The following is a 57,671-nucleotide window of genomic DNA, read 5'->3' on the forward strand; positions in this document are numbered from 1 at the left end:
GAAGAAAATAAAAAGCAGGCACTAGGTGAACGTCGAGTTGGTCTTGGTGTAATGGGTCTTGCCGATTTGTTAATCTACTGTGAAAAAGAATACGGTTCTGAAGAAGGCAATGCACTAGTAGATGAAATCTTCAAGACAATTGCGGTTGCAGCGTATGAAGAGTCCGTTGAACTGGCAACAGAGCGAGGCAGCTTCCCGTTCCTTGAAGGACAAACAGAAGCTGAAACAGCACGTTTACGTGAAGCATTCATTAACACAGGCTTCATGAAAAAAATGCCACAGCAGATTCGCGAAAATATTGTGGCAAACGGTATTCGTAACTCGCATTTATTGACGGTGGCGCCAACTGGATCCACAGGTACAATGGTCGGAGTTGCAACAGGGCTTGAACCTTACTTCAGCTTCACTTACTATCGTTCAGGTCGTCTAGGGAAGTTTATTGAAGTAAAAGCTGAAATTGTAAAAGAGTATTTAGATGCGAACCCGGGTGTGGATGAGAATAATTTACCGGACTGGTTCAAATCATCAATGGAACTTTCTGCTGAAGCACATGCAGATGTTCAATGTATCATTCAGAACTGGATTGATTCATCAATTTCGAAAACAGTAAACGCACCAAAAGGCTATGGAGTAGAGCAAGTACAAAAAGTGTACGAGCGTCTATACCGTGGCGGTGCTAAAGGTGGTACAGTGTATGTCGATGGATCTCGTGATACACAAGTATTAACTTTAAAAGCTGAAGAAGCAAATTCAGATGAGCAATTAGAGTTTGAAGAATTAAAACAATCGGAAGACCAAGTTAAACGTCAAGTGGTGTTAGTGGATACAATTAAACCATTAACAGATACTGACGTGACAATTGGTTCTGAAGTTGGCAATACATGCCCGGTTTGCCGTCAAGGTACGGTGGAAGAAATGGGCGGCTGCAACACATGTACAAACTGCGGTGCGCAGCTGAAATGCGGTTTATAAAATAAAGAAACGCAACCCATATAATATGGGTTGCGTTTTGCTTTTTGGAAAGATACTCACCACACTCACCCTAAAAACGTAACCGGCCGGTAGCAGGACTTACTAATGGCCATGCACGTACGTCGATTTTTTTAGAGAAGTGCAGGATCGGCTGATCATTTTCCAAAATAATTCCTTGCTTGGACAGCGTTGTATTAAGGGTGATTTCACCTTCTGCTTGTTGTAAAATCCATGGGTGGTGCAAAATATCACAGCGCACCGGGACACCTGAAGCATTTAATGTGTAGAAGCAGTAACGCTCTGCCATCCATTCTTCAAATGATCCTTTTACCGCGATAAACGGTTCGGAAACGGGATTATAGCGGGCCGCGAATACAATGTCTGATTGATCGCGCCTTTTGCTTTCAAACAGTACGGTATCTCCTAAATTTTTAATTTCCATCTTAGCGTAATGATACGGTAAATGGAAAAATGTCCGGGCACCTTTTACAGCCGGCCAATTATCCGCATCTAAACTGAAAAAATAAATGCCCGGTTTTCCATCAATCGTTACATAGGTGCGCACATTAAGTTCAGGAAATTCAGCGGTACCTGGAACTGGCGGCAATCCTCGAAGCCTCACACCGGACATGCGAAACGGGACAATCCCAACCCAGCACACACCGTCATATGCATCTAATTCCATCGCATTTGGAACTAACTTCCGTAAAACCTCATATTTAACGGGATAATGGGCGAATAACAAGTCACTCCACGTTTGTTTCATCCCCCAAGGTAAATTCGGCAGTCGCCAAGGACGATGACTGTCATCCCATCTGTTTTCTTTTATGTTTAGGAGCTCCACCACAGATAGTCACTTCCTTCACATCTATTGTATTTGATAAAATTTCTTGAACCGGATTAAAACCGTTCACGGATTTGTTTTTTCCGCATCCATTGGGTAGCAACCCATTTCTCGCCTCGTATTACTGGCTCACCGCTATGAAGGGTAAGTTCATTTAATTTTTGATTATTGTAGAAATATTCAAAGTAGACCGCTGAACCTCTCTCCGGTACAGTTACGATACCCAAATTAGGAAACGTTGTAACGCCTCCTTCTTCCACATTATTTAAGTAGACTACTAACGTGCTAATGCGATTATTACTGCTTGAAGGGTGATTTGGACCGAAGAAATCAAAGTGTGCCTTGAATTCCTGACCGGGTTCGTAATGTAAAACTTGTAGACCCTCGGCATGTTCGATTGGAAGATGCATCAGGCTGCTAATACGTTTTTCGATTACTGAAATAAGCGGATTTTCATTTTCCTCAAAAAACATACCACTGCTCGTACGAATCGGACTTACTTCTTTTTTTGCTAATTTGGATCTTTCCAAACGCGAAGAAGCACAATCGATTAAATTCTGACATTCCTCATCACTTAAAACATTCGAAAACTTTACAATGAGCGGTTCTTCATTAAGAACTTCTGCTGTTATCGTACGATTGTCAAGTGAATAAACAGATTGAATAGGTAAAATCGAAACTTCTGTTGTCATATGTTATATCCTTCCGCAATTGCTTCAAAGTTAGTACAAAAACATTACTCTCACTTTTTATGTAGGATAAGAATGTATTTCTACTTCGATACATATTATACCATTTAATTGAATTTAATGGTATTTAAGTAATGGGGTAATAATAAAAAAAAATTATGACTGATTCCTAAGTGCTAGTATTTGTAAGTTTTAACTAGCAATTAAGATTGATAAGAAGAAGTTATGGATTTACATAAATAACCTATTATTTTGTTTATGTCTTATTTAAAGTAAAATAATGGAATAAGAGTGAGCTATGGAGGAGGAAAGCAAATGATTATTGGATTACACCATGCACAAATAACAATTCCCCAAGGTACTGAGGAAGCAGGGAAAAATTTTTATTGCAAAGTTTTAGGTTTAAATGAAATTTCAAAACCTTCTGCACTGCAGGGGCGAGGGGGCTTTTGGCTGCAAGTAGGAAATCAGGAAGTGCATGTAGGAACAGAAGATGGCTTTAATCGGCTCACTACTAAAGCGCATCTCGCCTACGAAGTTGAAGATATTTCCTATTGGAGAAAAGTATTGTTGGAAAATGAGATCGAGATTTTGGACTCCGTACCTATTCCTAATTATGAACGGTTTGAGCTTAGAGACCCTTTCGGAAATAGAGTTGAGATGATTCAACAAATCTAATTTATTGCAGTCTATTCTTATTGTCCACATCAGAATTTGATAATAGCCCAATGATTTCTTTATTCTGCGAACGTATGTCTTTGAGGATTCTTTCAATTGCCAATGTGGTAAAGGTAATGACGATTAGTAACGCAAATATTAGAAAGCCCATTTTTGTAACCCCCTATTCTCAAAATAGTTTTTCAAACATTATATCAATGTTAAGTAGAATAGTTAATTATTTCTAATAACCTCCGTCTAATTAATGCTGGTAAATTTATCGGAAATCGCGTATCATTGTATGGTAGTTTTAAACTATCAGGTATATCCTGCAAATATATTGAATGATAGGTGAAAAAAATGAATTATCAAGTATTATTGTATTATCATTACACAACGATTGAAGATCCTGCTGCTTTTTCAGAAGAGCATTTAGCTGCATGTAAGGAAATTGGTTTAAAAGGTCGTATTTTAGTTGCCCGTGAAGGGATTAACGGTACGGTTTCAGGTACGATTGAGCAAACACAAAGCTATATCGATATGATGGAAGCACATCCATTGTTCAAAGGGATTGTTTTCAAAATCGATCCAGCAGAAGGCCATGCGTTCAAAAAAATGCATGTACGTCCACGTCCAGAGCTTGTACACTTAGGCTTGGAAGAAGATGTGAACCCGCATGAATTAACAGGTCGCTATTTATCTCCAGAGCAATTCCTGGAAGAGATGAAAGACGAAAATACAGTCGTACTAGATGTACGAAACACATATGAATATGATGTCGGTCACTTCCGCGGCGCAATTCGTCCAGAAGTAAAGAATTTCCGTGATACACCGCAATGGGTACGTGAAAACCGTGAACTGTTCGAAGGTAAAAATGTATTAACATATTGTACAGGCGGAATCCGCTGTGAAAAATTCTCAGGCTGGATGAAGCGCGAAGGTTTCGGTGATGTTGGTCAATTACATGGCGGCGTTGCAACATACGGTAAAGATCCGGTTGCTAAAGGTCAGCTATGGGATGGTCAAATGTACGTATTCGATGAGCGTCTGACAGTGCCGATTAACCAGGTGGAACACGTGATTGTTGGACGTGACCACTTTGATGGAACACCATGTGAACGCTACATTAATTGTGCTAACCCTGAATGTAATGAGCAAATCATTGCATCAGAGGAAAACGAAGCGAAGCATTTAGGTGGCTGTACAATCGAATGTACAAAACATGAACGCAATCGCTATATCGTCCGTCATAACTTAACGGTAGAGCAAGTACAACAAGCGATTGAATTATTAGAAGCTGAAGCTACAGTAAAATAGATTTTAAAATGCATCTCTCAATAGGGATGCATTTTTCTTTTTTGTAAAAAAACATCCTTTTGTAAATTCAATGTAAATAGATTTTTCTAAATATTCATTGCGAATTGCCGATTTTCTGTATTTCTTACATTGTTCAATAAAGATTTGAACATAATATCGGCATATTTCCTTTTCCTTTATAAATAAATTATTAAATTCCTCATAGAAATCCCTCATATTTGTTAAATAATCTCTTAAATATTTACAATTTACACTCATTAATTTAAATTTTCTGATTTAACTGAATGATCTTACATAATAAAAAGACCATTTCTTCATAATTTACATAAGGTTTACATGTTTAATACATGATATTAATTTTATGAATGTATTGTTAAGGCAGGTAGAAAACATTCATGTTGATGGAGGATTGAAGTATGTTGAAAAAAACATGTTACTTCATTGGGTTAACAATTCTAATGGTAGTATTAGCAGCTTGCAGTAATGAAGATTCTACGGAGTCATCTTCTGGCGGCGGAGACTTAGTAACGATTTCAGGTTCTACATCAGTTGGACCTTTAGCAGAGAAATTAGCAGCAAAATATGAAGAAACAGAAGACGTTAAAATTGAAATAAATCAAATTGGTTCATCAGCAGGAATTACAAATGCGATTAACGATGTCTCACAAATTGGGATGTCATCTCGTGATCTGAAGCAGGAAGAAATCGACTCCGGTATTCAAGAGTTGGTCATTGCTTATGACGGGATTGTAGTTGTTGCACACCCATCAAACCCAGTTAAAGATTTAACGATGGAACAAGTGAAACAAATCTTCACAGGTGAAATCACTAACTGGAAAGAAGTAGGCGGTAAAGATATGGAAATCGTCGTTGTTTCACGTGAGGACGGATCAGGTTCCCGTGATGCATTCCAGGAAATCGTCGACTATGAATCAGGACAATTGATTCGTAATGCAATTGTAGCAAGCGGAAACGGAAATATTAAAACAACGGTTGCAATGAATAAGCATGCGATAGGATTCATCTCATTCGAATATATCGATGAAACTGTTTCAGCAATGGACATTAATGGAGTAAAGGCAGAAGCGGGCAATGTATTGGAAGGTAAATATAAATTATCTCGTCCATTCCTATTTGTTTATAAAGAGAACGTTCCGGAAGCAGCAACAAAGTTTATGGATTTCATTTTAACTGCTGATGGACAAGAGATTGTGGAAGAAGCAGGAGCGATTCCATTAACGAAATAATTAGTGCTGGAGGATAAATTTGTGAATACACAAAACAGAAACGAAGTAGAACAGCAAATAAGCAAAGGCAATAAGCGAAAATACTTTTTAGAAAGCTTATCATCGAAAATATTTTTAGCATGTGCGCTTCTATCGGTAGTGAGCTTACTACTAATCGTAGGATTCGTATTTTATAAAGGTGCAAACCCATTCGTAACAGGCGGTTATAGCTTCTTCGACTTCCTTTTTGGCAGTGATTGGGTACCATCAGAAGATAAATTCGGTATTTTCCCGATGATTGTTGCATCAATTTACGCAACGATCGGAGCACTTGTAATCGGGGTGCCAATCGGGTTATTAACAGCGATTTTCTTGGCGGAGATTGCGCCGAAATCAGTAGCTAAAATCGTATCACCGGCAATTCAGCTGTTGGCTGGTATTCCGTCAGTATTATACGGGGTATTCGGTTTAGCGATTATCGTTCCGTTTTTACAGGATAATCTTGGATTAGCACGTGGACAAAGTTTAATCGCAGTCATTTTAGTACTGGCGATTATGATGTTACCGACAATTGTAACAGTTGCCGAAACTGCGATTCGTGCAGTGCCGAAAACATATCGTGAAGGTTCACTTGCTTTAGGTGTTTCACAAATAGGAACAATCTTTAAAGTTGTTGTACCGGCTGCGAAATCAGGTATTATGGCAGCTATCGTTCTTGGATTAGGCCGTGCATTAGGCGAAACGATGGCCGTAATTTTAGTTGCAGGTAACTCACTGATTATCCCGACAAGCCTGACAGACAGTGTACGTCCATTGACGACAAACATTGCGCTTGAAATGGGCTATGCAGCAGGAACACATCAGGAAATGCTGTTTGCAACAGGGATTGTATTATTCTCATTCATCTTAATATTAAACTTTGTATTAGCACGTATTACAGCGAAGGGGGCTCAGTAACATGCGACAATTTAAAGACAATATGTTTCGCGGCTTACTTTGGGGTTCCGCATTTGTATCAGTAGCCGTATTAGTTGTAATCGTTGGCTATATTTTCTATAAAGGTTTTTCATATATCAGTTTGGATTTCATATTCGGTGATTATTCGCCAACAGGTGGCGGCGGGATTTTCCCGATGATTGTCACAACAATTTTAACGATAGTCATTTCACTTTTAATCGCAACGCCAATCGGAATCTTGGCTGCCGTTTATTTACATGAGTATGCAAAACAAGGACGTCTTGTACGCATCATTCGCTATGCGACAGAAAGTTTAACAGGGATTCCATCGATTATATATGGTTTATTCGGTGCCGTATTCTTCGTAGTGATTTTGAAGTTGGGGATGTCGATTATCGCAGCATCATTAACATTAACGATTATCGTATTACCGGTCATTATACGTACGACAGAAGAAGCATTGAAAACAGTGCCGGCAACATATCGTGAAGGTTCTCTGGCACTAGGAACAACAAAACTGCAAACATTAATTAAAGTTATTTTGCCAAGTGCAATGCCGGGAATTTTATCAGGGATCATTTTATCAATCGGCCGTATTGTCGGTGAATCGGCAGCGATTTTCCTGACTGCAGGGACAGTGGCGGCAATGCCATCAAGTATTTTCTCGTCTGCACGTACATTAACGGTCCACTCGTATTTAGTGACACAGGAAGCCGGCGATATAGGCCTTGCAGCAGCAATCGGAATTGTTTTAATCGTCATTATTTTAGTATTGAATTTAACGGCAACATATATCTCGAAAAAGTTAAACAAAGCGGACTATTAAAAGGAGCGGAACCTATATGACTATGACTATTTCTAAAGCATCAATTTTTAAAACAACGACGACTTCTACGGGCGCTTTACCAACAAAAATTAAAGTGAATGATTTAAACCTTTATTATGGTGAAAAGCAAGCGTTATTCAATGTAAATCTGGACATTAAAGAAAAGGAAGTTACGGCATTGATCGGTCCTTCAGGCTGCGGTAAATCAACATTTTTACGAACATTAAACCGGATGAATGATCTGATCGACGGTGTACGCGTCATCGGGAACATTCATATCGACGGCGAAAATGTATATGAATCAAGCGATGTCATCAGACTTCGTACAAGAGTAGGGATGGTATTCCAAAAGTCGAATCTGTTCCCGATGAGCATCTATGACAATGTTGCCTATGGTCCACGTATGCAAGGAATTAAAAACAAAAAAATTCTGAATGAAATTGTAGAAGAGTCTTTACGCGGTGCAGCAATCTGGGATGAAGTAAAGGATCGTCTAAAGTCATCAGCATTAGGCCTTTCTGGCGGTCAGCAACAACGTATTTGTATCGCACGTGCAATCGCAATGAAGCCAGATGTTATTTTAATGGACGAGCCGACTTCGGCACTTGACCCGATTTCTACATTGAAAGTAGAAGAACTAATTACACAAATGAAAAAAGACTATACAATCGTTATTGTAACGCACAACATGCAACAAGCAGCGCGTATTAGCGATAAGACGGCATTCTTCTTAAATGGGGAAGTCATCGAATATGATGATACGAATGTTATTTTCTCAACGCCAAAAGATGAGCGTACAGAAGATTATGTAACAGGACGATTCGGATAAAAGGGGGATTTTGGAATGATTCGCGAAAATTTCGAAAAGAACATGCTTGAACTGCAGGATAAAATGGGTGAAATGGTCGACTTGACGGTTGTAGCGATGGAAAAGGCATTTAAAGCACTTCAGGAGCAGGATATGGTGTTGGCACTGGATGTCATTGAAGAGGACAATTACATTGATGATCTGGAAAATGAAATCAATCAAATGGCAATATGGCTGATGGCGAAAGAGCAGCCGGTAGCCCGCGACATGCGCCGAATTATCAGTGTCATCAAAATGTCGTCGGATATCGAGCGAATTGCAGACTTTGCGGTAAATACAGCAAAAGCAACGATTCGCATTAGCAAAGCTGAAACGATTTTAGATAGAACATCATTAGTCGAAATGAAAAATGTCGCGATGGATATGCTGAAAAAATCAATGAAGGCATTTATCGATGCGGATATTGCATTGGCAAAAGAAGTAGGAGAGCTTGATGATATCGTAGATCGTAATAATCATGAAAACTATGCACTTTTAACTGAGTATTTAAAAGAAAGTCCTCAAGAAATCGAGCAAACATTGCAATTGTTATTCATTAACCGCTTTGTTGAACGAGCAGCGGACCATATTACAAATATGGCGGAATCAACAGCCTACTTTATTAAAGGGCAGCTATTTGATTTAAATTAGCTTTCTTCAGCAGATTTTATGCTTAGGCAAAGCAGTACGCACAGGGACCATCTATATAGATAGAGGTTAATAGAATTTTGGTCAATTTTCATCGGGTGTTCAAATGCCTGCTGAAAGAAGTTAATGCCTCCGGCGAATGTCACAGATTCGGTAAGGGTTTCTTTACGAGAGCGCAATCCGAATCTTGGCACAATTACGCCGAGGCGTAATTGATTAGAGAAGCGGGGAATCATTAATGACGAAAAAAATATTAGTCGTTGAAGATGACGAAAATTTAGTGAATTTACTGCATATTTATTTAGTTAAGGACAGCTATGAAGTCCATAGTGTACGAACTGGAAAAGAGGCATTGGCTGCAATCCATACATTTGAACCCGATGCGATGCTGCTTGATTGGATGCTTCCGGATATGGAAGGAATCGAGATTTGCCGTCAAGTCCGCTTCAAGCATGATTTTCCGATTGTCATGATCAGTGCTCGTACGGATGAATTGGATATTGTACTGGCCCTTGAAATGGGGGCGACAGAATATATCCGAAAACCGTTTGGATTCAGAGAAATGCTGACACGCTTAAGAATCCATTTAAAACGCTATGAAAAAGAGTTACAGCAGCAAGAGCGTGTCTCACAAATGTTGATCGGTCCGTTTCGTGTAGATCTGGTCATGTTCAAAGTGTATAAGGACGAAGTGGAAATTCCTTTGACAAAGCGCGAGTTTAAATTGCTGCTTCATTTGCTGGAGCAGCCGGGCAATATTAAATCTCGTGAAGAAATTATTGATATACTAGATTTTACAAAAGGGGATCGCCGTACAGTCGATGTACATATACGCAGGCTTCGTGAAAAAATTGAAGAAGAGCCGAGCTCACCGAAATGGATTAAAACAAAAAGTGGATTAGGTTATTATTTCAACCTTTCATCACAGGAAGTGACGTACAGTTCATAAGTTAAAAAACATTTTGGAGCGAGTGAAAGTTTCAAGATGTTTTTTTATGCTGTAATTTACATCATTTCTTTTACAAATGCAACGGCAACGGATTATACTTAGAAAAGTAGATTGATGAGGAGGTCTGAATATGTCTGAACAAAATGAAAAAAAGAAATTAAGCCTGCAGGAATTAGTGAAGCAACAGCTGGAAGCGAAGAAAAATAATGCAGCTGGCAACAAAGGTAATTTAAAAGGTGATACATCAACGAAAAAGATGAAAAGCCAACAAACAAAGAAAACGAGCAATACCCGTCGTAAAATGGGCGTGTAATGATGAGAACCCGGGCAAACGAAAATTTGCCCGGGTTTTTATTTTGTCAAAGTGATTCCAGATGATTGGTCGATCGTCTTTATGGAGGAAGGGGGGCTGTAAGGTTGAGACGGGAAGTTTTTGAAGCACATTACGACGCTGTTTATAAATACATACGCTATTTAACGAATGATACAGACTTAACACATGATTTACTGCAAGAAACCTTTTACCGCTTTTATCAGAAAAATTATACCGAATATGAACGGACTTATTTAATGAAAATTGCCAGAAATCTCGTATACGACCATTATCGCAGGAAAAAGATTATTGGCTTTTTTCAGTTGAAAACGGAGCCCATTGCAGTTGGAGATCTGCCGGAAACAGTAGTCGAGCGCAATGCGGATAATGAAAAACTGTATACAGCACTTCAGCAAATTAAATGGAATTATCGCGAAGTAATCGTGCTGCGTTACATAGAAGAGTATTCGGTAAAAGAGACGGCGATGATCTTAAGCTGCAGTGAAGTGAAAGTGAAGAATAATACGGCGCGCGGTTTAAAAGCATTACGGGAACTGTTAGGAGGGGAAGAGGATGTTTGATGATGAAAAGTTAAGTCAGCTCAAGAAGATTCAAGTAGATCCAGAAAAAAAGGAAGAGGACTTCAATAAAATTCAGCAACGCCTCAATTCTAAACCTTTTCATTGGCAAATCCCTGCAGTAATTATAGCGATTGCGTGCATCACGCTGTTTTTAGTCGGAACATTTCCACCAAAGCAGCAAATCACTTCTGACAATATGGATAGTAACTCACTGCAAGCGGTTTATTATATGCAATGGGAAGGGGATCCCGAGTCGACACTGCAAGCAGGTGTGAAAAAAGTGAAAGATGAAGAAACATTAATGGAGATGGAAAGCTTATTGAAACAGTTGGTGCAAACTGATATTCAAGTACAAGACCCTCATATTTACCAAAGCTACCGATTGCAGTTTGAAGATAACAGAACGATGCGCCTCCAAGAATACCATGGAAGCGAAGTAATGTATTACCGGGATATAGGTACAGGGCAAATATATCTGTCAAACGAAAATTCGTTGCAGGAAATTATCAATTTACATGAACCAGCAGACCGAAATTTATCGTTAATCATTGGCATAGTACTCATCACACTGTTACTGTTTGCGACGAATGAGTTGAGAAAAAAGATGCGCGACCCAGACGATCCGAAACGTTACATACCGATGCATTCAACCTATTGGCAAAGTACAGTAGAAATCCTGTCTGTTTTAATCTTGCTTTTGTTCATTTTTGCATCACATCTCCATCTGTTTCAGCTTATAGCATTTTTAGTTTTGTCGGCACTTATTAACATTCTCTTGGAAGTAAAGCACGGCAAAAATAAATGGCGCATCGTGCAGTTTTTATTGTGGAAATTATATGCTGGAGCATATATGTATTTAATTTTATGGCTTTAATATAAGATATCAGTTTACCTTTTAGAAAACGGTTAGCTTAATTTCACTATCTTTCTGAATACTTTGACAATCGAATCTTTCCCCCTTACGATATTAATAAGATACTAGAAGGGGTGGAAGCATGACGACGATAGAAAAAGCAAGACAACTCGACGAATTGGATGGACTGCGGAAATATTCAGATGAGTTTTATAAAAAAGAAGGACAGATTTACTTGGACGGCAATTCGCTCGGGTTGCTGTCTAAGCGGGCGGAGCAGTCGGTGCATACGCTGCTTAACTCATGGAAAGATAATGGAATCGACGGTTGGACAAACGGGGAGCATCCGTGGTTTTATTTCTCCGAAAAGCTGTCAGCGATGTGCGCTCCTTTAATAGGTGCCAAAAGTGAAGAAGTAATTCTAACTGGCTCGACAACAACAAACTTGCACCAGTTGTTGGCCACGTTTTTCAAGCCGACTGCGGCACGGTATAAAATTTTGGCAGACGAACTGAACTTTCCGTCGGACTTATATGCGATTGCCAGTCAAATTGCTTTGCACAATTTGCCGGAAAGCAGTATGCAGCTGGTAAAAAGTGAAGACGGGCAAACAATCACTACTGAAGCCATCATCGAAGAGATGACCGACGATGTGGCGGTTGCGGTTCTGCCGGCCGTCTTATACCGCAGTGGCCAAGTGTTGGATCTGCGGGCAATTACGGAAGCAGCACATGAACGTGGCATATTGGTCGGATTTGATCTATGCCATTCAATCGGTTCCGTTCCGCATCATCTTCATGAAATCGGTGCAGATTTTGCTTTTTGGTGCAATTATAAGCATTTGAACGGTGGTCCGGGCTCAGTTGCAGGTTTGTATATTCATGAAAAACATTTTGGTACAGCACCGGGACTGGCTGGGTGGTTTGGCTCGGCTAAGGAAAAACAGTTTGATTTAGATGTAACAATAAAAGCTGCACCGCATGCAGGGGCTTACCAGATCGGTACTCCGCATATATTAAGCCTGGCACCGATTGAAGGCGCACTGTCCCTGTTTGAAGAGGCGGGCATCGAAGCGGTTCGTGAAAAATCCCTCGCGTTGACACAATTTATGATGGATTGTATTGAGCAGGAGTTGCCAAATACGTTTACATTCGGCAATCCTATTGATAACACACGTGGCGGCCATCTGTTTTTAGTGCATGACGAGGCGGCAAGAATTTGTAAATCATTAAAAGAATATGGCGTTGTACCTGATTTCCGTGCACCGAATGGTATCCGCCTGGCGCCGGTTGCGCTTTACAATTCCTTTGAGGAAGTATGGCAGTCAGTGCAGATTTTAAAAGTCATTGTCACAAACAAAACTTATGAGAAATACGAAAATAAACGAGACATCATTGCATAAGGAGTGATTCAGTGGAGAAACGATCTATTTCGGATTTGCAGCACAAGCTGAAGGATGAGAAGGGGATTCATACGGATTTTCGTGAAGATATGACGTACAGTGATTATTTGAGCCTGGATTCCCTTCTAAACAGTCAAAACCGTCTTTCCGACCATCATGATGAGATGCTGTTTATTATTATTCACCAAGTGAGCGAACTTTGGATGAAGCTCATCATTCATGAGATGCACGGTGCGATACAAGCGATTGAAAAAGGAGAAATGCAGCCTGCATTTAAAATGCTCGCACGTGTATCGAAAATTCAAATGCAGATTATTCAGGCGTGGGACGTGCTGGCAACGATGACTCCGGCGGAATATTTGCAGTTTCGGGATGAACTGGGTAAAGCATCAGGTTTCCAAAGCTATCAATATCGATTAATCGAGTTTGCACTTGGCTATAAAACACCGTATATACTTAAAATCTATGAGAAAGAACCGGATATTCTTGCAGTTCTTAAAGAGGCGTATGATGCGCCCAGCATTTATGATGTGGCGATACAAGCATTGGCTAAAGCAGGATTGCCAATAACTGAAGCTTTGCTAAACCGTGATTTTTCGGTAGTATATAGTGGTGACGATTCAGTTGCCGCCGCATGGAAAACCGTCTATGAAAATATCGATACGTACTGGGATTTATACCAGCTTGGTGAAAAGCTCGTCGATATTGAAGATTCCTTGCAGCAGTGGCGTTTCCGTCATATGAAAACGGTCGAGCGCATTATTGGCTTTAAAGTGGGCACAGGCGGCTCATCAGGGGTCAATTATTTGCGAAAAGTGCTTGATCACCGCTTTTTCCCTGAACTTTGGGATTTGCGGACAGTACTATAGCTTAGGTTAGACAGATGAGTGGAGTGAGACAGATGGAGAAGAGTAAAGGACAGTGGTCAAGTAAGTTAGGATTTGTATTAGCGTCAGCTGGTGCAGCGATTGGGCTCGGGGCAATTTGGAAAATGCCTTATGTAGCCGGTCAAAGTGGAGGTGGCGCATTCTTCCTGATTTTTGTGCTGCTGACATTAATTATCGGGCTGCCAATGCTTTTATCGGAATATATTATCGGGCGTGCCACACAAAAAGAGGCGGTTACTGCCTATAAAGTATTGGCGCCGAATACGAAGGCTTGGGCTTGGATTGGTAAGCTCGGCATTATTGGCTGTTTCTTATTATTATCGTTTTACAGTGTAGTTGGCGGTTGGATTTTTGTTTACAGCGGGGTTTCGGTTGTTGGTGAAGTTATCGCGCCGACTGTGGAACCAGGGGCATTTTTCGGACAAGTAACAGGTACACCTTGGATTGCTTTACTCGGTCTGGGATTATTTACATTGGCGAATGTTGTGATCATTGCGCTTGGTGTTCAAAACGGGATTGAAAAGGCAAATAAATTCATGATGCCGTTACTGTTTATTATGTTTTTTATTTTAGTTGTAAGAGCCGTAACATTGGACGGAGCAATGGAAGGGATTAAGTTTTTCCTGTATCCGGACTTTTCGAACATTACCGGTGAATCAATATTGTATGCGTTAGGGCAATCATTTTTTGCGCTGGCTGTTGGATTCTCATGTTTAGTTACATATAGTTCTTATTTAAAGAAAGATGTGAGCTTACCGAATTCAGCAGGTTCTGTTGTAGGATTAAGTATTTTCGTATCCTTTTTGGCGGGACTGGCGATTTTCCCGGTTGTATTTGCCTTTGATATGGAAGTGGCGAGCGGACCGCCATTATTGTTCATGGTATTGCCTGCAGCGTTTTCGCAAATGCCTTTTGGTGAACTGTTTTTAGCACTGTTTTTAATTCTGTTTTTATTTGCAACATTAACGTCATCGTTTAGTATGTATGAAATTATCGTTGCTGCTATTATAGAAAAATGGAACATCAGCCGCGCAAAAATTACAATCATCATTGGTATCTTTGTATTCATCGCTTCGATTCCTTCGACATTAACGTACAGTACATTAGGTGATGTTTCGATTTTTGGACGCAATATTTTTGATTTCACAGACTTTTTAGTGTCGAATATCATTTTACCGATCGGCAACCTGCTTATCGCGATCTTCATTATTCATATAATGGATAAAAACATCGTGAAAAGCGAGCTGTTGCATGGAAGTAAAATGGGTGAAGGCTTTTACAAAACATATCGCTTTTTAATGACCTTCGTGGTACCGACAGTCATTGTCGTAGTCTTAGCATATTTAGTCATTCAATATTAGGGGTGAAACCATGTGGATTGATATTACACAAACGATGCAAAACGGAATGCCGAACTGGCCGGGGGATACACCGTTTTCTTTTGAAGTAGGATATACGAAACAACAGACGGGCTCGGTCAATATCGGGCGGATGACGACTTCGCTGCACACGGGTACACATGCAGATGCACCGTTTCACTTTAACAGTGAAGCTGAGACAATCGAGCAATTGGATGTAAATGTATATATCGGTGACTGCGTGATCGTGGATTGTATTGGGCATGAAGTAATTACAGCTCAATCGCTGGCATCGATGGATTTCCAAAGTGTAAAGCGTGTACTGCTTAAAACAGTTGATCAGCTTAGTGAAGCATTTCCGGAAACTATTCCAGTCATTCATCCGGATGTCGCGCCGTTTTTAAAGGGGCGCGGTGTAATATTGCTTGGTATTGACAATCCTTCCGTTGACCCGTTGGACAGTAAGGAAGTATTGGCACATCACAAGCTGTACGAACATGGCATTCATATACTTGAAGGGCTCGATTTAAGGCATATTAAGCAAGGTCTTTATGAACTGATCGCACTGCCGCTAAAAATAGCAGGTGCTGACGGTGCACCTGTCCGTGCGGTCGTTCGTAAAAAAGTTGATAAAGCAGAATAATGATGAGAAGCTTACGATTAAACATTCGTAAGCTTCTTTTTTTGAAAATTTTCCCTTCTCAATATAAAAGTCCATTGTATTGTATAAAAAAGGGTTGTAATATATACCTATAATCTATTACGGAAATAATCTAATGTTCCTAGGGGGAAGACAGCTTGAAGAAACGCAACGGAAAAGTTGATTGGATTCATCAACTAAATCTAATTATTACGATAGTATTGGCAATTTTAATAGTTTCACCGCTTGTTATTGCAAATGGTTTTAGTAATTCCATCCCTTATGTGATTGCAGGAGGTGGTGTCATCTTATTGTCGACGGCCACTTATTTCCTGAATATATCCAACTTCGCCAAAGGTTTAATTTTTGTACTGATTCCGGCGTTTGTCGTATTTTTATTATTTTACCTGGACGGATATTCTATTAATAAACATTACATGCTGCTAGTAACATTTATTATGTGTGCAATGTATTTTAATGAACGGATGATCAAAATATTTTTACTGATTGCCAGTATTTTTTATATTTTATTATACATAGCAGTGCCGGAAAATTTATTAGGGGTAAATGCAAATCTCTCGGTATTTATTACGATTTTTGCAAGTATGACAGGCTGTAACTTTTTGCTCTACCGATTGACACAATGGGGCAACAAACTAATAAAGGATGCCCAGGAAAAAGAGCGGGAAGCAAAAGAACTGCTGGAAAATCTATCATCAATTTTAAATAAAATTGAGGAAGGTTCAAACCAGCTTGCGTCTAGCATTACACATGTAAATGATAATGTGGGAACATTGAATATTGCGAGCGAGACGATATTACAGTCGTCGAATCAAATGGCAGCAGCTATTCATAATGAAGCTGAGATGATCCAGCAGATTAATGAACAAATGATTTTATCACATGATAATATGGTGAAAACAAAAGAGTCCTCTGAATCGACTGTACAGGATTCGGATGAAGTGCAGGAAGCGATTGAACAAAGCTGGAAGCAGGTACATGATGTGACGGCTGATATGGCAACATTAAGTGACTCTATCGATTTAACGACAACGACGATTGACAATATGCAAGAGAGCCTTGCAAATGTAAATAACCTGTTAAATGGTATAAAAGCCATTGCTGATCAAACGAATTTACTGTCTTTAAATGCCTCAATTGAAGCAGCAAGAGCAGGGGAGCATGGAAAAGGTTTTGCCGTCGTTGCAGAAGAAGTTAAAAAACTGGCGGAAGAAAGTGCGAATATCGCGACGAGTATTACCGTTGTTACACAGCAGCTGCTTGAACGAGCAACAACTGCCCAATTAAAAGCATATGAAGGAAAAGAAGCAGTCCATTCAAGTGTTGGCACATTGAACAAAATTACCGGTTCATTTGATGGAATTAAGAAATCATTCGATGAAATTCAAGGGAAGCTTCACCAAAACATGTCGACAATTACGCATACGAACGAACTTGTTGAAGAAGTAATGAATCAAATTGAAAATCTGTCCGCTATTTCTGAAGAAAATGCCGCCATGACTGAAGAAATCGCGAGTTCAATACATGAAGAGCATGTCATGATGAAATCGATTGCTGATGCGAGTAATGAACTTCAGCAATTACAAAGCGAATTGGCTGAAATAACAAAACGTCAATAAGCGGAAACCGCAAATAAAAAAGGGAAGGTCCAAAATTAACGGACGCTTCCCTTTTGGTTATTCTACTTCTATCGCAATACTGTCTGTTACATTACCGTTGCTGAAGCGTGCCATACTGGAAATGATATACGTACCTTTTTCCGTAGGGGCAGTAAAGCGTGTTGATGTGGCAATTTCTATATAATCGTAATCTTCAATCCATTGTTGAATAGATACACTCGTTACATTCTGACTATATTGAAACTCCAGTTCTTCCCCTGGCTGTACTTTTACGAAAGGGATATTTTGCGTAGTTATAATTTCATGCGGGGCAGCAGTATCAACACACTCTGCTTCACCTGCTGAATGCCAGCAATAGCTTCCGCGAACCGTTTCAATCGTCGTTTCATTCGTTACAGCTGTAACATCTGGAATTTCCGTTACTTCATTTTGTGCCATAAAATAGCGACCAATTATAACAAGGATAATGATGGCAATAATGAGAAATAAACGATTTACATTTTTCATCTGGGTGTTTCACCTCATTGTATTTTATATGTAGGTTGTTGTTCCTGCTGTCTTTGGATTATGTAATAAATCATAATAAGTACCGCAAAATACAGTAAAATTCCAAATACGGCCAAATAATTGTGATCAGTCATCATTCCGATAACGAGCAAAAAGAAAGTCACACTGAATAGTCCTAAATAAATTCTTTTCGTAATCGTAAATTGTAATCTGCTGGCGATGATAAACAGAATACTATGTAACACAAAAAGGTATAACCATTCCAATTGTATAAAAAATTCTATATGTATCAGCAGGTTCATTATACAAAAACCGATCGCGGCCAGTATGGCATCTTTAGACTTTTTAAAGTTAAAACCAAGAAATACAAGGACTCCGATTGTAAAGCCGATTGTATAAAAATCAGGAAGAGCAAAATAGAAGATCGAATTAATATCGATCAAAGCAAAGATAGTTGCCAGTGTAATGACTATTGGTCTTAAGCTAAGCTTGAAAACCAGGACAATAAATAAAATTAATATAGCAAATGTGACGAGCGCTAAAGGCAGCTCCAGATGCTCTATGTGTTGAGAAGCGACATAGACTAAATTGGTGATAAAAGCGAATAGTAAAAAGAGTAGGATGCTTTTCGAATCATTGTTTTTCATAAATTTTCCCCAGTTCCGGAAAGAGCGTGAAGAAGGCATAAAAACAAAAACTATGCAAATCGCTGAGGAATTTGCATAGTTTTTATATAAAAAAGTTGAATTAGTAAAACTAGACATGCCTCTATCTACATCTTACTAAAATTTGAAATATAAGTCTATTTAAAATTTTCCAGCCATGTGATAATGAAGTTGCGCAAAAAAGTCATAACGTTATGGTGAAATGAGGATAAAATGAAGCAAAATATTTATGATAATGCCTTATTTTTCAAAGGATATGAAGAAATCCGTAATCGGAAATACAATTATAACAATTTACTGGAGCGGCCCAATTTTTTAGTATTAATGCCGGATGTAAAAGGGAAAGTATTATTGGATTTAGGCTGTGGAAAAGGGGAGTTTGCAAATGATTGTGTTTTAAATGGGGCACAGCATGTCGATGCAATCGATATTTCAGGTTATATGATTACCGCAGCCAAAGAGCTTTATAAAAGTGAACGTCTCCAATTCCAACAAATTTCAATTGAAGACATTCAATTAGAGGAATCATATTATCATCTCATAACGAGCGCATTGGCACTACATTATGTAGCGGATTTTGAAGGGATAATTGAAAAAATAAGTCATGCACTCCGTCCAGGAGGGGTATTCCTATTTTCTGTTGAGCATCCAATTTCGACCGCAAATAAAGGTGTGGAGCAATGGATATTGGACAAGACGGGCACGATCTCTCATTTTGCGGTTGACCGTTACCGGGAGGAAGGGAAACGAACACAGAATTGGCTCGTGGATAATGTCGTGATGTATCATCGCACCATTGAAACGATCATAAATACATTAATCATTAAAGGGCTGCAAATTGAGAAAATAGTGGAGCCTATGCCGACAGATGAAGCAATCGAATTACTCCCAAGCATACAAAAAGAGCAGCATCGCCCTTCCTTTTTAATCGTGAAGGCGAGAAAGACAGCATAAAAAATAAAGCGCAGAAATTAATCTGCGCTCCTTTTAGTTATTGTATATATAGTCATTTCAATTAGTTATCAAAACGGTCATTGTCTAAATCTTCTTCGTACTTAATAATGTCTCCTGTTATTGCATCGATTTCAAAGTCGTATTCCATTTTACCGTTACGTATTTCAATCTCATAGATCAGACGGTTATCATCTTCATCCAATTCCACTTCTGTTATTGTACCTTCTGCTTTTGCTTGAGCAATTTCAATGGCCTGCTTTTCGGTAATGACAGAAGAATTCTTCGCTGAATCCGTTCCTGTATCATCGGTTTTTACGTTATTTTCCGCTTTGATTGTACTAATATTCTCACGTTCCGTTACAGCCGCTTTCCCAGTGCCTGCATTCACTTCAACTTCGATTTTTTCATTGTCTTTCACGATGTCAATTTCATAATGTGGTGTGCGGTCATCTCCATCATATTCAAAACCAACAATTTCACCCTCATATTGTTTTAACGCGATTTTTTTTGCTTCACCAGCAGAAATGCTTGGGTTGTTTTCGGCTTTAACAAATAAATCGGACTGTGCGAATGCAGCACCTCCACCAATTGCTACTAGTAATGCAGGGATTGCTAAAAACTTTTTATTCATATTAACTCGCTCCTTTTCTTGTTTGTAATGTTAGTATAACGAGCGAATATGAAAACGGTCTGAGAGAATTATTAGAAATTGATGAGAAAACTAATCATCGTATTTAATTACGATAATTTCGCCGGTAATGGCATGTATTTGTACGGTAACATCATCTTCCTGTTCAATCTCCACAAAATAGATGCCACCACCTGCATTTTTTACAAACTCAACCGAATCGACTTCTCCAGGCACTTCCTTTAGCGCAATGTCTACCGCTTGCTCTTTTGAAAGTAACGGCTTTGTAGCATTTTCAGCTGGCGTATTTGCTGAGGTTTGATCTTCTTTTGATATTTCCGGATCATTTTGCTCCTCTGATTGTTTATTTATATTTTTATGAATAAGCTTCAAATCGGAAAATTGACCTGTTACGGCATTTACATTCACTTCAAAAATCGAACCATCTTTATTGAAGGAAGCGACGAAATGATCTTTTTCTTTGACCAACGTTTGGACTTCCGCATTATAAATATCTTTAATTTTCAATTCCAGTTCATTCGTGTTCAGTTCATTCGGTGTTGATAACTGCTTGACTGTCAGTGTAATGAAAAATCCGATTAGGATGACGGCGATGCATAGTATAATCCATTTAGCTTTCATGCTGTGCACCTCCTGAAAGTGGAACAATGAGTAAAATCGTTGTTCCTTTTCCTAGTTCGCTGTCGATGGAAACTTCGGCATTCAATCGATCGGCAAGTTCCTTTGCAATTGATAGGCCAATACCGGTGCCACCAGTTTTGCGGTTTCGGTCTTTATCAACCCGATAAAAACGGTGGAACAAATTCGGAAGATCTTCTTTAGGTATACCAACACCAAAATCCTGAATGGAGATATGCAGATCATTTTTCACAGTTGCGTGGATTTTAATGACATCGTCACTGTATTTTCGTGCATTATCAATAAATATAAAAAGCAGCTGTTTTAATTTTGCTTCATCCGTTGTAATTTCAACTTCAGGAATGTTAACGAAAATCTCACGATGATAAGCGGTTTTTATACTTTGCACAATCTGATCGATAAAAGGCTGTAATGCAAATGTCGTTATATTGATTTTCGTCATTTCATTCGTTTTTGCCAGTGCGAGCATTTGTTCAATCATTGCTTTCATGTTGGTTGTTTCTTTTAAAATTGCATCCAATGCTTCTTCCGTAATTTCTTCGTCTTGTGTACCACGGCGTTTCAACAGATTCGTATAGCTTTCGATGACCGTTAGTGGTGTTTTCAGTTCATGTGAGGCATTGCCGACAAATTGCTGTTGTTTGTCATGCGCATCTTCCAACTGTGCCATTAAATGATTATAAGTCGTTGCCATTTGCGCAATTTCATCGTTCGATTGTTTGCGAACCGGAATTTGCTCATAGCTTGACTGTTGAATATTCTTTTCCATAGTCGTTGTCAGATGCTGAACGGGTTTTACGATCAGTCGAACAAATAGCTGGCTTGCCAAATAAATCGGAATGAGTGCAACAAGTGTCATCAGCATTAAAATAATCAGCAGCCGGTTCATATTTTCGGTAATCGTCGGCAATGGCTGGATCAGCTTTGCCACGGCAATTTCATCGTTCGGCAAAATAATTGGAGTAGCAAGCGCAATGTGAGGGATATCACGCATTGTTTTTTCCGTGTAATGCTGTGACGGATCAAGATCATAATCAATTTGCTCGGATGTCTTTTGAAGCCTTTTTACTTGGTTACCTGCGCTGTCATGTACGATGATTGCTCCATCAGTCGGGAGATATGCTCCGAAAATTGAGTCGATTCCATCTGTTGTATCCAGTGCACTAATGGCAGTCGTTAATTCATTTGCCCGAGCCTGTAATTGTTCCGCCTCTGTTGAAAAGGCAAACTCTTTATATAAATAATAAATACCTGTAAAACTGCCGATTAATATGACAGAAGTCAATAACATGGAAAACAGATTTACTTTCGTATTAAGTTTCATTTGTCGCTTCCTTTAATACATAGCCGACACCGCGAACTGTATGTAGTAGTGACGGTAAATTCAAGTTTACCTCTAGTTTTTGACGCAAATAACGTACATATACATCAACTACATTCGTATCCCCGTAATAGTCAAATCCCCAAACAGCATTCAGCAGCTGCTCACGAGACTGTACAAGTTTAGCGTGCTTCATGAAATGCAGCAGCAAGTCAAACTCACGTGGAGTCAAATCGATTTGCTGTTCTTGTCTTGTGACTTCACGGGTTTGCTCATTTAATGATAAATCCTGAAATGTATGGACAGTCGATGGTGTTGGTACGGGAGCAGAATTGTGTGAAAATCGCAGTGCCACACGAATTCGTGCAAGCAGCTCATCGAATTCAAACGGTTTTGTTATATAGTCATTTGCCCCGTAATCAAGCCCTGTCACTTTATCTTCTATATTACTTTTAGCAGTCAATAAAAGGACCGGTACGGTTTGGTTATGTTTGCGAATTCGTTTCAGAACTTCCAAACCGTTCAGCTCCGGAAGCATCACATCAAGCAACACTAAATCATATTCTTCTTCATGAAATTTCAGCAAACCGTCCGTGCCGGTATGGGCGATAGCTGTTTCATAGCCTTCAAATCCCAGCTCCAGCTGTAATACACGCGCAATCTGCTGTTCATCTTCCACAATTAATATTTTAGACATGTAAAACACCTACTTCTATCTGTTTTGTATCCATCGTATTGTAAGAGAGGCGGTATTGGCAATGGAGAACTGTTATTCGTTGAAAAATGATCGGAAAGGGGTAGAGATGCTTGGGATAAAACCTCCATTTCATGTTACTCTATTTAAAGGGGGTGTAAAATAATGGATTATATTGATTTGAAGAATTTCAAGCTGCGCTATTTTATACTGTTTGCGATTGGTATATTCATAGCTAGTTTTATCTTGTTGTTTATAACCGATATCCCGGCCGGTGAAGAGTGGATTACATTTTTTGTTTCAGTCAGCTGTTTAATGTACTTGGTGCACCAAACTAAAAAATGGAATTTCACATATAATGAACAGCCCGTTCGTACTACAATGTCAAAAGGGCGCTGGGCAAAATATTTATCGATTACAGCATGCTTCCAACTGGTTACCGTTGTGTTTACAACAATTTTGTTAACGATCATATATCTTGTTTTCGAAGAGCATATACGGGAACTGTTTTCATTCTTTACGATGCTTGATTTGGAAGAAGTGGGGCCATCACCACTCGTTTACGTCCTGTTTTTTATTAATATTTGCATCCTTGCGCCGATTTATGAGGAAATGTTATTCAGAGGGATCTTGCTTCGTCGTTTCACATTAAGATGGAGTCCGCAAAAGAGTATTATAATTTCTTCTATTATATTTGGCATTATCCACCTTAACCCGATCAATGTCGTATTTGCTTTTGCATTAGGCTGTGTCCTTGGCTATGCCTACCTTAAAACTAAAAATATCATGATACCAATGCTATTACATAGTTTTAATAATTTCCTGGCATATATCCAATTTGTTTATACAAATCAAACGGCAGAAATTGATTTACCAACAACAGAAGCAGCCCAGCAAGAGTTGTTGATAAATGTTGCGTTCTTTTTTATTTTGACGGCTGTTATTATCTTTTTGCTCGTCAAATACTATAAAAATTTCCGTCAGTTAAAAAATCCTGCTCCGAAGTTGGAGGAGCAAACGGATATCGAAACGATTTAGCTATTTATGTACAAAATAGAATCGCCCATTTTGCTGGATATGGCAAAATGGGCGATTTTTTATTTTCTCATTATATTTACTATTAAACGTTAAGCATTTGTCCGAAAACGCCTTGGTTTTCAATTAGTTCTTGGCGTTTTCCTTGTTCGATGATTTTCCCTTGATTTAGGACGATGACATAGTCGACTTTGCGAATTGTGTTCAGGCGGTGGGCGATGATAAAGCTCGTACGGTCCTCCATCAGATTCTCGAGTGCTTCCTGAATATGCAGCTCTGTCACAGTGTCGATACTGCTTGTCGCTTCATCCAATAATAAAATTTTCGGATCTGCCACAAAGGCACGGGCGATCGATAACAGCTGTTTTTGTCCTTGAGAAATCTGGCTGCCATCCGCACTTAAAATTGTATCGTATTTTTCTGGCAGCTTATCAATAAATGTATGGGCATTCGCTTTTTTTGCAGCCTCATAAATTTCTTCATCTGTTGCATCGAGTTTTCCGTAGCGGATATTCTCTTTAATCGACATTTCAAATAGGAAAGGATCCTGCAGGACGAATGCCATTTGACTGCGCAAGCTCGCCTTCGAAATCTCTTCAATTTCCATGTCGTCAAATATAATTTTTCCGTCAGTTTTTTCATAAAGTCCTGTCAACAGCTGCATGATCGTGGTTTTCCCCGCACCGGTTTGACCGATCAGTGCAACCGACTGCCCGGATTTCACCTCAAAGGACACATTAGAAAGGGTAGGGGAGGAAGCTTGTGCATCATACTGGAACGAAACATTTTGGAAACGAACATTCCCAAGCAGTTCCACATTTTCCCCGTCAATTTCATCTTCTTTTTCATCCATAATCAAGAAAACACGTTCCGCTCCGGCCAAAGCTGAAAGGACGGTGTTGAACTGGTGGGCCAGATCATTTAACGGACGGGTAAACTGTCGAGCATACTCCGTGAAAATAATAATAGTCCCGATTGAAATATGACCGTAATAGGCAAATAAACCACCGGCCAATGCAACAATCGCAAAGCTTAAACTGTTCAATGTGTTCATCACTTTCGGAATGAACCCGGAATATGTCAATGCCCAAAAACCAACTGTGCGAATGCGTGAATTTTTCTCGTCAAATTGACGCAACATCTCAGTTTCCTGTGAAAAGGCTTTAACGACATGCTGTCCGGTAATGGATTCTTCGATTAATCCGTTCATTTCCCCGATCGCTGCTTGTTGCTGTTTAAATAGCAGGCTTGTGCGTTTTGTAATCCAGCGCATCCCGTAGAACATAAGCGGTACAATGAGCATTGTAATAAGCGTCAATAATGGACTGAGCCAAAGCATAACGGCAACCGTACCTGTTAATGTCAACATACTTGATATAACTTGGATAAAGGCACTGTTTAAAGTCGAACTGATAGTTTCAATATCATTCGTCGCACGGCTCATTAATTCCCCGTGTTTTCGTTTATCGAAAAAGCGCAGCGGGAGCTTGAAAAAGTGGCCATATAGCTGGGTACGAATTCGATATACGGTTTGCTGGGCGATGCCGACCATCCAATAGTTTTGGAAATAGTTCGCCAAACTGTAAAGTAAATATACGACCGCAAGACCGTATAGCCAATATGAAAGCTGGCCAAGTGAACTCCCATCAATAAACTGGTCGATCAGCCGTCCGATGATGAATGGTCCGATTAACGCGAACGCTGAGCTTAACACGACAAGCAGCAGAACTATAAACAGGAGCATTTTCTGTTCGGCTACAAAATCGAGAATACGTTTCAATGTATACGTCCAGTTTTGGGCACGTTCACCTTTTTTCTTCTTGCCGCTTGTGTTTTTGATTTGATCTTTTGTTATGATCGGTTCATAGTTGAAAATCTTCATTCGGCAAGCACCTCCTGCTGTGAAGCAACAATTTTCGCATACAGATCGTTCGTTGCCATTAATTGTTCATGTGTGCCAAACCCATGCAGCCGGCCTTCATCAATAAGCAGTATACGGTCGGCAGTTTGTGCTGTCTGGATTTTTTGGGTTACAACGAGCATTGTGATAGCCTCCTGATCGAGTGCCTCCCATAATTTCTGTTCTGTCGCGACATCGAGCGCTGAAGTACTGTCATCTAAAATCAGTAATGATGCCGGTTTTAACAGGGCACGGGCAATCGCCAGACGCTGTTTTTGACCACCCGATAAGTTAATACCGCGCTGACCAATCATCGTCTCATACTGTTCATCAAAGCTTACGATTGAGTGATGAATTTGCGCTTTTTTCGTTGCGTCAATAATTTGCTCAATTGTTGCATCATTTTGCCCCCATCGTAAATTGTCCGCAATCGTACCTGAAAACAGGAGGGATTGCTGCGGAACATAAGATATCGAGCGGCGTAACTGCTGCAAGGGGATATCCTTTATGTTTTGACCATTAATAAAAATATCCCCACTGTTCGGTTCGTAAAAATGCTCAACCAATTGTAAAATAGTCGACTTTCCTGAACCGGTTGCCCCCATAATGGCTATTTTTTCGCCTATTTCAATTGAAAATGACAAGTTTTGAAGCGTATACGGTTCCGTTGTTGGATAATGGAATGAGACATTGTCAAAACGAATCGAGAAGTTTTCAAGGACAGGAGCTTCATTTTTCTGTACTTCCTCTATGCCTTCCTCGACATTTAAAATCTCTTCGATACGCTCAGCAGACGCTTTGGCGCGGGCATAAGCAATAATGATAAATGAAAAAATTGAAAATGATGCCGTCATACGGAATGCATAGTTAATAATAGCGGCCAAGTCACCGGCAAGAATATCATTGTCACGGATTGCATCTGCACCAACCCAAATGACGATCAGTAAACTAATATTCATAACAAACTGAAGAACTGGCAATGCAATTTCCATGACACGTGTCGCTTTAATCGTATCGAATTTCAGGTTCTCTGCAACGGATAAAAAGCGGCTTTCTTCATACTGACCACGCATATATGCTTTAATCAATCGGACAGCCTGCAGCCCTTCCTGAAGCTGGCGGTTTACAAAATCAAGTCGCTGCTGTACTTGTGCGAACAGTTTGATTCCTACTGATACCATCCATACGAGGAAGATAAGCAGAAACGGAAAGCTGACACATAAAATGAGCGCAAGTTTCGCATTGATGACAAAAGCCATAACAAGCGAACCAACCGTCATTAACGGCGCTTTCATCGCAATCCGCAGCATCATAAAGACAATGTTCATCGTTTGCGTAACATCGCTTGTCAGACGAGTAATAAGCCCGGAAGTAGGAAATGTCAGGTAGGTCGCCATCGTCAGTGATTGTATTTTACTGTACAATGCTTTGCGTAGATCAAAACCGAAACTATGGGCGACATGCGCAGAGAAGAAGGAGTTGAGCACTCCGCTTATGAAAGAGAATAGGGCTAAAGCAAATAAACAGCCACCCCAAAACGCGACATTATGTAAATTTTTTTCAAGCAGACCTTCATTAATCATCCTCGCCATGAACAGCGGCTGGATTAAATCGCTCGCCAGTTCCAACAGCATTAGGAAAAAGGCGATTGCTGCAGGCCATTTATAGCGCCACATAAATTGAAAAATCGTTTTCATTTGTTAACTCCTTATAATGAATTCACTGAATTTTAACTCTATTATGCCATTTCATCTACCGGAACTCAACGAAAATATTTCGAGACTCTAAATAATTTCAGGCATCAAAAAGGGGAGCTATCGTAAAAGTAAATTCCCTTTTACATAACTCCCCAAATCTTCAATTAATCATGTACTAATGTTTGGGCAACAGCCGGATTTTTCTCGACTTCATGCAGCTTGTTGAAAGATGCGATTGCTACTTCCACCATTTCGTCTTTCGGCTCTTTTGTTGTTAATAGTTGCAGCCATAATCCAGGATAGCCAAGGTAACGTAAAACCGGAATTTCACGTACGGCATTTGTCGCCTGTAATACTTCAAAAGAAATACCGATGACAACCGGAATTAATAGTATACGGCTTACAAGACGAACCCAAAGCGGATCAACAGGTACGAAGAAATATGTAAACATACCTACAATTACAGTAAATAAAATAAAGCTTGAACCGCAACGATAATGAAGTCGTGATTGTTTTTGAACATTTTCTACCGTTAAGTCAAGACCTGCTTCATAGCAGTTAATTACTTTATGTTCGGCACCATGGTACTGGAATACACGTTTAATTAACGGCGTCATCGAAATAATTTGCAAATAGGCAAGAAGCAAAATTAATTTAAAGCCCGTTTCGATAAAAATCTGAACGGTTTTACCCGGGAACCAAGGTTTTAAGAATTCTGCCAAAAACATCGGCACTAATGTGAAGACAAACTTACCGAATAAAAATGAGAGCACACCGATTACAGCTACTCCTAAAATCATCATTAACTTCGATGGCTCTTCACCACTGCTATCCTCTTCTTCGCCTGGTGTAACATCATAGCGGTCAGAAGCAAATTGCAAATGGCGCGACCCAAAGCCTGCCGATTCGATTAAGGCAACAACCCCGCGTACGAACGGAATTTTTTTCAGCTTTTGAAAAACAGGCTTTTTCTCTTTTTTTACATGGAAATAATCGATGGAATCGTCATTTCGACGGATTGCCGTTACCATATGATCTTGACCAGTGAACATAACACCTTCTAAAAGCGCTTGCCCACCATATACTGGCGCATTATTACTCACTTGCTCGACACCACTCTCTTATAAAATTTCAATCTATTTTTAGGCGGGAGAATGGAATCTATCCATCTCTTTTCATCATTATACCCTCATATTGTACTAAATTATGGAGAAAAGCACTATCCATTCGAATAGTTTTTTTACAAAAGGTCATACTGAGTCAAAAAAAGGAGTTTTTATCATGCATTTGTTTGTCACGGCATTATTTACATCATTTATTGTGACTTTAAGCTTAAAAGGTTTGCACTTATTTGATTTTATTAAATGGCATCCGGTTTCATTTCTGAAAAAAATGGAATGGTTCGAATGGACGGCTTTCGAGCGATGGGTCATTTTATTTTTGATTATAGCTGTTGTTGCTTTTATATTGTTGGTTGTAACACAGCTGCTCGTTATGGTACCGCCGTTTTTACTTTCGCTTATTTTAGGAATTGTCATTGCATCAATACTGGAGTGGCAAATTTTAAATCTACCTATTGAATGGTCATCATTCAAAAAATTCTCCATCCCATTTTTCATTGTAGTTGTGACTTCGATGCGCTTAATCGTCGAAACGGCCAGATACCGTACAATCACATTATTTCGTTAGTCGAAAGTGTTGATGTCTGAAAAGTCTGTGATAAAATAGGGACAGTATAAAAAGAAGCGTTCACATTGAAGCTGCTTGTATTCAAGGTCCCTTTTAACACATTGGAAAATGTATTATCTGCGGCTTAAAGACATAGGAGTATTGCAACGGGTGACGCCAAAGTTTCTGTGAATTAATGCAGGACAAATTTGCAGATCCGGCAATTAATGGCCATCTGCAAGTTTTTACTACAAACAAAAGGGGAATGAAAACAGATGAAACTTACTAAACTACGTCAAGCACTAAACGAGCACAATGCCGAAGCAATACTCATCACGAATGAATACAACCGCCGTTATATGACAGGCTTCACTGGTACGTCTGGTGTTGCAGTTGTTTCCCAGCAGGATGCAGTATTTATCACGGATTTCCGCTATACAGAACAAGCAACAGAGCAAGTAAAGGAATTCCGTGTCGTTCAGCATAGCGGTCCGATCCATGAAGAAGTGGCAAAACAAGTGGCGGCAATGGGTGTAAAATCATTGGCATTCGAAAAAGATGCCATGCAATATGGTACATATGAAGTATACAATTCGGCAGTGAATGTTGATTTCGTGCCAGTTTCAGGTTTAATTGAAAAAATTCGCTTGATTAAGACTGAAGAAGAGATTAATATTATTAAGGTTGCATGTGAAATTGCAGACAATGCATTTACACATATTTTAAATTTCATCAAGCCTGGCATTTCGGAGCTTGACGTATCGAATGAATTAGAATTTTTCATGCGTAAACAAGGTGCTACAAGTTCTTCGTTTGATATTATTGTTGCGAGCGGATTACGTTCTGCATTGCCGCACGGTGTTGCGACAAACAAAATTATTGAAACGGGCGACTTTGTAACACTTGATTTTGGTGCTTACTATAATGGTTACATTTCGGACATTACACGTACAATCGCTGTAGGCCAACCATCAGAGAAGTTGGTAGAAATGTACAATGCTGTGCTCGAGTCTCAGCTTCTTGCGCTTGAAAAAGTTGGTCCGGGTATGACAGGGATCGAAGCGGACGCTGTAGCACGAGATTATTTGAAATCAAAAGGCTTAGGTGAAGCGTTCGGTCACTCGACTGGTCACGGTATCGGCCTTGAAGTGCATGAAGGACCTGGGTTATCATTCCGTTCCAATACGGTGCTGGAGCCTAATATGGTTGTAACAATTGAACCGGGAGTATACATTCCTGGAATTGGTGGCGTTCGAATTGAGGACGATATTTTAATCACAAATACGGGTAATGAAGTACTAACACATTCGACTAAAGAATTAATCATTTTATAATTTGGAGGAAATAATTCATGATCTCAGTAAACGATTTCCGTACAGGTTTAACAATTATCGTTGACGGTAACTTATTCCGCGTACTAGAATTCCAACACGTAAAACCAGGTAAAGGTGCTGCATTCGTACGTTCTAAATTACGTAACCTACGTAACGGCAACGTAACAGAAAAAACTTTCCGTGCTGGTGAAAAAGTAGAAAAGGCAATGATCGAAAACCGCAAAATGCAATATTTATATGCACAAGGTGATGAGCATGTATTCATGGACTTAGAGTCATATGACCAAACAACATTAGCTGCTGCTCAAATCGAAGACGAACTTTACTACTTATTAGAGAACATGGAAGTTCATATCCAAACATATTCAGGAGAAATGTTAGGTCTTGAATTACCAAATACAGTAACTTTAGAAGTTGCTGAAACAGAGCCAGGCATTAAAGGCGATACAGCTTCAGGCGGTTCAAAACCAGCTAAAATGGAAACTGGATTAATGGTAAACGTACCATTCTTCGTTAACCAAGGCGACAAATTAATCATCAACACAACTGAAGGTACTTACGTTTCACGCGCATAATCGTACTGAAACAAAAGTGATAAAGGCAGGGATATTGTAGCAATACAATATTTCTGTCTTTTTTGTTGTGCTGCTTTAAGAAAGTAATGAAAATTATCCCAAATTATAGCTTGATAATGGAAGGCCAGGTATAATCGAAGAAAGGAGTGGATTGTTTATGATGGCAAAATTGCCGATTGATAAACCGATAGTACAGGCACCAATGGCAGGTATTACATCCCCTGAATTTGTAGCGGCATGCTGTGAGGCAGGTGTATTAGGTTCGATTGGTGCAGGGTATTTAAACGGCGGAGAAACGAAGCAATTTATACAGGATGTGAAAGCATTAACCGCAAAAACTTTTAGCGTGAATCTGTTTGTTCCGGAACATTCGAAAGCAGATCCTCAATTACTGCAACATGCAAGGGAAGCATTACAGCCTATCTGTGATGAGTTGAACGTTAATATACCGGCAGTTATTCCAACATCCGACGTTTTTCAAGACCAAGTACAAGCGATTCTTGAAGAAGATGTAATGATCGTCTCCTTTACATTTGGTTTGCCCGATAACGAAACATTATCAACACTTAAACAAAAGGGAGTATACTTGATCGGCACAGCAACTTCAGTGGAAGAAGCAATTGCAGTTGAACATGCTGGGCTGGATGCAGTCGTTGTCCAAGGAAAAGAAGCTGGCGGACACCGGGGGTCATTTATCGACCCAATGGCACTTCATTCAACGGCTGATCTGCTGAAAGCTGCAAAAGAAAAGGTTTCTTTCCCTGTCATCGCAGCAGGTGGAATTATGACAAAGCGACAAGTTAGTGACATGATTGAATTAGGGGCATCATATGTGCAAATCGGTACGGCGTTATTGACTGCAACTGAATGTGCGGCTCCCAAACTACATAAAGAGGCGATTTTAACTTCCGGCCAACAAGCAACAACATTGACAAAATCATTTACCGGCAAATATGCGCGCGGATTGAGAAACAAATTTACAGAGCAATTAAAAGAAGCGACTACCGCTCCATATCCGATCCAGCATTATTTGACACAACCGATACGAAAAGAAAGTGCCCGCCAAAACAATCGTGAATATATGTCTCTTTGGATGGGGGAAAATAGCTATTTGGCTAAAGAAGCATCCGTTAAAGATATTATCGAAACTCTCTTACCATAAAAATTTTTACACTAACGACAAAGGATAAAAACTTTCTCGTTGGTGTTTTTTTGTGCTTATTTGTTTGGATATTGCATATAGTTTCGTTAAGGAAGGAGGGCTTTATTGGAATTACAAGATGTGCTTCGTGTTGCAGGGATTGGGTTGATTATTGCACTTCTTCATTTATTCTTTGAGCATCTAGGAAAAAAAGAGTTTTCGTTTTTCTTGTTTTTCATTGCGTATCTATACATGACGATTGAATTAATTCGATTTTTGCGCTTGTTCTTTCAAGAAATTGTCGTATTTTTTCAATGGTTGACGGCTGTCTAGCTAAATGATTGCGCTATTTGCAAGTGTCATTTATTTAGTTCTGTTTTTATTTTTAAAACAGACAATGGACAAGCTGCATTCAATCATTGTCGTCATCGCTTTCTTTATTTTTTTCCAATTTGTTGTCCGAGAGCAACTCATCCCGCTTTGGCAGCGACTCGCAGTTATTTTCAATAATGTTCCATACAGTAAGGGACTGCTTTTTACGGCATTACTCTTTTTGCTGAATGAATTAATCTGTCAGCTATTAGATCAATTTGAATATGAAGCTTTTGCGACATTAGTGACGTTGTCCATTCGCATGACCGCAGTGTTATATTGGATCAATCTGCTACAACCGAAATTTCAGCTATTAATCCAATTATTAGAAAGGCTACAGTAATGCAGACAATTTATTCGATTTTTACTGAACCCATACAATCTTTATTGTTTTCTTTGCTGCTTGTAGCGATTTATATTTTGATGTATTTACTGCTACTTGCTTTAGTACCGAATGAAACCGTGTTGATAGAACAGTTATTTATTATTTTGTTTATCGTAGTATTTGCGCAAAATGTCGTCGATGCCTTTGTTGTGTTGTATGAGCTCATTGCCATACTTCAAAATTTCTTTATGGCTATTTTGCCAATCATGTCATTTATGCTGTTGACGATTCAAACCGTGTTTACGGCGATCGCATGGAACCCGATCATCATACTATTTGTCCAAGTAATTTTATTTGTCAGTACAAACGTAACAATACCTGCACTTGTCCTTGCATTAGTATTTGATGTATGCACAAAAATATATCCGGCCATTTCCTTTTCAAAAGCTGCAGATCTTATACGTTCCTCCATACTAAGCGTCATGATTGCGTCGGTAGTTGCATTGACATCGATTTTGACGCTTTCCGGTATCGCCTTTATCCAGCTGAATGATGCATTAAAATCTCCTATTAAAAAATTAATCGAGCAAAATATTCCGTTAATCGGTAGTTTGATTGTTGAGGGACTATCCTTTTTTCAGAAAACCCAGTCAACCGTATCGACCTTTGTCGGATTGTCCTTTTTAACAATTATTTGGGGTGCGGCTTTTTATCCGGCGACGGTGCTTTTGCTGCATGCACTGCTGTTTAAAATTATTGGTGCCATTATTGAACCGTTTACTAATATGCGTATGAGCGGTCTGTTTGATGATGTTGGAAAGACGATGTTTGTATTATGTGCAGTTGCTTTTTTGCTTGGCTTCGCAATTATGTTTATCGTACTGTTATTTATTTTCTTTATGCAGATGTCAATGGGGGGAAAAACATGATTCAATTATTTCTTTTTATTTTACTGGGCAGCAGTCTTCTCATATTCGCCGATGAGCGACAATGGCAGGTGTATGTAAAGCTCGCACTGTATTTATTCGTGACAAGCACAATTCTTTCATTGTTTGCATAACCGGTTTGTTTCGTTCATACATTATGTTGAAATCTAGTAGAGAAGGGGGCGTATACGCTTAATAATGTGGAAAAGAAACAAGCGAATCGTCCTATCTTATTAATTGTCATTGCCGTGGTATTTATCATTTTTTTATTCATGTTTCTATCACAACCGGAGAAAGGAGAAAGTTATAACTCAAATGAGGAACAGCTTGCCAAATTATTAAGTGAGATTCAGTCAGTCGGACAAGTCCAGGTTTATTTTCACTATGATCAACAAAGTGAACAGCAATTTTTGTCTGTCACACAACAGCAAAAGCTATCCGGTGTCATCATTGTGGCACAAGGAGCGAATAACACCGACGTGAAAACCATGCTAAAGGAAACAGTTGGGCATGTTCTGCAAATTCCGTCGCATCGTATTCAAGTAGTGCCAATGCAAATTAAGGGGGAAAACAAGTGAAAGTGAAAAAGCGAACAGTATGGTTCTTAACAGTAGTAAGTTTAGCTGCGGTAATTTCTGTATTTTATATTTTCGAAGACAATACGCCGAATATTTTAACGATCTTCTCTGATGAAACGATTGATGAAACAGATATTTTAGGAGTTAATCAAAATCTGACACAACCAGTTAACTCAGAAAGCGACTTATTCCAGGAAGTACGTTTAGAGTTAGCAAACAAACGCAGCCAGCAAAAAGAACAGTTGACACAAAAGATTGCTGCTGATGAATTTACAGCAGAAGAAAAGAATGAGGCATTCAATGAAATGGATGAACTGATCAAATTAGAATCTTCTGAAGCGATGCTGGAAATGCTTATTAAATCAATCGGCTATTCAGATGCCCTTGTCCGTATTGAAGGAGATAAAGTTGCTGTACGAGTAATGTCAGATGAAGTATCAGAGAAATTGGCAGACGAAATTTTATACGTTGTGCGCTCTGAATTTAAGGATTATGTAAATGTTAGTGTAGAATTCGAACCTTTTAATTAAAAGCGCGTCTTATTATAGTAAAGCAGTAAATGTGTTATATAGCAGTTGGAAATATTATTCTTTGTCTTAATATACGATTGTTCTGCTTTATGCCTATTTTTGAGCTATTTAAAATTATTTGTTTCAAAATAGTCCGAAAAATTATAAAATAGGGTTTGTATTGTTATTACTTTTTTTAAGGGAGAGTTAAAGATGTTCAAAGTTCAAGAAATCCGAGAAATTATTAAATTAGTAGATGCTTCATCAATCGACGAGTTTGTATATGAAGCGGACGGCGCAAAGGTTAAACTAAAGAAAAACAACGGTGTTACAGAAGTAGCAGCTCCTAAAAAAGTACAAGAAGCAGCACCGGTTGTAGCGGCAGCACCTGCTCCAGTACAAGTGGAAGCGGCACCAGCACCAGCTCCTAAAGCAGAAGCACCAGCAACACCAGTAGAAAACACGGCTGATTTACATAAAATCACGTCTCCAATGGTTGGAACATTCTATCAAGCTCCAAACCCGGAATCACCAGCATATGTAAAAGTAGGCGATAAAGTAGGCGAAGAGTCAATCGTTTGTATCGTAGAAGCGATGAAATTATTCAATGAAATCGAAGCTGAAGTTAAAGGTGAAATCGTAGAAATCTTAGTTCAAGATGGCCAATTGGTAGAATATGGTCAACCATTATTTTTAGTAAAAGCTGAATAAGGAGCGTATATACAAATGAAAAAAGTATTAATCGCAAACCGAGGCGAAATTGCAGTACGTATTATTCGTGCATGTAAAGAGCTAGGTATTCAAACGGTCGCAGTATATTCTGAAGCAGATGCGGATGCATTGCATGTAAAGCTTGCGGATGAAGCATACTGTATTGGACCAAAGTTATCGAAAGATTCGTATTTAAGTTTCCCGGCAGTTTTAGGGGTAGCACAAAAAACAGGTGCTGACGGGATCCACCCAGGTTATGGTTTCTTGGCGGAAAACGCAGCATTTGCTGAAGCTTGTGAAAACGCGGGTATTAAATTTATCGGTCCTTCTTCGGATGCGATTAAAATCATGGGGATTAAAGACGTTGCACGTGACACAATGGAAGCGGCAAACGTTCCGTTAGTTCCTGGTACAGGCATTGTACCGAATATCGAAACAGGTAAAGAATGGGCTGCGAAAATCGGATACCCTGTCATCATTAAAGCAACTGCTGGTGGTGGCGGTAAAGGGATCCGTGTTGCTCGCACAGAAGAAGATCTTGTAAAAGGAATCGAAATTACTCAAAAAGAAGCAGCGGCGGCATTCGGCAACCCTGGTGTTTACTTAGAGAAATTCATCGAGTATTTCCGTCACTGTGAGATCCAAGTATTAGCAGACAGCCAAGGTAATGTTGTACACCTTGGCGAGCGTGACTGTACAGTACAGCGCCGCATGCAAAAGCTTGTAGAAGAAGCGCCGTCTCCGGCACTATCTGAAGTGCGCCGTGCTGAAATGGGCGAAGCCGCTGTTAAAGCAGCGAAAGCTTGTAACTATGAAGGTGCTGGTACAATCGAGTTCATCTACGATTACCAGGAAGATCGTTTCTACTTCATGGAAATGAACACACGTATTCAAGTTGAGCACCCTGTAACAGAAATGATTACAGGTGTTGACTTAGTACAACAACAATTAAAAATCGCTTCTGGTCAAGAACTTCCGTTCAAGCAAGAAGACATCAAAATTAACGGCTGGGCAATTGAATGCCGCATTAACGCCGAAAATGCATACAAAAACTTCATGCCTTCAGCGGGTACTGTAGATACGTATGTAGTACCAGGCGGATATGGTGTCCGTATCGATTCTGCAGTTTATGCAGGTTATACAATCCCACCATACTATGATTCAATGGTCGCAAAACTGATTGTTCATGCTGACACTCGTGAAGAAGCAATCGCGAAGATGAACCGCGCGTTATCAGAATTTGAAGTAGCTGGACCTGGAATTAACACTACAATTCCATTCCATCAGGCTTTAATGAACAACGACGTATTCAAATCAGCGGAATTCAACACGAAGTTCCTTGAAGAGAATGATATTTTAGGCGTGAATGTAAAATCTTAATTAGCTAATAAGATATAACCCTCTAATTTTAAATTAGAGGGTTTTTTAATTTCTTGAAACTATTTTACAGTTTTATCGTCTGTACGTGGAATAGCTATTAATAAAGTAAGAGAGGAGGCAAAGATTAATGCAAATGGCTGCTCATGGAATAAAATAGCGAAAGGTTACCCCTATCTGAAAAGTTTGGTATATGTTAACATATATGTAAATCTTTTAACTTTAGAAAATATAAAAGGAAGTGTAATAAGTACATATGAAAAAGTTATTCAAACCATTGATAGGTGTTATAGCTATTGGTGCGATCACTCTATCTATCAATAATGATAAAAATGTGATTGCGAATGATATTGCTGATAAATGTGACTATGATGCGGCATCAAAAGTAAATCCCGATTACTCAACTATGAACTGTTTATTAACTAAAACAGCATTGGAATTTGATGTTCCTCCTGAAATAGTAAAAGCGGTAGCAGAAGGTGAAAGTGGAAATTGGCGCCATTTCGATAACAACGGCAAAGCAATCGTTACAGCTGATAATGGAATCGGCCTAATGCAAATTACAAATCAGGCGGGCTACAATGAAGAGAGACTGAAAAGCGACCTTGTCTATAATATTGAATCTGGTGTAAAAATTCTTGATAAAATGTTTGATCGATCGGATTTACCTAAAATTAATAATGGTGACAGAGAAGTCCTGGAATCTTGGTACTTTGCGATTATGGCTTATAATGGTACGAAGCCAGTAAATAGCCCAATTGTGCAAGCAACTGGTGAAAGAAATGTAAAAGCCTATCAAGAAAAGATTCTTGGGTTTATTAAGACATTTGAAAAAATAGACTTACAAGAGCTGCCATTTAAAAGCGAAGAGTTCCAATACGACTCCAACAGCAGAGATAATATTAAATTTTTAGAGCTGGATTATAACTTTGATTTACCGTTAACAAAATCAAAGTATTCTTTTGAAAAAGGTCAAAAAGTAAATGCTACAACGAATGTAACGGTTAGATCAAGACCTACTACGGATAGCGATTCTAAGGGGACTTTAAGTAAAGGTGAAACGGTTACTATTTCAGGTCCTTTTAAATATGAGGAAGTAGCAACCAAGAAAAACCATTTTGTCTGGTATCCGGTGAAAAGAAGTGACGGATCAGAGGGGTATGTAGCGTCTAGTTATTTGGAATACGCAGATTCAATATCAACACCTGGACCAACACCGCTACCTAAACCAACTCCTCCACCTCCAGTGATCATTAAACCTGACTACTCGGAGTATTTTAAGAAATTTTCCGACTTCCGGGATTTATGGTGGGCAGAAAGTATGGTTTGGGCAATCGACAAAGGTTACATTCAAGGTGACAGCACAATTCGAAATGAAAAAACAAATAAATTAGAAACACATTTATTACCGAACAAACAATTAACAGAAGCGCACTTCCTGACAATCTTCTTCCGTTATGCTGAAAATGATGCATTAGCTAATGCAAAAAGCACATCATCTTGGGGTAAAAGTAAAGTATACAACTTGGCGAAAAAGTATAATATGCCTGTGCGGGCAAGCGAAAAAACGAAAGCCTCAAGAGCTTTAGCTGAGGAAGGCATCAGACGCGGGAAACTGGCACAATTGATGGTTTCTTATTACTATGGGAAAGCAGTAAGCGAAGACACAGCTATTCAATTTTTCATCAAGAATGGGCTTACTACACAACCATCAATCAAAGAATTCAAGGCTAATGATATTTTAACACGTGCTCACATATCAGCATTTATACAGCGATACGAATCATTCGTATCAAAACAAAAATAATTGAAATAAAAAAACGGTTGCGTCCTATGCAACCGTTTTTTCATTTTACAGCAGTAAAATATCATAATTTGGGTAAAGTATGAAAGAAGAAATATGCTGATGTCTGCACCAGGATAAGAGAAATTTTTCTCGTTATTTAAAGGAAGAAATATCTCAAAAGGAGAGCTATAAAAAAATGGGTGAAATTTCTGAAAATAACCAATTTTCCTAATTTGAAAAAATGCTCATAATGGATTGCATTTTGCTATAGAAACGAATATTATATATAAGTTCTTAAAAATTGTTCGTGTTTTGAAAAGAGGAATGCAAATGTTTCAGTTAAAAGAAAATGGGACGACAGTTAAGCGTGAATTATTTGCGGGATTAACGACATTTTTAACGATGGCTTATGTCATTATTGTTAACCCGATTATTTTATCAGGTGCTGGAGTTCCGGTTGATCAAGTATTTATGGCTACAATTATCGCAGCAGTTATTGGAACAGGCTGGATGGCACTTTGTGCGAACTATCCGATTGCCGTTGCTCCGGGTATGGGATTAAACGCATATTTTACTTATACTGTTGTATTAGCTTCAAATGGAGAGATTACGTATACTACTGCCTTTTCAGCAGTATTTATTGCAGGTATTTTATTTATTATCATTAGTTTAACGCCATTCCGTGAAAAGCTCATTACAGCCATTCCGGAAAACTTGAAATTGGCAATTACTGCGGGTATCGGATTATTTATCGCGTTCATCGGTCTGCGTATGTCCAAAATCGTCATAGCTGATGAATCCAATTTAGTCAAGTTTGGTGACATCTCAGAGCCGGCACCGTTATTAACATTTATCGGGCTGTTCATTACAGTCGCATTAATGGCACGTAAAGTGAACGGAGCAATTTTTATCGGTATGATCGTGACTGCAATCATTGCGATGTTTACAGGACAGCTTTCAATCGATAAAGTAGTGGCGCTTCCGCATCTACCGGAAGGATTGATTGTATTCAATCCAATCACTGCGATTTCTGAAGTAATTGAATACGGTCTTTACGGTGTTATTTTTTCATTCATTTTAGTTACTTTATTTGATACTACAGGGACGTTAATCGGTGTATCAAAGCAGGCAGGATTATTGAAGGACGGGAAACTGCCGCGTGCACGTAAAGCACTTGTTTCCGATTCACTTGCAACCACTGCGGGTGCGATGTTCGGAACAAGCCCATCAACAGCATATTTGGAATCTGGTTCTGGTGTTGCAGTTGGTGGCCGAACAGGTCTAACAGCATTAACTGTTGCCGTACTGTTCATCATTGCTTCATTTTTCGGACCGCTTGTTAGTTCATTATCAGGTGTAGCAGCTATTACTTCGCCTGCATTAATTATTGTTGGTAGTTTAATGATTGGTGTCGTTAAAAATATGAAGTGGGATGAAATTGAAGAATCGTTCCCTGCATTTTTAGTTATTCTATCAATGCCGCTTACATCAAGTATTTCTACAGGGATCGCACTCGGTTTTATCAGCTATCCATTAATTATGCTTGTAAAAGGACGCGGACGTGAAGTACATCCGCTTGTATATATTTTCGCCGTTCTGTTTATTTTACAGTTAATCTATTTACCACATTAAAAAAAGTGCAGCTTCTTACTGAAGCTGCACTTTTTTTGTGATAATGTTCCTGTCTTATACATAAAAAGGATTGTTATTACATGATTAACGCAGGAGAAGCTAGAGATCACATTGAATCTCCAGCTCTTTTTTATTTAAAAAACAAATGGTTTATTTTCACTTTAAATTAAATACATCTTTTTAGCTTTTCTCTAAATACTAATGCAGAGGAAATTTATTAAGGAAGTGAACATATGAGCAGAAAAAAATGGAAAAGAATTGCTTTTATTTTATTTTTAGTCCTTTTATTTATATTTGCAGCTATGTATGTATTCAATAGTCTCGGTGAAGCGAAAGGAAGGGACTATTATGAAGAAACAGGTCAAATTATTTGGGATATTGAAACGGACGAAAAGGTAGTGGCCCTAACATTTGATGATGGGCCGCATCCGAAATATACCGGGCAAGTACTTGATTTACTTGAACAATATGAGGCGAAGGGAACGTTTTTTATCGTGGGGCAATTGGCTGAAAAAAGCCCCGAACTCGTTTTGCGGATGCATGAAAGTGGACATGAGATCGCCAATCATACGTACACACATCCTTATACAAAATCAGTTTCTCCCATTATGGAAGAGGTTAATCAAACATCCGATACAATTTTCAGCATTACAGGGGTGAAACCAAATTTATTTCGACCGGTCGAAGGTTATTATACAGATGAACTTGTTAAAGAATCAGTAAAAAACGGCTATAAAATTGTTATGTGGTCATGGCATCAGGATACAGAAGACTGGAAAGATCCAGGTGTAAACAAAATAGTAAATACGGTATTGAACGGTCTTGGAAATGGAAATGTCGTTTTATTCCATGATGGAGGAGGCAATCGGGAGCAGACGGTTCAAGCGTTGGAGAAAATATTGCCTGAGCTAAAAAAACAAGGGTACCGATTTATCACAATTTCACAAATGATCCGATTACAAAATGATTCGAACCAACATATCGTAGAGGAGGGGAAATGATGAAATATCGAATTGCTTTGATGATGACGGCCATTTTCATGTTAGGTTTTATGCCGGTTGCCGATGCTTCTGCCGAAGAGGACACCACCATGACAAAAGAACAGCTAATGCAAAAGAGGATGGACTACTATATACAGCATGAAAATATATTATTGCCCTGGTATTATTTAGCTGCCGTCGATCAATTTGAACGGAATATTCAGGAAGTGCGAAAGGATATACCAAAACGGGAAAGTGTCATTGCCATTCAATTTTCGGATGAATTTTGGTCCGGTATTTTAAATCCGGCGGGCAATGATACGTCCCCGGTTTCGATTGCTTACTTTAATGGAAGCGGTCTGGATGGAAACGGAGATGGGGTGGCAGACCGTGCCGATGATGCGGATGTATTATTTTCATTAGCGAACTATTTAAGACAGTACGGGTATGGTGAGGATAATTTTAAGTTGGCGTTATGGGACTATTATAAAAATGAAATATCAGTGAATCAAATACTTGTTATTGCAAAATTATATGAGAAATTCGGAACAATCAATTTAGATGATCATACATTTCCGTTATCAACTCATGCCGATTACAGCTATAGAGGAACATGGGGAGCAAATCGCGGCTGGGGAGGACGAAGAATTCATGAAGGAACAGATATTTTTGCCCCGTACAACACACCGGTCTATTCAACTTCATACGGTGTAATCGAAGTGATGGGCTGGAATCAGTTTGGCGGATGGCGTGTCGGTATTCGTGATAACCATAACTCTTATCATTATTATGCACACCTCGCTTATTTCCAAAAAGGACTCAAAGAAGGCGATATTGTCGAGGCAGGACAAATTATCGGCTATGTTGGAAGCACAGGGTACGGAAAAGAAGGAACAGCTGGAAAATTCCCGCCGCATCTCCATTATGGAATTTATAAATTTAATGGTCGCACAGAGTGGGCATTTGATCCATATCCAGCCTTGGCAAGATGGGAAAAAGAAGCGAAGCAAAGAAAACAATAATGATGGATTCCAATCTCGCTGTCTATAAAAGTGACGGTATCCCATATTAAATAAACATGGGCGTTTAGTGGTATTCCTTCTGTTAACAGAAGTTAAATTTCTGAATAAGCTATGAGATCTTTGCTTTTATAGATAGGGGAAATAAAATGAAAAAAAACTTCATTTATTTAGTACTGATCGGTCTTTGTTTACTTACAGGCTGTGAAAAAGCGTCGTATTCAGATGCTTCCGAAACCGGTGAAGAAGCACAGCAAATCAAAGCATCAACTACCGCACCATTACCGGAAAGTGAAACGATTGTCGGAGAATACCCGCTTATCTATCCAGCTGTCATTACATTAATTGATCCGAGAACAATGGAAATTGTGAAATCGTTCACACCACAAATATTAGGATACGGTACGGATGGCGAACTGTACGAAGCCAACATAAAAAAAATAGCGAGAGATTTAGCCAGAGGGACTAAGGAAAGGACCGGCTATGATCAAATAATGGTGCTTCATAAAGTCGGGGAGAATGGGGAAGTTATTGAAGGGAATCCTGGCGTCGTATTAAAGGAAAGTGAATTAGTCGAAAAAATCTTAACAGCTTCTCCAAAAGGTGATCATATTTTTTTACCGCTGTATATTTTGGAAACCAATCTCGAAATAGACATTCCATCATTGGATGAGGTGACCGTTGCTTCGTTTAAGACTTATTTTAATGGAGCACAAACCGGAAGAAGTGAAAATATCGAGCTTTCTTCAAAGGCCATCCATAATATTTTGGTTGGGGATGGAGATTATTTTTCTTTTAACACAATGGTTGGAGAGCGAACGGTGGAAAAAGGTTATCAACCGGCACCTGAAATTATCAATAAGGAGCTTGTGATGGGGATTGGCGGTGGAATTTGCCAAACATCCTCGACATTATTTAATGCCGTCGACCAGTTAGGAATTCGCATTACCGAAAGGCATCACCACTCACTGAACATCGGCTATGTCCCGACAGGTAGGGATGCCACGGTTTCTTACGGATCGCTCGATTTCAAGTTCCAAAATACGAGCGGTGCTCCGTTTTTAATTAAATCGTATTACAGTAAAGGTGCGCTGACAATCGCCATCACGACATCGCATCAATATAAGGATATATTTAAAAAGTAATGAAATGCTGCTCTTTACATAAGGGCGGTTTTTTATTTTGTTGGAGTGCCTTGATGAAAGAATATCCGCCATGACCCGTTTTCATTGCGCCAAAGAGAACTGCGGTTTTGGCTTTTGCCATTTGTTCGATTTGTAGTAACGAATCGTGTTTGCACAATCTGATCTGCAATTGAAATTGCCTGGAAATCCGCAATCATAAATAAACATTCATCAATACCTTCATTTGTTATCTCATTCAGTAGGTAAGATTTATCCATAATGCCTCCGGATGATCCGTATTCTAGAAAGTCCTCACTCAGGAGGCTGATAAAGTCTGCCTTTTTGTAATGCATGAGTTGTTGTTCTAAAAGCAGAAATTGATTGTTAAGTGCAGTCATAAATAACCCTCCATTCGAATTGACTATCAGTGGAACGATTTTCGATGTAAATCGTTTCTTTACATGGTATGATTTTGTCTTGTAGTTGTAAAGTAGGTTTAAGAAGGTGATTGTTATGTGGGAATCGATAAAATGGTTAATTCCGTCTGTTACCGCACCGACTGTAGCAGATGGTCTGGCCGCTGCTGCAATAATTGTCGTCGGTTTACTCGTCATTCGATTCATAATACGGCCGCTGCTATTCAAAATTGCGGATTTGTTCAATAAAAAAAATCATCCGGTTTTTGGAGACATTACTAAAAGTGTGTACCCATCAATACGTAACGCCATTATTTTCAGCCTTATTGTGATGGCGGCATCTTTATTAGTGGAAGTATGGCTATTTGATAATGCGAAACTCGGTATTTATATCGATTCAGTGTATGTATTTTTCGCGTTTAAAGCGCTGTATGATGTACTCGGTTTTTATTTGAAAAATCCGCACCGATTTGAAACAGGTAAAGATCAGGATATTTTAACGCCGTTTTTCTTAAGGATGAGTAAAGTTGCGGTTATGGTAATTGCGATGTTTACAATTGCGTCACTGTGGAACTTTAATTTAAACGGGTTTTTAACTGCGATTGGTCTAACAGGTGTTGCGCTCGCATTTGGTATTCGTGATACGCTCGCACATATATTCGGCGGGATGAGTGTTGCCCTGGATAAACCATTCCAAATTGGGGATTGGGTCATGTCGAGTGATGAAAAAATCGATGGGACGATTCAGGATATTAATTTGCGCAGTACGGTTATTCAAACATCCGATAAAGGGACAGTTTATGTACCAAACTCGTATTTGGTCAATCGACCGATTTACAATTTGTCGAATCGGACAGAAAGAAAAGTGGAGCATTTCCTGCATATTTCTATCGAAAACAGTGAGGAGAGTATTGTGAAGTTTTTGGAGTCGGTACGGGAGCAAATTTCATTACATCCGAAAATCTCGAAGAAAATTATTCATGTGGCGATGGATGAGCTGATGCCGACAAGCTGTCGTATTCTCATCCGATACTTTGTCGAGACGAATGATACAGGTAGTATGCTGCAAGTACGTCAGGAAATATTATTTGTGGCAAAACATTTCTGTGAAGTGTATGACATTAAACTAGTTGATCCGAATGACGGTCAGTATGCATGGAATAATGGATGATCATTGCCAAAATTAGAAAATGTGGCGTAACGGTTCTACATCCAGTCTATAATTGTAGTATACTGAACATAAGGATTTAAAGTAACAAGCGTTAGAAATCCATTAGTTTACATAAGAGAGGATGTATCGCAAATGGCTGAGAAACAACAAGTAGCATTCGTACAACCAACACCGGTTGGTAAAGAAGAATTAGGGAAGATTGAAGTCGCGCCAGAAGTAATTGAAGTTATCGCAGGTATCGCTGCAACAGAAGTGGAAGGAATCGCAGCAACACGCGGAAATTTCGCATCAGGTGTTGCCGAGCGTTTCGGTAAAAAAGTCCATTCGAAAGGCATCAAGTCAGCAATGTCTGAAGAAGGCAATATTGTCATTGATGTATTTTGCACTGTTAAATATGGTTATGCCATTCCAAAAGTGGCGAAAGAAGTGCAAACAACGATTCGACAAGCCATTTTGAATATGACAGCCATCGAAACAAGCGAAGTGAACATCCACATTACAGGAATTCAGTTCGAAACTTCAAAAGACGCAGAATAATCGTATAAACAAAAACCGAGCTCATTTAAATGAAGCTCGGTTTTTTTTCGTTCCTTTAGTGCTAAGGCTTTTAATTTAAAATGTTTTTCATATTTTTGTGAATTTTAGGATATGAACAAGGCGAAAATAGGGTATAGATTTAAAGTTTCATTTGGTAAGGAGGAAAACGGTATGGGAAACTTTTCTGCAAATGCAAGAGAGCGACTGAAAAAAACATTTATTGAAGACACCTTTGATCTGTTCGTTATTGGTGGTGGAATTACAGGTGCGGGAATTGCACTTGATGCCGCCACACGAGGGTTAAAAGTAGGGTTGGCAGAAATGCAGGACTTTGCGGAAGGTACGAGTAGCCGATCGACAAAACTTGTGCACGGCGGACTGCGCTACTTAAAACAATTCGAAATAAAAGAGGTTGCCGAGCTTGGTCGAGAGCGGGCAATTGTTTACGAAAACGGACCACATGTAACAACACCTGTATGGATGTTGCTTCCCTTCCATAAAGGAGGGACATTTGGTTCGTTTTCGACAGCGCTTGGATTGAAAGTATACGATATTTTAGCGAATGTCAAAAAGGATGAAAGGCGTTTTATGCTTTCTGCAGATGAAACGATTGCCCGTGAACCGCTTATTAAAAAGGACGGTTTGCTCGGTGGCGGCGTTTATGTAGAATACCGTACAGACGATGCGCGCCTGACAATTGAAGTAATGAAGGCGGCTGTTGCCAACGGGGCAATCGCAATGAATCACTTGAAAGTTGTCGGTATTGAAGCGAATAATGTGGCCTTTTCTAAAGTGACAGTGGAAGATCAGCTTACTGGGGAACAATATGAAATTAGAGCAAAGAAAGTCGTGAATGCGGCTGGTCCATGGGTTGATGATGTACGCAAATTAGATGGGGAACTTAATAACAAACATCTTATTTTATCGAAAGGTGTGCATCTTGTTTTCGACGAGGATGACTTCCCATTGCAGCAGGCGATCTATTTTGATACCGAAAAAGATGGACGTATGATTTTTGCAATTCCACGGGACGGCAAAGCATACGTAGGAACAACAGATACCTTTTATGAAGGGGATCCTGCAGGCATAAAGGTAACAAAAGAAGATCGACAATATATTATGGATGCCATTCATTACATGTTCCCGCAACTGCAGCTGACAGAAGATAAAATCGAATCGGCATGGGCCGGGGTGAGACCGCTTATCCACGAAGAAGGTAAGGGACCGTCGGAAATTTCACGTAAAGATGAAATTTGGCAATCGGAAAGCGGGCTTATTACGATTGCAGGAGGAAAACTGACAGGCTACCGTAAAATGGCGGAAAAAATTGTGGACCTTGTCGTAAAACAATTAAACGACGAATACCAGATGAAATACGGCAAATCAATTACAAAAAATCTTCCTATTTCGGGCGGGGAAACGAGCGGCTCGAAGTTTTTTGAATCGTTTGTAGAAAAACGGACGATGAAAGGCCAGGATCTCGGGTTAACGGAAGAAGAGAGCCGTTATTTAGCAAAATTCTACGGTACAAATGTTGATAAAGTATTCGATTATATTAAACAGGCAAAAGGGAACTTGCCGCCGATCGTTTACGGTCAGCTGTACTATGCGATAAACGAAGAAAGTGCATGTACTCCGACCGACTTTTTCGTTCGTCGTACTGGCGCCCTATTATTTAATATCCACCTAGTCAAACAATATAGACAGCTCGTTATTGATGAAATGAGTGACTACCTCAACTGGACAGCAGAACAAAAGCAGCAGCATACAGATCAGCTAGAACAGGAACTACAAGACGTAACGATGACTTAGTGAAAAGAGGCGAAGGGAATGTCAACATTTTTAGCAGAATTAGTAGGAACGATGATATTAATTGTTTTAGGTGGCGGGGTTGTTGCCGGTTCCTTGCTGAAATTTTCCAAAGCGGAAAATAGCGGCTGGGTCGTAATTACAATCGCCTGGGGTTTTGCCGTGGCAATCGCGGCATATACTGTAGGCGGAATAAGTGGTGCCCACTTAAACCCTGCATTGACAATAGCATTTGCAACAATTGGTGATTTCCCATGGGCGGATGTTCCGATGTATATTATTGCACAAATATTAGGGGCAATTATTGGCGCAATTATCGTATATATTGCCTATTTGCCACACTGGTCACAAACGAAAGATCAAGATGCGAAATTAGCCGTTTTTGCTACAATTCCTGCCATTCGCCATCCTTTGGCGAACATCGTAACAGAAATGATAGGGACTTTTATATTATTATTAGGGATTTTAGCATTAGGCGGTAATTCATTGGCTGATGGTATCAATCCATTGCTAGTCGGTATTATCGTTATTGCGATTGGTATGAGTTTAGGCGGACCAACAGGCTATGCCATCAATCCAGCCCGTGATTTAGGACCCCGTATCGCGCATTTCTTCTTACCGATACCAGGTAAGCGTGATTCGGACTGGTCTTATGCTTTCGTGCCGATTGTCGGGCCGATTATAGGTGGCGTAACAGGCGCACTATTTTACAAACAATTCTTTTTAAATGAAAATTCGGTGGCATTTTGGTTGTTTACAACGTTATTTGTTGTCATTTGTGTTATTGCATTTATTACACAATCCAAATCCGCTAAAAAGGAGATCGTATAATGGAAAAGTATATTATGGCTTTAGATCAGGGTACGACGAGTTCACGTGCCATTCTATTCAATAAAAAAGGGGATGTTGTTCATACAGCTCAGCAGGAATTTAAACAATATTTCCCGAAGTCGGGTTGGGTTGAGCATAATGCAAAGGAAATTTGGAGTTCAATTTTATCGGTAATTGCAAAAGTATTATCGGAAAATAATATCCAAGCGTCACAAATCGAAGGAATCGGAATTACAAACCAGCGTGAGACGACGGTTGTCTGGGATAAAAATACGGGTGAACCGGTATATAATGCAATTGTTTGGCAATCGCGCCAAACTGCGGATATTTGCGATTCTTTAAAAGAAGCCGGGCATAATGACCTGTTCCGTAATAAAACAGGTTTACTTATTGATGCTTATTTTTCCGGCACGAAAGTAAAATGGATACTGGATAATGTAAAAGGTACACGCGAAAAGGCAGAAGCGGGCGATCTATTATTCGGAACGATTGATACATGGATTATTTGGAAGCTGACAGAAGGAGCTGTTCATGTAACTGACTACTCGAATGCTTCGCGAACACTAATGTATAATATTTACGAATTAAAATGGGACGAGGAATTGCTGAACATTTTAGGGGTTCCTGCATCAATGCTTCCGGAAGTGAAACCGTCTTCTGAAATTTACGGGGAAATTGCGGGTAATCACTTCTTTGGTCATCGTGTACCGATTGCGGGTATCGCCGGAGACCAGCAGGCAGCATTATTCGGTCAAGCTTGCTATGAAAAAGGAATGGTAAAAAATACTTACGGTACCGGTTGTTTCATGCTGATGAATACAGGTGAGGAAGCGGTAAAATCTGAGCACGGCCTTCTTACAACCATCGCGTGGGGCTATGATGGTAAAGTGACATATGCGCTTGAAGGAAGCATCTTTGTAGCCGGTTCGGCGATTCAGTGGCTTCGTGACGGCCTTCGTATGTTCCGGAAATCTGCTGAAAGTGAAGCGTATGCAGCACGTGTCAAAGATACGGATGGGGTGTATGTTGTACCGGCGTTTGTGGGACTGGGAACACCGTATTGGGATAGTGAAGTGCGCGGCGCGGTATTCGGTTTGACACGCGGTACATCGAAGGAACACTTTATCCGTGCGACACTGGAATCGCTTGCCTATCAAACTCGCGATGTGTTGTCGGCGATGGAGTCTGATTCAGGCATCGACTTGAGAAAATTACGCGTTGACGGTGGTGCAGTTATGAACGACTTTTTAATGCAATTCCAGTCGGATATTTTAAACGTGCCTGTTGAACGCCCTTCAGTCAATGAAACAACGGCACTTGGTGCAGCTTATTTAGCCGGATTGGCGGTAGGGTTCTGGGAGAATCTCGATGAAGTGCAAAAGCATTGGCAGCTTGATCGCCAATTCGAGCCGGGAATGGATGAAGAGCAGCGCGAATCTTTATTCACAGGATGGCACAAAGCAGTTAAAGCTGCACAGGCGTTTAAGTGATAAAATATACTAGAAAATAAATGACCTTCAAGCCGTTTGGCAGCAGCTTCCTATCCTCTATTGGAATTATGCTATAATAGGTCATTATCTAGTTGAGGAGTTAAAATGATATGAGCAAAGATTATATTCGTATAGCAAATGAAGAGGATTTAACATTGATTAACGCTTACTTTAAGCAAGCATTGTCACACTATGAAGAAGCCGGAGAACTGATGGCTATGCAAGACATCCGTTATTTCCTGGAAAATATGGAGCATTTCCAGTTCTACGTACTAAAAGAAACAGCTGAACAAATTACGTACCTGTTTGAGTTCCCGGAATCAGGAAACGAAAAGCGCGAAACAGGCACGCTAATGATTCCGTTACAGAATAATTAGAGCTAAAAAGTATAAAGACGACATGTTGATTTATCTCAAACATGTCGTTTTTTTATCGCAAATTTCACCATTTTAAGGAAGAATACAAAAATCTCTTTTAACAGCCAAAAATTTTCTGTCAAACTGTGCGATGCCTTGCAAAATATGCTATGATAACAAGTAATGCTACTTATGAAGGAGAGCTATTATTTATGAAACGAACAGAGGCGCGTCAAAAAGCGTTACAAGCTTTGTTTCAGTTAGACAGCACAGAATTAACAATAGAAGAGGCGATTGGCCATGTTCTTGAAGAAGAACAAAAATCGAATGCCTTTTTGGAGCAATTAGTTCGTGGGACAACTGAAAATCTAGAAGCAATTGATGCAGCGCTAGAAAAAAACCTGGAAAAGTGGACGATCAATCGTCTGCCAAAAATTGAAAGAACAATTTTACGTTTAGCTGTATATGAATTATTATACGCAGAAGAAACGCCAAACAAAGTTATTATGAACGAAGCAATCGAGCTATCTAAAACATTCGGTGACGATAAATCAAGCAAGTTCGTCAATGGTGTACTTTCGAAATTTACTGAGCAATAAATCAACAAATGTATTCAATTCTATAAAGATTAATATATCAAGATTTAACTGGTAGGTTGTCATAACAAGCGTCAGTGTTTATTAAAAATGCAAGCAGTAGGCAGCCTTTCCGATTGTCGTAATCACTGGAAGGAGCAACAACATGTCAAGCGTAATTATTAACGGTAAAGAAATCGGTCAAGAAATTCGAACAGGGGTCGCTACTCGTGTAAAGAAGCTGAAGGAAAATGGGATTACACCCGGTTTAGCTGTCATTTTAGTAGGAGACAATCCCGCATCCAAAACATATGTAGCAAACAAGCAAAAGTCTTGTGAGCAAATCGGGATGTATTCGGAACTTGTCAAACTACCTGAAGATATTTCAGAACAGGCTTTACTTGAAAAAATTCGTGAATTAAACGAACGTGCTTCAATTCACGGTATTCTCGTTCAGCTTCCATTACCGAAACATATCAACGAGGATAAAGTAATCCAAACGATCTCTCCAGAGAAAGACGTGGATGGATTCTCACCGATTAGTGTAGGGAAAATGATGCTTGGACAGGATACATACTTGCCATGTACTCCTTATGGGGTTATGAAAATGCTCGAACATGCCGGAATAGATGTTGCAGGAAAACATGCAGTCATCGTAGGACGCAGCCATATCGTCGGGAAACCGATGGGACAACTATTGTTGCAAAAAGATGCTACAGTAACGTATACACATTCTAAAACACCGGATTTACCGTCCTTTACGAAACAGGCCGATATTTTAATTGCTGCTGTCGGCCGTGCAAACTTTATTACAAGTGAGCATATTAAAGAAGGGGCGGTTGTCATTGATGTAGGGATTAACCGTAACCAAGACAACCGTTTATGCGGTGATGTCGATTTTGACGATGTACAAGGAATCGCTTCACATATTACACCCGTTCCAGGCGGTGTCGGTCCAATGACAATTACGATGTTACTGGAAAACACGGTACAAGCAGCTGAAAAAGAGTTAGAACGTCAAGAGAAATAATCTAACTTCAAAAATCACGATTTTGATGTAGATCAAAATCGTGATTTTTAGCTTATAGGGTACAATAAGGAATACTTTACGATAAATAGAGATAATTATTCTGCTTATTTTTCCTCTTTACTTATTGAAGAACAGGCAATTCCGCCGTTCGTATCAAAAATCACAAAAGAACTACCGTAAAGGAGCAATACGTTTATGACATCGAATTCTTATTTATCCGTAAAAGCATTAACTAAATATATTAAACGAAAATTTGAAGCCGATCCGCATTTACGTGATGTGTACGTAACGGGAGAGCTTTCGAATGTAAAAGTACATAGTTCAGGTCATATCTATTTCACGCTGAAAGATGACAGCTCACGTATTAACGCTACGATGTTCCGTTCACAGGCTTCGAAACTTTCCTTTAAGCCTGAAGAAGGGATGAAAGTTTTTATACGAGGCGATGTGAATGTCTATGAAGCAAGCGGCGCGTATCAGCTTTATGCACAAACGATGGAGCCGGACGGGATTGGCGGATTGTTCGTCGCATTTAATCAGTTGAAGGAACGTCTCCAGAAAGAAGGACTATTCAACCCGGATTTTAAACAGCCGATTCCGCAATTTCCGAAAACGATCGGTGTATTAACAGCGACGACTGGTGCAGCCATTCGCGATATTTGCACAACGATTAACCGACGCTATCCACAGGCTGAAATTTTAATTTATCCGACGCTTGTACAGGGAGCAGGCGCGGCACCAAATATTACTGAAAATATTTATTTAGCGAATCGCCATGGATTTTGTGATGTACTCATTGTTGGTCGTGGCGGCGGATCAATTGAAGATTTATGGGCATTCAATGAAGAGATCGTCGCACGGGCGATTTTTGAAAGCCGTATTCCGGTTATTAGTGCTGTCGGACATGAAACCGATACGACCATTGCGGATTTTGTCGCGGACTTGCGTGCACCGACACCAACTGCTGCGGCAGAACTGGCCGTCCCAAATCAGCAGCAACTGTATCAGCAAATACTACATCATCAGTCGATTCTCCATCAAATGATGACATCAAAGCTCAATTTTGAACGCAATCGCTTAACGAAACTGCAAAATTCCTATCCGCTTGCAACACCTGAGCGATTATATCGTCCTTTTATTGAAAGGCTAATTCAGGTGGATTTATCACTGCAAAATGCAACGAAGCTTTATATGATGAATGAGAAATCAAAGCTGCAGTCAATAGACAGCAAGATGAAGCTGTATTCTCCGGTGCATCAGTTAACTGCCGCAAAACAGCAGCTCGCACACCGTACGCAAACTTTAACGAATCGAATGCAGCAACAGCTCGCACAAAATAAAGTCGCTTTTACAAATCAGCTGCGTATGTTGGAGGCGTTAAATCCGCTCGCATTAATGAGTAAAGGCTTCAGCGTGGCATATAAAGAGGAAAACGTAGTAAAATCAGTTCACGAGCTGGAAAAAGGCGACGTGATTGAAGTGACGTTTCACGATGGATATGCCGAAGCGAAAATTGAGAAAAAGCATGTGCAAAAGGAAGGGGAAGCAAAGTGACAAAACCGACATTTGCGACAGCAATGACAGAATTAGAAGATGTTGTACGTAAGCTTGAACAAGGAGATGTTCCACTGGAAGAAGCAATTGACCTTTACAAAAAAGGAATGGAACTATCAAAACTTTGTCATGATACACTGCAAAACGCAGAACAGCAATTAATTTCAATCGTTGGAGAAGATGGTGAAAAGAAAGCTTTCCAACAAGGGAATGGAGAAGACTAACAGATGGAAAACACGTTAAAGCAGTTTATTGATCATAATATACCGCAGCTGGAAACGACAATGTATGAACTCGTTGAATCGATTAAAGCCCCGGCACATTTAAAAGAATCGATGCTGTATTCATTAAAAGCAGGAGGCAAACGAATTCGTCCTTTATTTGTTGTGGCGGTTTGCGAAATGTACGATCAGTCTCTTGAGTCAAGTTATTCGGTAGGCTCTGCTGTCGAAATGATCCATACGTATTCGTTAATCCATGATGACCTGCCAAGTATGGATGATGATGAATTGCGCAGAGGAAAGCCAACGAACCATGTTGTTTATGGAGAAGCATTGGCAACTTTGGCTGGTGACGCTTTAAACACATTAGCATTTGGTGTCATCGCACGTTTAAATAATCTTTCTGCAGAAAAACGCATTGAGCTCGTTAACCTGTTAAGTATTGCGGCAGGTGCTGAAGGAATGGTCGGCGGACAAGTGCTTGATATGGACGGAGAAAAGCGTCTATTAAATTTACAGGAGCTTGAAACGGTTCATGTAAATAAAACAGGTGCATTACTTCGTTTTAGTATTGAAGCAGGTGCCGTGCTGGCAAATGCAAGTAAATCTGACCGTGAAGCATTAGTGGAATATGCGCACCATATCGGTTTAGCCTTCCAAATTCAAGATGATATTTTAGATATTGAGGGAACTTCGGAACAGCTAGGGAAAACAGCAGGAAAAGACGTTGCAAGCGAAAAAAGTACATACCCTGCTTTACTTACATTAGACGGTGCAAAGCAAAAGCTGGATGAGCATTATGAGCTGGCGATTGAAGAATTGCAAAAAATTGACATCGATACGACATTGCTTCGACAATTTGCACAGTATATTGTGAGACGTAGTAACTAAAATGTGTTAAACTTTTGTCTTGTGTTGTACATTGATATAATAGAAAAATCACAACGGTGAATAAACTGATGAAAAGGTGTGTGGATGAGATGGATTTAACGAAAATTTCTAGTCCATCCTTTTTGAAAGACTTGAATAAAAAGCAACTAGAAGCGCTGGCTGGAGAAATTCGCGCTTTTCTGATCGAAAAATGTTCAATTACGGGTGGTCATATTGGCCCGAATTTAGGTGTCGTTGAGCTGACGATTGCACTGCATAAAGCTTTTAACAGTCCAAAGGATAAATTTTTATGGGATGTCGGGCATCAAGCATATGTCCACAAAATTTTAACAGGCCGGGCAAGTCAATTTGACACATTACGTCAATTTAAAGGACTATGCGGTTTCCCGAAGCTTGTCGAAAGTGAACACGATATGTGGGAAACAGGGCATAGTTCCACATCTTTATCTGCAGCGATGGGTATGGCTGCGGCGAGAGATATTAAAGGGGACAAAAACTTTGTTGTTCCGATTATCGGTGATGGTGCACTGACAGGCGGTATGGCACTGGAAGCATTGAACCATATTGGTCATGAAAAAACGAATATGATCGTTATTTTAAATGATAACGAAATGTCGATAGCACCGAACGTTGGGGCATTGCATGACGTTTTAGGGCGTCTGCGTACGGCAAAGGAATATTCACGTGCAAAAGAAGATTTGGAATCATTAATTCACAAAATTCCAATGGTTGGCGACAAGCTGGCCGCTACTGCTGAACGTGTGAAAGACAGCCTAAAGTATTTAGTTGTATCAGGTGTATTCTTTGAGGAATTAGGATTCAAATATTTAGGTCCGATTGACGGGCATGATTTTGAAGCACTGGAAAAAACATTGGAATATGCGAAAAAAGTGCAAGGTCCTGTGCTTGTTCATGTACTTACGAAAAAAGGTAAAGGCTATAAACCTGCCGAAGACGATACAATCGGCACTTGGCATGGTACGGGTCCATATAAAATGGAAACAGGTGCTTTCGTAAAATCTTCAACAAAAGGTCCGGCGTGGAGCAGCTTAGTCGCAGAATCGGTTCGTAAATGTATGAAGGAAGATAACCGGATTGTAACGATTACACCGGCAATGCCTGTCGGTTCAAAGCTTGAAGGCATTCAAAAAGATTTCCCGAATCGCTTCTTCGATGTAGGGATTGCCGAACAGCATGCAACAACAATGGCGGCAGGGCTTGCAACACAGCAAATGAAACCGTTTTTATCAATTTATTCGACGTTTTTACAGCGTGCTTATGACCAGGTGCTGCATGATATTGCACGCCCGAATCTGAATGTTTTCATAGGTATTGACCGTGCAGGCCTTGTTGGCGCGGACGGCGAAACACATCAAGGCGTATTTGATATTTCGTTTTTACGTCATATCCCGAATATCGTCCTGATGATGCCTAAAGATGAAAATGAAGGTCAGCATATGGTGAAAACAGCAATTGATTATAATGATGGTCCAATCGCGCTTCGTTACCCGCGTGGCAATGGCTTAGGTGTTGAGATGGATGCGGAAATGAAAGCATTGCCGATCGGTTCATGGGAAGTGTTACGCGAAGGCTCGGATGCAGTTATTCTGACATTCGGTACAACGATCCCAATGGCTCTGAAGGCAGCGGAACAGTTGGCATACCAAGGTATTGATGTACGTGTTGTTAATGCACGTTTCATTAAACCGATGGATGAAGTGATGCTGCATGGAATTATGCAGGAAAACTTGCCTATTTTAACAATTGAAGAATCATTGCTGCAAGGCGGGTTTGGTAGTGCAGTGCTGGAATTTGCATTTGATAAGAAGTACCGCAATGTTCAAATTGAACGTATCGGGATTCCGGATGAATTTATCGAGCATGGTGAAGTTGATTTATTATTAGAAGAAATAAACGTGACAGCTGAAGAAGCGGTAAAACGTATTACACAGCTTGTACCGAATAAACAGTCGGATAGGGTTAATTAAAGAATGACAAAGCAAAAAAAAGAACGAGTAGATGTAATGCTTGTTGAACGCGGCTTATGTGAGACGCGTGAAAAGGCAAAGCGCTCGATTATGGCTGGTCTCGTGTTCTCAAACGAAATCCGCATTGATAAAGCAGGGGAAAAAATCGAAATCGATGCACCGCTGCAAGTAAAAGGCTCACAGTTAAAATATGTGTCACGAGGCGGATTGAAGCTGGAAAAGGCTCTTGAAATTTTCGATCTATCTGTAGAAGGTAAGCTAATGCTTGATATCGGTTCTTCAACAGGCGGATTTACGGATTGTGCACTGCAAAACGGTGCTCGTCATTGCTATGCACTGGATGTCGGATCGAACCAGCTTGCATGGAAAATCCGTTCAGATGAGCGTGTAACGGTAATGGAAAAAACAAATTTCCGTTACACAAAGCCGGAAGATTTAATAGAAGGCTTACCAAGTTTCGCGACAATCGATGTTTCGTTCATTTCGCTGTCGTTAATTCTACCTGTATTGAAAACGGTTTTAATGCAAGGTGGCGATGTTATGGCACTTGTAAAGCCGCAATTCGAGGCAGGTCGTGAAAATGTAGGGAAAAAAGGGATTGTCCGTGAACCAAAAGTCCATTTAGCTGTTTTAGAAGAAACAGCAAAAATGGCAACGGAAATCGGATTTGTTGTAAAGGATGCTTCGTTTTCACCAATTACAGGCGGGGAAGGGAATATTGAATTTTTATTCCATCTATATAATCCGCATGATGGTGAAGAGGTAGATGCCTTCACAAACTTCGAACAAGTCGTAAAAGAAGCGCATATGCAGCTGAAATAATGGAAAGCACAAAACAGATTCTTAAGGATTTGTTTTGTGCTTTTGTTTTTGTTTAGTTGAAACAGACTGTGATTAAGCGTCAAAAATGTATTTTTATTTTAAACTAGAGATTAAATTTTATGCGAAATTTGCAGCTGATCACTTTCCTTTTTATGTAGAAAACAGTCGGAAAAAACGGATTTTTGAACATATGTACGGTTTTTTCTTGTTTTTCCTTTATGCAAATGGTAGTGTAAATATACATATATTCCTATAC

The 57,671-nt window shown here is 39.6% G+C and carries 61 protein-coding genes (1 of these 61 running past the window's edge); 49 read left to right on the plus strand and 12 right to left on the minus strand.

Going from position 1 to position 57,671, the window contains the following annotated elements:
• Positions 1 to 972: the 3' end of a vitamin B12-dependent ribonucleotide reductase gene (locus ABS917_RS03575; RefSeq protein WP_350477705.1), read on the plus strand. Its footprint begins 1,596 nt before the window's first position; 972 of the gene's 2,568 nt are visible here — the last part of the coding sequence; the start codon falls outside the window, past its left edge; it ends in the stop codon at positions 970 to 972.
• A gap of 70 nt (positions 973 to 1,042) precedes the next feature.
• Here the strand turns inward: ABS917_RS03575 and ABS917_RS03580 are convergent, their stop codons facing one another.
• Positions 1,043 to 1,819 carry a YqjF family protein gene (locus tag ABS917_RS03580; RefSeq protein WP_350477706.1) on the minus strand — a complete coding sequence of 259 codons (777 nt, stop codon included), beginning with the start codon at positions 1,817 to 1,819 and terminating at the stop codon, positions 1,043 to 1,045.
• A 53-nt stretch (positions 1,820 to 1,872) separates the two neighbouring features.
• The gene (locus tag ABS917_RS03585) at positions 1,873 to 2,508 is read right to left on the minus strand and encodes a 2OG-Fe(II) oxygenase (protein ID WP_350477707.1); all 636 of its coding nucleotides are present in this window, start codon (positions 2,506 to 2,508) and stop codon (positions 1,873 to 1,875) included.
• A 312-nt stretch (positions 2,509 to 2,820) separates the two neighbouring features.
• Here ABS917_RS03585 and ABS917_RS03590 point away from each other — a divergent pair, with 312 nt between their 5' ends.
• The 16 genes from ABS917_RS03590 to ABS917_RS03665 all read left to right on the plus strand — a co-directional run bounded on the left by ABS917_RS03590 (position 2,821) and on the right by ABS917_RS03665 (position 17,606).
• Positions 2,821 to 3,183: a VOC family protein gene (locus tag ABS917_RS03590; protein ID WP_350477708.1), complete on the plus strand. Its 363-nt coding sequence runs from the start codon at positions 2,821 to 2,823 to the stop codon at positions 3,181 to 3,183.
• Positions 3,184 to 3,522: 339 nt separating this feature from the next.
• Positions 3,523 to 4,479, plus strand: a complete 957-nt coding sequence (trhO, locus tag ABS917_RS03595) for an oxygen-dependent tRNA uridine(34) hydroxylase TrhO (protein ID WP_350477709.1) — start codon at positions 3,523 to 3,525, stop codon at positions 4,477 to 4,479.
• Positions 4,480 to 4,895: 416 nt separating this feature from the next.
• A complete protein-coding gene (locus ABS917_RS03600; RefSeq protein ID WP_350477710.1) occupies positions 4,896 to 5,726 on the plus strand; it encodes a phosphate ABC transporter substrate-binding protein in 831 nt (276 codons plus the stop codon).
• A 21-nt stretch (positions 5,727 to 5,747) separates the two neighbouring features.
• A complete protein-coding gene (gene pstC, locus ABS917_RS03605; RefSeq protein ID WP_340718715.1) occupies positions 5,748 to 6,662 on the plus strand; it encodes a phosphate ABC transporter permease subunit PstC in 915 nt (304 codons plus the stop codon).
• Position 6,663: 1 nt separating this feature from the next.
• The gene (gene pstA / locus ABS917_RS03610) at positions 6,664 to 7,488 is read left to right on the plus strand and encodes a phosphate ABC transporter permease PstA (protein WP_350477711.1); all 825 of its coding nucleotides are present in this window, start codon (positions 6,664 to 6,666) and stop codon (positions 7,486 to 7,488) included.
• 22 nt (positions 7,489 to 7,510) lie between these two features.
• A complete protein-coding gene (gene pstB / locus ABS917_RS03615; RefSeq protein ID WP_483316046.1) occupies positions 7,511 to 8,317 on the plus strand; it encodes a phosphate ABC transporter ATP-binding protein PstB in 807 nt (268 codons plus the stop codon).
• A 15-nt stretch (positions 8,318 to 8,332) separates the two neighbouring features.
• Positions 8,333 to 8,986 carry a phosphate signaling complex protein PhoU gene (gene phoU / locus ABS917_RS03620; RefSeq protein ID WP_350477713.1) on the plus strand — a complete coding sequence of 218 codons (654 nt, stop codon included), beginning with the start codon at positions 8,333 to 8,335 and terminating at the stop codon, positions 8,984 to 8,986.
• Positions 8,987 to 9,221: 235 nt separating this feature from the next.
• The gene (locus ABS917_RS03625) at positions 9,222 to 9,932 is read left to right on the plus strand and encodes a response regulator transcription factor (protein ID WP_350477714.1); all 711 of its coding nucleotides are present in this window, start codon (positions 9,222 to 9,224) and stop codon (positions 9,930 to 9,932) included.
• A gap of 130 nt (positions 9,933 to 10,062) precedes the next feature.
• Positions 10,063 to 10,245, plus strand: coding sequence for a hypothetical protein (locus tag ABS917_RS03630; protein ID WP_008404313.1), 183 nt, complete (start codon positions 10,063 to 10,065; stop codon positions 10,243 to 10,245).
• 104 nt (positions 10,246 to 10,349) lie between these two features.
• Positions 10,350 to 10,826, plus strand: coding sequence for an RNA polymerase sigma factor (locus tag ABS917_RS03635; protein WP_350477715.1), 477 nt, complete (start codon positions 10,350 to 10,352; stop codon positions 10,824 to 10,826).
• Positions 10,819 to 11,700: a signal recognition particle gene (locus ABS917_RS03640; protein ID WP_350477716.1), complete on the plus strand. Its 882-nt coding sequence runs from the start codon at positions 10,819 to 10,821 to the stop codon at positions 11,698 to 11,700. Before ABS917_RS03635 ends, ABS917_RS03640 begins: the two co-directional genes overlap by 8 nt.
• A gap of 121 nt (positions 11,701 to 11,821) precedes the next feature.
• Positions 11,822 to 13,081 (plus strand): kynureninase, encoded by a 1,260-nt coding sequence (gene kynU / locus ABS917_RS03645; protein WP_350477717.1) that lies wholly within the window; start codon positions 11,822 to 11,824, stop codon positions 13,079 to 13,081.
• Between the two features lie 11 nt (positions 13,082 to 13,092).
• Positions 13,093 to 13,950, plus strand: a complete 858-nt coding sequence (gene kynA / locus ABS917_RS03650) for a tryptophan 2,3-dioxygenase (RefSeq protein ID WP_350477718.1) — start codon at positions 13,093 to 13,095, stop codon at positions 13,948 to 13,950.
• Between the two features lie 32 nt (positions 13,951 to 13,982).
• A complete protein-coding gene (locus tag ABS917_RS03655) occupies positions 13,983 to 15,329 on the plus strand; it encodes a sodium-dependent transporter (protein WP_350477719.1) in 1,347 nt (448 codons plus the stop codon).
• Between the two features lie 10 nt (positions 15,330 to 15,339).
• Positions 15,340 to 15,969, plus strand: a complete 630-nt coding sequence (kynB, locus tag ABS917_RS03660) for an arylformamidase (protein ID WP_350477720.1) — start codon at positions 15,340 to 15,342, stop codon at positions 15,967 to 15,969.
• Positions 15,970 to 16,124: 155 nt separating this feature from the next.
• Positions 16,125 to 17,606 (plus strand): methyl-accepting chemotaxis protein, encoded by a 1,482-nt coding sequence (locus ABS917_RS03665; protein WP_350477721.1) that lies wholly within the window; start codon positions 16,125 to 16,127, stop codon positions 17,604 to 17,606.
• A 57-nt stretch (positions 17,607 to 17,663) separates the two neighbouring features.
• Here ABS917_RS03665 and ABS917_RS03670 read toward each other — a convergent pair whose 3' ends face one another.
• Both ABS917_RS03670 and ABS917_RS03675 read right to left on the minus strand, forming a co-directional pair.
• A complete protein-coding gene (locus ABS917_RS03670; RefSeq protein ID WP_350477722.1) occupies positions 17,664 to 18,113 on the minus strand; it encodes a cAMP-binding protein in 450 nt (149 codons plus the stop codon).
• A 14-nt stretch (positions 18,114 to 18,127) separates the two neighbouring features.
• Complete coding sequence (locus tag ABS917_RS03675) at positions 18,128 to 18,760, minus strand: heat-shock protein (protein WP_350477723.1); 633 nt, start codon at positions 18,758 to 18,760, stop codon at positions 18,128 to 18,130.
• Between the two features lie 231 nt (positions 18,761 to 18,991).
• Here ABS917_RS03675 and ABS917_RS03680 point away from each other — a divergent pair, with 231 nt between their 5' ends.
• Complete coding sequence (locus ABS917_RS03680; protein ID WP_350477724.1) at positions 18,992 to 19,732, plus strand: class I SAM-dependent methyltransferase; 741 nt, start codon at positions 18,992 to 18,994, stop codon at positions 19,730 to 19,732.
• A gap of 61 nt (positions 19,733 to 19,793) precedes the next feature.
• Here ABS917_RS03680 and ABS917_RS03685 read toward each other — a convergent pair whose 3' ends face one another.
• The 4 genes from ABS917_RS03685 to ABS917_RS03700 all read right to left on the minus strand — a co-directional run bounded on the left by ABS917_RS03685 (position 19,794) and on the right by ABS917_RS03700 (position 23,038).
• A complete protein-coding gene (locus ABS917_RS03685) occupies positions 19,794 to 20,363 on the minus strand; it encodes a PepSY domain-containing protein (RefSeq protein WP_350477725.1) in 570 nt (189 codons plus the stop codon).
• 90 nt (positions 20,364 to 20,453) lie between these two features.
• Positions 20,454 to 21,002 (minus strand): PepSY domain-containing protein, encoded by a 549-nt coding sequence (locus ABS917_RS03690; RefSeq protein ID WP_350477726.1) that lies wholly within the window; start codon positions 21,000 to 21,002, stop codon positions 20,454 to 20,456.
• Positions 20,992 to 22,344: a sensor histidine kinase gene (locus tag ABS917_RS03695; RefSeq protein ID WP_350477727.1), complete on the minus strand. Its 1,353-nt coding sequence runs from the start codon at positions 22,342 to 22,344 to the stop codon at positions 20,992 to 20,994. The genes ABS917_RS03690 and ABS917_RS03695 overlap by 11 nt, the downstream gene beginning before the upstream one ends.
• Positions 22,334 to 23,038, minus strand: coding sequence for a response regulator transcription factor (locus ABS917_RS03700; protein ID WP_350477728.1), 705 nt, complete (start codon positions 23,036 to 23,038; stop codon positions 22,334 to 22,336). Before ABS917_RS03700 ends, ABS917_RS03695 begins: the two co-directional genes overlap by 11 nt.
• A gap of 162 nt (positions 23,039 to 23,200) precedes the next feature.
• On the opposite strand from ABS917_RS03700, the gene ABS917_RS03705 reads away from it, so the two are divergent.
• A complete protein-coding gene (locus tag ABS917_RS03705) occupies positions 23,201 to 24,073 on the plus strand; it encodes a CPBP family intramembrane glutamic endopeptidase (protein WP_350477729.1) in 873 nt (290 codons plus the stop codon).
• Positions 24,074 to 24,155: 82 nt separating this feature from the next.
• Here ABS917_RS03705 and ABS917_RS03710 read toward each other — a convergent pair whose 3' ends face one another.
• From ABS917_RS03710 to ABS917_RS03720, 3 genes are all read right to left on the minus strand, one after another.
• A complete protein-coding gene (locus ABS917_RS03710; protein WP_350477730.1) occupies positions 24,156 to 25,952 on the minus strand; it encodes an ABC transporter ATP-binding protein in 1,797 nt (598 codons plus the stop codon).
• Positions 25,949 to 27,667, minus strand: a complete 1,719-nt coding sequence (locus ABS917_RS03715) for an ABC transporter ATP-binding protein (RefSeq protein WP_350477731.1) — start codon at positions 27,665 to 27,667, stop codon at positions 25,949 to 25,951. Before ABS917_RS03715 ends, ABS917_RS03710 begins: the two co-directional genes overlap by 4 nt.
• Positions 27,668 to 27,831: 164 nt before the next feature.
• Positions 27,832 to 28,719 (minus strand): DUF1385 domain-containing protein, encoded by an 888-nt coding sequence (locus ABS917_RS03720; protein ID WP_350477834.1) that lies wholly within the window; start codon positions 28,717 to 28,719, stop codon positions 27,832 to 27,834.
• Positions 28,720 to 28,948: 229 nt separating this feature from the next.
• Here ABS917_RS03720 and ABS917_RS03725 point away from each other — a divergent pair, with 229 nt between their 5' ends.
• From ABS917_RS03725 to ABS917_RS03805, 17 genes are all read left to right on the plus strand, one after another.
• Entirely contained in the window at positions 28,949 to 29,356 is a 408-nt protein-coding gene (locus tag ABS917_RS03725) for a DNA helicase (RefSeq protein ID WP_350477732.1), read from the plus strand.
• A gap of 254 nt (positions 29,357 to 29,610) precedes the next feature.
• Positions 29,611 to 30,669 (plus strand): M24 family metallopeptidase, encoded by a 1,059-nt coding sequence (locus ABS917_RS03730; RefSeq protein WP_350477733.1) that lies wholly within the window; start codon positions 29,611 to 29,613, stop codon positions 30,667 to 30,669.
• A gap of 17 nt (positions 30,670 to 30,686) precedes the next feature.
• On the plus strand, positions 30,687 to 31,244 hold the full coding sequence (efp, locus tag ABS917_RS03735; protein ID WP_008404273.1) for an elongation factor P: 558 nt from the start codon (positions 30,687 to 30,689) through the stop codon (positions 31,242 to 31,244).
• A 157-nt stretch (positions 31,245 to 31,401) separates the two neighbouring features.
• Positions 31,402 to 32,406: an NAD(P)H-dependent flavin oxidoreductase gene (locus ABS917_RS03740; RefSeq protein ID WP_350477734.1), complete on the plus strand. Its 1,005-nt coding sequence runs from the start codon at positions 31,402 to 31,404 to the stop codon at positions 32,404 to 32,406.
• A gap of 105 nt (positions 32,407 to 32,511) precedes the next feature.
• A complete protein-coding gene (locus tag ABS917_RS03745; RefSeq protein WP_008404269.1) occupies positions 32,512 to 32,718 on the plus strand; it encodes a hypothetical protein in 207 nt (68 codons plus the stop codon).
• Between the two features lie 4 nt (positions 32,719 to 32,722).
• Positions 32,723 to 33,100, plus strand: coding sequence for a hypothetical protein (locus tag ABS917_RS03750; RefSeq protein WP_008404267.1), 378 nt, complete (start codon positions 32,723 to 32,725; stop codon positions 33,098 to 33,100).
• Complete coding sequence (locus ABS917_RS03755) at positions 33,100 to 34,011, plus strand: stage III sporulation protein AE (RefSeq protein ID WP_350477735.1); 912 nt, start codon at positions 33,100 to 33,102, stop codon at positions 34,009 to 34,011. The genes ABS917_RS03750 and ABS917_RS03755 overlap by 1 nt, the downstream gene beginning before the upstream one ends.
• Positions 34,008 to 34,142, plus strand: a complete 135-nt coding sequence (locus ABS917_RS03760) for a hypothetical protein (RefSeq protein ID WP_269454576.1) — start codon at positions 34,008 to 34,010, stop codon at positions 34,140 to 34,142. Before ABS917_RS03755 ends, ABS917_RS03760 begins: the two co-directional genes overlap by 4 nt.
• Before the next feature lie 66 nt (positions 34,143 to 34,208).
• A complete protein-coding gene (locus ABS917_RS03765; protein WP_350477736.1) occupies positions 34,209 to 34,586 on the plus strand; it encodes a hypothetical protein in 378 nt (125 codons plus the stop codon).
• Positions 34,583 to 35,116, plus strand: a complete 534-nt coding sequence (locus ABS917_RS03770) for a SpoIIIAH-like family protein (protein WP_008404261.1) — start codon at positions 34,583 to 34,585, stop codon at positions 35,114 to 35,116. The genes ABS917_RS03765 and ABS917_RS03770 overlap by 4 nt, the downstream gene beginning before the upstream one ends.
• 192 nt (positions 35,117 to 35,308) lie before the next feature.
• Positions 35,309 to 35,806 carry an acetyl-CoA carboxylase biotin carboxyl carrier protein gene (gene accB, locus ABS917_RS03775; RefSeq protein ID WP_350477737.1) on the plus strand — a complete coding sequence of 166 codons (498 nt, stop codon included), beginning with the start codon at positions 35,309 to 35,311 and terminating at the stop codon, positions 35,804 to 35,806.
• A 15-nt stretch (positions 35,807 to 35,821) separates the two neighbouring features.
• Positions 35,822 to 37,186, plus strand: a complete 1,365-nt coding sequence (gene accC / locus ABS917_RS03780) for an acetyl-CoA carboxylase biotin carboxylase subunit (RefSeq protein WP_350477738.1) — start codon at positions 35,822 to 35,824, stop codon at positions 37,184 to 37,186.
• A 253-nt stretch (positions 37,187 to 37,439) separates the two neighbouring features.
• Entirely contained in the window at positions 37,440 to 38,990 is a 1,551-nt protein-coding gene (locus tag ABS917_RS03785; protein WP_350477739.1) for an SH3 domain-containing protein, read from the plus strand.
• Positions 38,991 to 39,299: 309 nt separating this feature from the next.
• Complete coding sequence (locus ABS917_RS03790) at positions 39,300 to 40,601, plus strand: NCS2 family permease (RefSeq protein ID WP_350477740.1); 1,302 nt, start codon at positions 39,300 to 39,302, stop codon at positions 40,599 to 40,601.
• A gap of 233 nt (positions 40,602 to 40,834) precedes the next feature.
• On the plus strand, positions 40,835 to 41,602 hold the full coding sequence (locus ABS917_RS03795) for a polysaccharide deacetylase family protein (RefSeq protein WP_350477741.1): 768 nt from the start codon (positions 40,835 to 40,837) through the stop codon (positions 41,600 to 41,602).
• A complete protein-coding gene (locus ABS917_RS03800) occupies positions 41,602 to 42,603 on the plus strand; it encodes a M23 family metallopeptidase (RefSeq protein ID WP_350477742.1) in 1,002 nt (333 codons plus the stop codon). The genes ABS917_RS03795 and ABS917_RS03800 overlap by 1 nt, the downstream gene beginning before the upstream one ends.
• 146 nt (positions 42,604 to 42,749) lie before the next feature.
• Complete coding sequence (locus tag ABS917_RS03805; RefSeq protein WP_350477743.1) at positions 42,750 to 43,745, plus strand: VanW family protein; 996 nt, start codon at positions 42,750 to 42,752, stop codon at positions 43,743 to 43,745.
• A gap of 32 nt (positions 43,746 to 43,777) precedes the next feature.
• Here ABS917_RS03805 and ABS917_RS03810 read toward each other — a convergent pair whose 3' ends face one another.
• A complete protein-coding gene (locus tag ABS917_RS03810; protein ID WP_350477744.1) occupies positions 43,778 to 44,122 on the minus strand; it encodes a nuclear transport factor 2 family protein in 345 nt (114 codons plus the stop codon).
• 115 nt (positions 44,123 to 44,237) lie between these two features.
• On the opposite strand from ABS917_RS03810, the gene ABS917_RS03815 reads away from it, so the two are divergent.
• The 13 genes from ABS917_RS03815 to ABS917_RS03875 all read left to right on the plus strand — a co-directional run bounded on the left by ABS917_RS03815 (position 44,238) and on the right by ABS917_RS03875 (position 57,415).
• Positions 44,238 to 45,311, plus strand: a complete 1,074-nt coding sequence (locus tag ABS917_RS03815; RefSeq protein WP_350477745.1) for a mechanosensitive ion channel family protein — start codon at positions 44,238 to 44,240, stop codon at positions 45,309 to 45,311.
• 132 nt (positions 45,312 to 45,443) lie between these two features.
• Positions 45,444 to 45,848, plus strand: coding sequence for an Asp23/Gls24 family envelope stress response protein (locus ABS917_RS03820; RefSeq protein ID WP_008404246.1), 405 nt, complete (start codon positions 45,444 to 45,446; stop codon positions 45,846 to 45,848).
• A gap of 171 nt (positions 45,849 to 46,019) precedes the next feature.
• Entirely contained in the window at positions 46,020 to 47,660 is a 1,641-nt protein-coding gene (locus ABS917_RS03825; RefSeq protein ID WP_350477746.1) for a glycerol-3-phosphate dehydrogenase/oxidase, read from the plus strand.
• A gap of 18 nt (positions 47,661 to 47,678) precedes the next feature.
• Positions 47,679 to 48,488: an MIP/aquaporin family protein gene (locus ABS917_RS03830; RefSeq protein WP_350477747.1), complete on the plus strand. Its 810-nt coding sequence runs from the start codon at positions 47,679 to 47,681 to the stop codon at positions 48,486 to 48,488.
• Entirely contained in the window at positions 48,488 to 49,978 is a 1,491-nt protein-coding gene (gene glpK, locus ABS917_RS03835) for a glycerol kinase GlpK (RefSeq protein ID WP_350477748.1), read from the plus strand. The genes ABS917_RS03830 and glpK overlap by 1 nt, the downstream gene beginning before the upstream one ends.
• Positions 49,979 to 50,088: 110 nt before the next feature.
• A complete protein-coding gene (locus tag ABS917_RS03840; protein WP_350477749.1) occupies positions 50,089 to 50,355 on the plus strand; it encodes an aminopeptidase in 267 nt (88 codons plus the stop codon).
• A gap of 191 nt (positions 50,356 to 50,546) precedes the next feature.
• Complete coding sequence (nusB, locus tag ABS917_RS03845; protein ID WP_079527600.1) at positions 50,547 to 50,933, plus strand: transcription antitermination factor NusB; 387 nt, start codon at positions 50,547 to 50,549, stop codon at positions 50,931 to 50,933.
• Between the two features lie 142 nt (positions 50,934 to 51,075).
• A complete protein-coding gene (gene folD / locus ABS917_RS03850; protein WP_350477750.1) occupies positions 51,076 to 51,939 on the plus strand; it encodes a bifunctional methylenetetrahydrofolate dehydrogenase/methenyltetrahydrofolate cyclohydrolase FolD in 864 nt (287 codons plus the stop codon).
• 195 nt (positions 51,940 to 52,134) lie between these two features.
• Positions 52,135 to 53,493 carry an exodeoxyribonuclease VII large subunit gene (gene xseA, locus ABS917_RS03855; protein WP_350477751.1) on the plus strand — a complete coding sequence of 453 codons (1,359 nt, stop codon included), beginning with the start codon at positions 52,135 to 52,137 and terminating at the stop codon, positions 53,491 to 53,493.
• Entirely contained in the window at positions 53,490 to 53,717 is a 228-nt protein-coding gene (gene xseB, locus ABS917_RS03860; RefSeq protein ID WP_350477752.1) for an exodeoxyribonuclease VII small subunit, read from the plus strand. The genes xseA and xseB overlap by 4 nt, the downstream gene beginning before the upstream one ends.
• A gap of 3 nt (positions 53,718 to 53,720) precedes the next feature.
• Positions 53,721 to 54,605, plus strand: a complete 885-nt coding sequence (locus ABS917_RS03865; RefSeq protein WP_350477753.1) for a polyprenyl synthetase family protein — start codon at positions 53,721 to 53,723, stop codon at positions 54,603 to 54,605.
• A gap of 89 nt (positions 54,606 to 54,694) precedes the next feature.
• Positions 54,695 to 56,593 carry a 1-deoxy-D-xylulose-5-phosphate synthase gene (gene dxs / locus ABS917_RS03870; RefSeq protein WP_350477754.1) on the plus strand — a complete coding sequence of 633 codons (1,899 nt, stop codon included), beginning with the start codon at positions 54,695 to 54,697 and terminating at the stop codon, positions 56,591 to 56,593.
• Between the two features lie 3 nt (positions 56,594 to 56,596).
• Complete coding sequence (locus ABS917_RS03875) at positions 56,597 to 57,415, plus strand: TlyA family RNA methyltransferase (protein WP_350477755.1); 819 nt, start codon at positions 56,597 to 56,599, stop codon at positions 57,413 to 57,415.
• Positions 57,416 to 57,671: the final 256 nt, after the last annotated feature.

This window comes from Solibacillus sp. (assembly GCF_040273735.1).
In the GTDB taxonomy this organism is placed as follows: domain Bacteria; phylum Bacillota; class Bacilli; order Bacillales_A; family Planococcaceae; genus Solibacillus.

What these genes read in the sequence shown, in the direction of transcription:
- ABS917_RS03585 (WP_350477707.1), bottom strand. Translation starts at nt 2,508, where the DNA reads ATGACAACAGAAGTTTCGATTTTACCTATTCAATCTGTTTATTCACTT.
- ABS917_RS03590 (WP_350477708.1), top strand. Translation starts at nt 2,821, where the DNA reads ATGATTATTGGATTACACCATGCACAAATAACAATTCCCCAAGGTACT.
- trhO (WP_350477709.1), top strand. Translation starts at nt 3,523, where the DNA reads ATGAATTATCAAGTATTATTGTATTATCATTACACAACGATTGAAGAT.
- ABS917_RS03600 (WP_350477710.1), top strand. Translation starts at nt 4,896, where the DNA reads ATGTTGAAAAAAACATGTTACTTCATTGGGTTAACAATTCTAATGGTA.
- pstA (WP_350477711.1), top strand. Translation starts at nt 6,664, where the DNA reads ATGCGACAATTTAAAGACAATATGTTTCGCGGCTTACTTTGGGGTTCC.
- pstB (WP_483316046.1), top strand. Translation starts at nt 7,511, where the DNA reads ATGACTATTTCTAAAGCATCAATTTTTAAAACAACGACGACTTCTACG.
- phoU (WP_350477713.1), top strand. Translation starts at nt 8,333, where the DNA reads ATGATTCGCGAAAATTTCGAAAAGAACATGCTTGAACTGCAGGATAAA.
- ABS917_RS03625 (WP_350477714.1), top strand. Translation starts at nt 9,222, where the DNA reads ATGACGAAAAAAATATTAGTCGTTGAAGATGACGAAAATTTAGTGAAT.
- ABS917_RS03630 (WP_008404313.1), top strand. Translation starts at nt 10,063, where the DNA reads ATGTCTGAACAAAATGAAAAAAAGAAATTAAGCCTGCAGGAATTAGTG.
- ABS917_RS03640 (WP_350477716.1), top strand. Translation starts at nt 10,819, where the DNA reads ATGTTTGATGATGAAAAGTTAAGTCAGCTCAAGAAGATTCAAGTAGAT.
- kynU (WP_350477717.1), top strand. Translation starts at nt 11,822, where the DNA reads ATGACGACGATAGAAAAAGCAAGACAACTCGACGAATTGGATGGACTG.
- ABS917_RS03655 (WP_350477719.1), top strand. Translation starts at nt 13,983, where the DNA reads ATGGAGAAGAGTAAAGGACAGTGGTCAAGTAAGTTAGGATTTGTATTA.
- kynB (WP_350477720.1), top strand. Translation starts at nt 15,340, where the DNA reads ATGTGGATTGATATTACACAAACGATGCAAAACGGAATGCCGAACTGG.
- ABS917_RS03670 (WP_350477722.1), bottom strand. Translation starts at nt 18,113, where the DNA reads ATGAAAAATGTAAATCGTTTATTTCTCATTATTGCCATCATTATCCTT.
- ABS917_RS03675 (WP_350477723.1), bottom strand. Translation starts at nt 18,760, where the DNA reads ATGAAAAACAATGATTCGAAAAGCATCCTACTCTTTTTACTATTCGCT.
- ABS917_RS03680 (WP_350477724.1), top strand. Translation starts at nt 18,992, where the DNA reads ATGAAGCAAAATATTTATGATAATGCCTTATTTTTCAAAGGATATGAA.
- ABS917_RS03685 (WP_350477725.1), bottom strand. Translation starts at nt 20,363, where the DNA reads ATGAATAAAAAGTTTTTAGCAATCCCTGCATTACTAGTAGCAATTGGT.
- ABS917_RS03690 (WP_350477726.1), bottom strand. Translation starts at nt 21,002, where the DNA reads ATGAAAGCTAAATGGATTATACTATGCATCGCCGTCATCCTAATCGGA.
- ABS917_RS03695 (WP_350477727.1), bottom strand. Translation starts at nt 22,344, where the DNA reads ATGAAACTTAATACGAAAGTAAATCTGTTTTCCATGTTATTGACTTCT.
- ABS917_RS03700 (WP_350477728.1), bottom strand. Translation starts at nt 23,038, where the DNA reads ATGTCTAAAATATTAATTGTGGAAGATGAACAGCAGATTGCGCGTGTA.
- ABS917_RS03705 (WP_350477729.1), top strand. Translation starts at nt 23,201, where the DNA reads ATGGATTATATTGATTTGAAGAATTTCAAGCTGCGCTATTTTATACTG.
- ABS917_RS03710 (WP_350477730.1), bottom strand. Translation starts at nt 25,952, where the DNA reads ATGAAGATTTTCAACTATGAACCGATCATAACAAAAGATCAAATCAAA.
- ABS917_RS03715 (WP_350477731.1), bottom strand. Translation starts at nt 27,667, where the DNA reads ATGAAAACGATTTTTCAATTTATGTGGCGCTATAAATGGCCTGCAGCA.
- ABS917_RS03720 (WP_350477834.1), bottom strand. Translation starts at nt 28,719, where the DNA reads ATGTTCACTGGTCAAGATCATATGGTAACGGCAATCCGTCGAAATGAC.
- ABS917_RS03725 (WP_350477732.1), top strand. Translation starts at nt 28,949, where the DNA reads ATGCATTTGTTTGTCACGGCATTATTTACATCATTTATTGTGACTTTA.
- ABS917_RS03730 (WP_350477733.1), top strand. Translation starts at nt 29,611, where the DNA reads ATGAAACTTACTAAACTACGTCAAGCACTAAACGAGCACAATGCCGAA.
- efp (WP_008404273.1), top strand. Translation starts at nt 30,687, where the DNA reads ATGATCTCAGTAAACGATTTCCGTACAGGTTTAACAATTATCGTTGAC.
- ABS917_RS03740 (WP_350477734.1), top strand. Translation starts at nt 31,402, where the DNA reads ATGATGGCAAAATTGCCGATTGATAAACCGATAGTACAGGCACCAATG.
- ABS917_RS03750 (WP_008404267.1), top strand. Translation starts at nt 32,723, where the DNA reads ATGATTGCGCTATTTGCAAGTGTCATTTATTTAGTTCTGTTTTTATTT.
- ABS917_RS03755 (WP_350477735.1), top strand. Translation starts at nt 33,100, where the DNA reads ATGCAGACAATTTATTCGATTTTTACTGAACCCATACAATCTTTATTG.
- ABS917_RS03760 (WP_269454576.1), top strand. Translation starts at nt 34,008, where the DNA reads ATGATTCAATTATTTCTTTTTATTTTACTGGGCAGCAGTCTTCTCATA.
- accB (WP_350477737.1), top strand. Translation starts at nt 35,309, where the DNA reads ATGTTCAAAGTTCAAGAAATCCGAGAAATTATTAAATTAGTAGATGCT.
- accC (WP_350477738.1), top strand. Translation starts at nt 35,822, where the DNA reads ATGAAAAAAGTATTAATCGCAAACCGAGGCGAAATTGCAGTACGTATT.
- ABS917_RS03785 (WP_350477739.1), top strand. Translation starts at nt 37,440, where the DNA reads ATGAAAAAGTTATTCAAACCATTGATAGGTGTTATAGCTATTGGTGCG.
- ABS917_RS03790 (WP_350477740.1), top strand. Translation starts at nt 39,300, where the DNA reads ATGTTTCAGTTAAAAGAAAATGGGACGACAGTTAAGCGTGAATTATTT.
- ABS917_RS03795 (WP_350477741.1), top strand. Translation starts at nt 40,835, where the DNA reads ATGAGCAGAAAAAAATGGAAAAGAATTGCTTTTATTTTATTTTTAGTC.
- ABS917_RS03800 (WP_350477742.1), top strand. Translation starts at nt 41,602, where the DNA reads ATGAAATATCGAATTGCTTTGATGATGACGGCCATTTTCATGTTAGGT.
- ABS917_RS03805 (WP_350477743.1), top strand. Translation starts at nt 42,750, where the DNA reads ATGAAAAAAAACTTCATTTATTTAGTACTGATCGGTCTTTGTTTACTT.
- ABS917_RS03810 (WP_350477744.1), bottom strand. Translation starts at nt 44,122, where the DNA reads ATGACTGCACTTAACAATCAATTTCTGCTTTTAGAACAACAACTCATG.
- ABS917_RS03815 (WP_350477745.1), top strand. Translation starts at nt 44,238, where the DNA reads ATGTGGGAATCGATAAAATGGTTAATTCCGTCTGTTACCGCACCGACT.
- ABS917_RS03820 (WP_008404246.1), top strand. Translation starts at nt 45,444, where the DNA reads ATGGCTGAGAAACAACAAGTAGCATTCGTACAACCAACACCGGTTGGT.
- ABS917_RS03825 (WP_350477746.1), top strand. Translation starts at nt 46,020, where the DNA reads ATGGGAAACTTTTCTGCAAATGCAAGAGAGCGACTGAAAAAAACATTT.
- ABS917_RS03830 (WP_350477747.1), top strand. Translation starts at nt 47,679, where the DNA reads ATGTCAACATTTTTAGCAGAATTAGTAGGAACGATGATATTAATTGTT.
- glpK (WP_350477748.1), top strand. Translation starts at nt 48,488, where the DNA reads ATGGAAAAGTATATTATGGCTTTAGATCAGGGTACGACGAGTTCACGT.
- ABS917_RS03840 (WP_350477749.1), top strand. Translation starts at nt 50,089, where the DNA reads ATGAGCAAAGATTATATTCGTATAGCAAATGAAGAGGATTTAACATTG.
- nusB (WP_079527600.1), top strand. Translation starts at nt 50,547, where the DNA reads ATGAAACGAACAGAGGCGCGTCAAAAAGCGTTACAAGCTTTGTTTCAG.
- folD (WP_350477750.1), top strand. Translation starts at nt 51,076, where the DNA reads ATGTCAAGCGTAATTATTAACGGTAAAGAAATCGGTCAAGAAATTCGA.
- xseA (WP_350477751.1), top strand. Translation starts at nt 52,135, where the DNA reads ATGACATCGAATTCTTATTTATCCGTAAAAGCATTAACTAAATATATT.
- ABS917_RS03865 (WP_350477753.1), top strand. Translation starts at nt 53,721, where the DNA reads ATGGAAAACACGTTAAAGCAGTTTATTGATCATAATATACCGCAGCTG.
- dxs (WP_350477754.1), top strand. Translation starts at nt 54,695, where the DNA reads ATGGATTTAACGAAAATTTCTAGTCCATCCTTTTTGAAAGACTTGAAT.
- ABS917_RS03875 (WP_350477755.1), top strand. Translation starts at nt 56,597, where the DNA reads ATGACAAAGCAAAAAAAAGAACGAGTAGATGTAATGCTTGTTGAACGC.